The organism is Burkholderia sp. Bp9143 (assembly GCF_003853645.1).
Lineage (GTDB): Bacteria > Pseudomonadota > Gammaproteobacteria > Burkholderiales > Burkholderiaceae > Burkholderia.
In genome coordinates this window covers 1-57,417 of the sequence record NZ_QTPO01000048.1, presented here as the reverse complement: position 1 = coordinate 57,417, position 57,417 = coordinate 1, and the positions used below count along the sequence as shown (strand labels likewise).

Here is a 57,417-nt window from a genome sequence, read left to right as displayed (position 1 = left end):
GCTATTCCGCGTCGATCGCGGTCGTGCTGTTCGCGATCATGCTCGTCTACATCGTGTTCCAGTTGCGCCGCCTGCTGCGCAACGAGCAGTGACCTACCGGGGATTCATCGATCATGTTTCCGACACCCGTTGCCCACTGGAAGCCGGTATCGCGCCGGCTGTACAAGCTGTCGCTGCCCGTCGCGCTCGTGATCTGGCTGCTGCCGATGATCGCGGTGTTCGTCACGTCGGTGCGCTCGACCGAGGAACTGGTCGAAGGTCACTACTGGGGCTGGCCGAGGCACTTCTCGATGATCGAGAACTATCGCGACGCGCTGACCACGTCACCGATGCTGCATTACTTCTGGAACAGCGTGCAGATCACGGTGCCGTCGGTGCTCGGGTCGATCGCGCTGGCGGCGATGGCCGGGTTCGCGCTGGCGACTTACCGGTTTCGCGGGAATGCCGCGTTGTTCGGCACGTTCGTCGCGGGGAACTTCGTGCCGGTGCAGGTGTTGATGATTCCCGTTCGTGATTTGTCGCTCAGGCTCGGGGTGTTCAATACGGTCGAGGCGTTGATTCTCTTTCACGTCGCGTTTCAGACGGGGTTCTGCACGCTGTTTCTGCGGAACTTCATCAAGCAGTTGCCGTTCGAGTTGATCGAGGCGGCGCGGATCGAGGGCGCGGGTGAGTGGACGGTGTTCTGGCGGATCGTCTTGCCGCTGATCCGGCCTGCGCTGGCGGCGCTTGCGATCCTCGTGTTCACGTTCGTGTGGAACGATTACTTCTGGGCGCTGTGTCTCACGCAAGGCGATGAGGCCGCGCCGATCACCGCGGGCGTCGCGGCGCTGAAGGGGCAATGGACCACTTCCTGGAACCTCGTGTCGGCCGGGTCGATTCTCGCCGCGCTGCCGTCGGTCGCGATGTTCTTCGCGATGCAGAAGCATTTCGTCGCGGGGCTGACGTTCGGGGCGACGAAAGGTTGAGCCGGCGCGGTCCTGCGGATTCGGATCTCCCCCTCTTCATCGAGAGGATTGCCCGCTTCGGCGGGCTTTTTTTGGTTCCGCCGGGTTTGACGGTGCGGTGAATAGAGCGGCTATTCTCCGCATAATTTGCGGTGAATATTGAATCGCGCGGTGAATCGGTGGGATAATCTCCGCATCATGAGCGGAGATTACACCTTCATCTGGGAGTCGGCCGACTGGCCTGCATGGCGCTTCGACCTCCCGACACTCGCCGCGCCACTCGCCGACGTCAGCCGTGCGCAAGGCATGCTGGTCGGGCGATTGGCGGATATCGGCCTGTCGCTGCGCGGCGAGGCCAGCCTGGCCGCGCTGACGGAGGACGTCGTCAAGACCAGTGCCATCGAGGGCGAAAGCCTGAACGTCGCATCGGTTCGATCGTCGATTGCGCGCCGGCTTGGTGTCGATATCGGTGCGCTGGCGCCAATCGATCGCCACGTCGAGGGCGTGGTCGACATGGTGCTGGATGCGACGACCCATTCCGCGGCGCCGGTCACCGAAAGCCGCTTGTGCGGGTGGCATGCCGCTCTCTTCCCGACCGGCTATTCGGGGATGTCGCGAATCACGGTCGGCGCATGGCGTACGGACGCGAGCGGGCCGATGCAGGTGGTGTCCGGACCGATCGGCCGGCAGCGCGTGCATTTCGAAGCACCGCCCGCCTCGCGCCTGACCAGCGAGATCCACCGCTTTCTCGCATGGCTCAATGCGTCGCCGGCCGAACCTTTGCTGATCCGGGCCGGCCTGGCCCACCTGTGGTTCGTCACGCTCCACCCGTTCGACGACGGCAACGGCCGTATCGCGCGCGCGCTCGGGGATCTGGTGCTGGCGCGCGCCGATCGGAGTCCACAACGTTTCTATAGCCTGTCGGCGCAAATCCAGCGCGAACGCAACGCGTACTACGACGTGCTGGAGCGTACGCAGCGCGGTTCGCTCGACGTCACCGAATGGCTCGCGTGGTTTCTGAACACCCTGGGGCGGGCCGTCGATCACGCGCACACGACGCTCGATGCGGTCCTGGTCAAGGCGCGCTTCTGGCAACGATATGCGGGCCTCGCGATGAACGAACGCCAGGCCAAGGTCATGAACCGCTTGCTCGACGGCTTCGAAGGAAAGCTGACGACCACCAAATGGGCAGCCCTCGCAAAGTGCTCGCAAGATACGGCGCTGCGCGATATCGGCGAACTCGTCTCGCACGGTGTGCTGCGTCGTTCGTTGTCCGGCGGCCGGAGCACGAGTTACGAGCTGGCGCCGTTCGACGGCTGACGCCATCGCCGGCAAGCGTAGCCGGACTGCCGTCGTGGTTTCCCGCCTTTCGGTTCTCCCGCCGGGTCGGACGCTGGATGTCTCGCAGGCCCGACTATGCGTCGCCCACCCCACCCTCCCTCAACCGCACATCCACCGCCCCGATATTCTTCTCATGCGCGACCAGCATCAGCGACAGCGCGTGGTGAATATCCGGATCCGCGAGCGTCGGCAGCAGTGCCTGCAGCTTGCGCACGACCCACCTCTGGCCGCGGTTCAAGAACGCCATCCGCTGAGCCAGATCGTCGATCGCCATCGCCTTTTCATAGAACGAACCGGTCGCACGCGTCGGCGTCGCGCCGAGCGTGCGAATCGCATCGACGAGCACGCTGCACCAATGCGCCTCGTCCTGGCGGATATGCGCGATCAACCGATGCAGTTCGGGATCGTCGTTGACCTCGGCAGCCGTCTCCGACGCGACGCGTGCGCCCGCGCGCTCCGCCTCCAGCAGTTCATCGAGCGCCGCGAGCAACGCCGTACGATTCTCATCCATCTCGCCCGCCGCTGAAGCGCCAGCCCCTTTCTCGACGATCGCCGCCGCATCGAGCACGATCCGGCGCAGCACATCGCCCGCTGACTCGATCGCGCCGATCCGCCCTGCCCCCGTGCCCGCATACAACGCCATCGCCTCGAAATCACCGGTCATCGTGCGCAGCGGCGAGTCGGTACTGAACAGGTAGATCGGCCGCCCTTCCTCGTCACCGATCACCACGCGCTCGTCACCGAACGGATCACCCCGCTCGCCACGCGTGACACTCGACGGCAGCACACGCACACGCGCGCCGCGCGGCCAGTTGATGTGAAAAATGTCGGTCAGCAGCGTGTCGCCGTCACGCGCATCGACGATCCGCTGCTGGTGATACGCATGCGCGAACGACTCGTGCGTCGCGATGAACGCCGTGCCCATCACCGCGCCCTGCGCGCCGAGCGCCATCGCGGCGGCCACGTCCGTGCCGTCGACGATCCCGCCCGCCGCGAGCACCGGCAACCGCGTCGCGTGAACCACTTCAGGCAGCAACTCGGCCAGCGGCCGATCACCACGCACGTGGCCACCCGCCTCGCGCCCCTGAACGATCAACGCCTGCGCACCAGCAGCCTCCGCCGCATGCGCATCGTCGAGCGACCCGACCTGATGAACCACCCGCACACCCGCATCGCGCAGACGCCGCACGACGCCCGGCATCACGTCCCAGAACAGCGCAACGACCGGCACGCGCAATTCGATACACGCATCGATCTGCGCATCAAGCAGTTCGGCCGGCGTAGACGCGGGAATCAGGTTCACGCCGAACGGCCGCTCGGTGGCCGCGCGAACTAATGCGACTTCGCGCCGGATCAACGTGACCGGCTCACGCACCATCCCGAGAAAGCCGAACCCGCCGGCCGCGCTCACCGCACTCGCGAGCTCCGCCCGCGCGACGCCGCCCATGCCCGCGAGCACGATCGGCCATACACAGCCGAGCAGGTCGCAGACAGGGCGATGCAGGATCTGGACGGCGCGGGCCTCGGGCCCGTCGCCACGCGTCGGAATCGACATGCAGCGTCCTCCTTCAAGGATCGGCGGCGCGTCACGGTTAACAGCCGAAGCGCATGTCGCGCAAAGGTGAAACGGTTCGTGTCGGGCCACGCATCGAATAGATCACATTGTGACATATTCGACTGTCAGGCCGCACGGCCAGCGCAACATGCTTGATACACGTCATGGCAGCAACGGCCACGCCGGTTGATTCGGCTCAGGTCCACCCTTCGAGGCGCAGCGTCGAGCGCACGAGTCGCTGCTCCTCCGCTTCGATCTCGCGCAGATAGTCGACGCACTGCCGGATATGCTCGCTCGCGGCCTTGCGTGCCTGGTCGGGCAGCCGCCCGGTCACCGCGTTGTAGAGCCGCGCGTGCTGACGGTCGATCTGCTTCTTCAGCGGCTCGCGATGATAGAGATTGTTCACCGACGCGAACACGGAACTGAGCAGCAGATCGGTCAGTGACTGCAGCGTATTGACGAGCACCGGGTTATGCGACGCCTCGCAGATCGCGAGATGGAACGCATGGTCGAGCTTCGCGCGCGCGGCCGGATCGAGATCCTGCGCATCGGCCGCCGTCATTTCCTCGTAGCGGCGCTTGATCAGGATGAAGTCGGCGGGCGTCCCGCGCAGCGCGGCAAGCCGCGCGGCTTCGGTCTCGAGCATGCCGCGCACCTCGAACAGGTCGTACAGCGTGCGCGGCTGCGAACCGAGCAGATGCATCATCGGCGAGACTTCGCGCTGCGGGGTCAGGCTCGCAACGAACGAACCCTTGCCGTGCGTCGTGTCGATGATCCCGCGCGCACGCAGCAGCTTCATCCCTTCGCGCACAGCCGTGCGCGACACGCCGAGCTTCTCGGTGAGCCGCCGCTCGGACGGCAGCGCCTGTCCGGCCTTCAGCACGCCGTCGACGATCAGCTGCTCGATCCGCTCGGCGACGACGTCGGCGACATTGCGCGCCGGCGCTTGTCGATCCTGCATTTCCATACTGGTATGACCACTTCTGAACGATATCGCCGATTTTCTCACAAACCCTTGTCGTGATTGGGTTTTCCGTCATATCCATGGCCACCCTCCAGGCCCATCTCGAAAAACTGGTATGACCACATCCGCGACGTCTGGACACGTACCCGCCGCCCGCCAAGAATGCCGTCCATCCGGCGTGCCGCGCATCCCGCGGCAGCCTGCATGGTGGAGACGGAGACACACGATGAGTTTCACCTACGACGAACGGATCGACGGCCCGCTGGCGACCGTCGACCGCGACACGCTCGTCGCCGCGCTCGACGCGGCGGCGCCCGGCCTCGACGTGCTGCACGAGCGCGAGGCGCTGAAGCCGTTCGAATGCGACGGGCTCGCCGCGTACCGCACGGTGCCGCTCGCGGTCGTGCTGCCCGACACGGTCGAGCAGGTGCGCGCGGTGCTGCGCGTCGCGGCCGCGCACGGCGTGCCGGTCGTCGCGCGCGGCGCGGGCACCGGGCTGTCGGGCGGCGCGATGCCGCTCGAAAAGGGCATCCTGCTCGTGATGTCGAAGTTCAACCGGATTCTCGAGATCGACGCCGATGCCGGCATCGCGCGCGTGCAGCCCGGCGTGCGCAATCTCGCGATCTCGCAGGCCGCCGCCCCCTACGGTCTCTACTACGCGCCCGATCCGTCGTCGCAGATCGCGTGCTCGATCGGCGGCAACGTCGCCGAAAACGCGGGCGGCGTGCACTGCCTCAAATACGGGCTGACGGTCCACAACATCCTGAAGGTCGAGATCCTGACGATCGACGGCGACGCGCTGACGCTCGGCGCCGACGCACTCGACGCGCCCGGCTTCGATCTGCTCGCGCTGTTCACCGGCTCCGAGGGGATGCTCGGCATCGTCACCGAAGTGACGGTGAAGCTGCTGCCGAAACCGCCGAGCGTGAAGGTACTGATCGCGAGCTTCGACGACGTCGCCGAAGCCGGTGCGGCCGTCGCGCGAATCATCGGCGCGGGCGTGATCCCGGGCGGCCTCGAGATGATGGACAACCTCGCGATCCGCGCGGCCGAGGACTTCATCCACGCCGGCTATCCGGTCGACGCGCAGGCGATCCTGCTGTGCGAACTCGACGGCGCGGCGACCGATGTCGACGAAGACGCCGAACGCGTCGCCGCGCTGCTGCGCGACGCCGGCGCGTCGGAGATCCGCGTCGCGCGCGACGAGGCCGAGCGGCAGCGCTTCTGGGCCGGCCGCAAGAATGCGTTCCCGGCGGTCGGCCGCATGTCGCCCGACTACTACTGCATGGACGGCACGATCCCGCGCCGCGAGCTGCCGCGCGTGCTCGAAGGGATCGCCGCGCTGTCCGCCGAATACGCGCTGCCGGTCGCGAACGTGTTCCACGCAGGCGACGGCAACATGCATCCGCTGATCCTGTTCGACGCGAACCGTCCCGGCGAGCTCGACCGCGCGGAAGCGCTCGGCGGCAAGATCCTCGAGCTGTGCGTCGCGGTGGGCGGCAGCATCACCGGCGAACACGGCGTCGGGCGCGAGAAGATCAACCAGATGTGCGTGCAGTTCAACGCCGACGAAATCACGTTCTTCCACGCGGTGAAGGCTGCGTTCGATCCGCAGCGCCTGCTCAATCCCGGCAAGAACATCCCGACGCTGCACCGCTGCGCCGAATTCGGTGCGATGCACGTCCACCACGGCAAGCTGCCGTTTCCCGAACTGGAGCGCTTCTGATGCAACGCGAACGCGAACCCGAATCGATCGACGACAGCGCGGCGCTCGTCGCGCAGGTCGACGCCGCGATCCACGCTCGCCAGCCGCTGCACATCCGCGGCGCGGGCACGAAGGCCTTCGTCGGCCGCGCCGTCGAAGGCCGCACGCTCGACGTGCGCACGCACCGCGGCATCGTCGCGTACGACCCGACCGAACTCGTCATCACCGCGCGCGCGGGCACGCCGCTCGCCGAACTGGAAGCGATGCTCGACGCGGCCGGCCAGATGCTGCCGTGCGAGCCGCCGACGTTCGGCGGCGCGGCCACGATCGGCGGCATGTTCTCGGCGGCGCTATCGGGGCCGCGCCGCCCGTGGGCAGGCGCGGTGCGCGACTTCGTGCTCGGTTGCCGCGTGATCACCGGCCACGCGAAACTCCTGCGCTTCGGCGGCGAAGTGATGAAGAACGTCGCGGGCTACGACGTGTCGCGGCTGCTCGCGGGCAGTTTCGGCTGCCTCGGCGTCGTGACGGAGGTGTCGCTGAAGGTGCTGCCCAAGCCGCGCGCGACCGGCGATCTCGCGTTGCCGCTCGCTGCGGGCGAAGCCGTGCAGCGCGTCGCCGGATGGCGTCGCGCGGGACTGCCGCTCGCGGGCGCCTGCCACGCGGACGGCGTGCTGCGCGTGCGGCTCGAAGGCGGCGAGGGCTCGGTGAAGGCCGCGCGCGACACGATCGGCGGCGAGCGCATGAACGATCGCGACGACGGATTCTGGGCGCGGCTGCGCGACCTGTCACTGCCGTTCTTCGACGACCCGCGCCCGCTGTGGCGCGTATCGGTGCCGGCCGCCGCGCCGCTCGATGCGCTGCCCGGCGCGCTGCTCGTCGACTGGGGCGGCGCACAGCGCTGGCTGAAAACAGACTCCGCACCGGCCGACGTGCAGCGGTTCGCCGCGCAGTGGGGCGGCCACGCGACCTGCTTCACGCCCGGCACGACGCCCGAGCCGTTCCAGCCGTTGCCGCCCGCGCTGCTGCGCGTGCATCGGCAGCTGAAGGCGCAACTCGATCCGCATGCGATCTTCAATCCCGGCCGCCTGTACGCGGACGTCTGACGCCAACCCGACTCCGAACCGCCGATGCAAACCAATCTCAGCGAAGCCAGCAAGGCCCTCGACCGGGCCGACGAAGCGGAAGCCATCCTGCGCGCGTGCGTGCACTGCGGCTTCTGCAATGCGACCTGCCCGACCTACCAGGTGCTCGGCAACGAGCTCGACGGGCCGCGCGGACGCATCTACCTCATCAAGCAAATGCTCGAAGGCGAACCGTGCGGCGAGCGCACCCAGCAGCATCTCGACCGCTGCCTGACCTGCCGCAACTGCGAGACGACCTGTCCGTCCGGCGTGCGCTATCACACGCTGCTCGACATCGGCCGCGCGGAAGCCGAGAAGCGCGCGCGGCGGCCGGCGCGCGAGCGCATGCTGCGCGCCGGCCTGCGTCACGTGGTGCCGCGACCGGCGACGTTCGCAGCGCTGCTGAAGGCCGGCCGCACGCTGCGCCCGCTGCTGCCCGGCACGCTGCAGGACAAGATCCCGGCCGCCGTGCCCGCCGCCACGCCGCGCCCGCCCGTACGCCATGCGCGACGCGTGCTGATGCTCGAAGGCTGCGTGCAGCCTTCGCTGTCGCCGAACACGAACGCGGCCGCCGCGCGCGTGCTCGACCGGCTCGGCATCAGCGTGGCGCCCGCGCGCGAAGCCGGCTGCTGCGGCGCGACCGAATATCACCTGAATGCGCAGGATGCCGGGCTCGCGCGCGCACGCCGCAACATCGACGCGTGGTGGCCTGCGATCGAGGCCGGCGCGGAAGCCATCGTGCTGACGGCGAGCGGCTGCGGCGCGTTCGTGAAGGAATACGGTGACCTGCTGCGCTCCGACCCCGTCTATGCGGACAAGGCGCGGCGCGTCAGCGCGCTCGCGCGCGACCTCGCGGAAGTGATCGCGGCCGAGCCGCTCGACGCGCTGGCCGAGTCGACGCGGCGCCGCGTCGCGGTCCACTGCCCGTGCACGCTGCAGCACGCGCAGCGGCTCGGCGGCGCGGTGGAAGGCATCCTGACGCGGCTCGGCTTCGATCTGACGAATGTCGCCGACGGCCACCTGTGCTGCGGCTCTGCCGGCACCTATTCGCTGACGCAACCCGAACTCGCGACGACACTGCGCGACAACAAGCTCGACGCGCTCGAAGCCGCACGGCCGGACCTGATTGTCACGGCCAACGTCGGCTGCCAGACTCACCTGAACGGCGCGGGCCGAACACCCGTGCGCCACTGGATCGAGCTCGTCGACAACCGACTCGTCAACTGACCGCTGATTCCGGAGGAACCCCATGAAAACGAAACCCGAACTCGAACTCGCCGACGTCGAACGCATGCTCGCCGCCGCCCGGGCCGAAGCCGAGCGTCACGGCTGGGCCGTGTCGATCGCCATCGTCGACGACGGCGGCCACCTGCTCGCGTTCGCGCGCCTCGACGGCGCATCGGCGGCCAGCGCCACCATCGCGCAGGACAAGGCGCGCGCGGCGGCACTCGGCCGTCGCGAGACGAAGGCGTATGAGGATATGATCAACGGTGGCCGCACGGCGTTTCTGAGCGTGCCGCTGACGGGGTTGCTCGAAGGCGGCGTGCCGGTCACGGTGGACGGCCGCATTGCGGGCGCGATCGGTGTGTCTGGCGTAAAGTCCGAACAGGATGCGCAGATCGCCCGCGCCGGCACACAAAGCGTCGTGGCATGACCAGCCAAGCCGCGCGCGCGTTTTTCATTCCCGGGAGGAATCACGATGATCGACCAAGCAGGACTGCAAGTCGCGCCAGCGCTGACCCAGTTCATTGAAAACGAAGCACTGCCCGGCACCGGTATCGACAAGGCCGCGTTCTGGAGCGGCTTCTCGGCCCTGGTGCACGACCTCGCGCCGCGCAACCGCGAGCTGCTCGCGGAACGCGACCGCCTGCAGCAGGAACTCGACACGTGGCATCGCGCGCACCCCGGCCCGGTACGCGACCATGCCGCGTATCGCGCATTCCTCGAACAAATCGGCTACCTCGTGCCGGTCCCGTCGAACGTCGCGGCAGCCACCGCGAACGTCGACAGCGAGATCGCGACGCAGGCCGGCCCGCAGCTCGTCGTGCCGCTGTCGAACGCGCGCTATGCGCTGAACGCCGCGAACGCACGCTGGGGCAGCCTGTACGACGCGCTGTACGGCACCGACGCGCTGCCCGAGGACGGCGGCGCCGAACGCACCACGGCCTACAACCCGACGCGCGGCCAGCACGTGATCGACTACGCGCGCAACGTGCTCGACAACGCGGCGCCGCTCGCGAGCGGCTCGCACCGCGACGCGCTGCGCTACCGCGTGGAGGACGGCCAGCTCGCCGTCGAAACCGGCAAGGGCGTCGTGCACCTCGCGCAGCCGGCGCAGTTCGTCGGCTACCAGGGCGCGGCGGGCGCACCGTCCGCGGTCCTGCTGAAGCACAACGGCCTGCACCTCGAGATCCAGATCGACGCGTCGACCCCCATCGGCCGCGCCGATCTCGCGAACGTGAAGGATGTCGTGCTCGAAGCCGCGATCAGCACGATCATCGACTGCGAGGATTCGGTCGCGGCGGTCGACGCCGACGACAAGGTCCAGCTCTACCGCAACTGGCTCGGCCTGATGCAGGGCACGCTGGTCGAGGAAGTCGCGAAGGGCGGCAAGACTTTCACGCGCCGCCTGAACGCCGATCGCGAGTACACCACGCCGGCCGGCGGCACGCTGTCGCTGCACGGCCGCTCGCTGCTGTTCGTGCGCAACGTCGGCCACCTGATGACCAACGGCGCGGTGCTCGACCGCGACGGCAACGAGATTCCGGAAGGCATCCTCGACGGCGTCGTCACGACGCTGTGCGCGCTGCACGACCTGAAGGCGAAGCGCAACTCGCGCACGGGCTCGATCTATATCGTGAAGCCGAAGATGCACGGCCCGGTCGAAGTCGCGTTCGCCGACACGCTGTTCGCGCGCATCGAGGATCTGTACGGCCTGCCGCGCAACACGCTGAAGATGGGCATCATGGACGAGGAGCGCCGCACCAGCGTGAACCTCGCCGCCTGTATCGCGGCCGCCGCCGCGCGTGTCGCGTTCATCAACACCGGCTTCCTCGACCGCACCGGCGACGAGATGCATACCGCGATGGAAGCGGGCCCGATGATCCGCAAGGGCGACATGAAGTCGTCGGCGTGGATCCAGTCGTACGAGCGCAACAACGTGCTCGCGGGCCTGTCGGCCGGCCTGCGCGGCCGCGCCCAGATCGGCAAGGGCATGTGGGCGATGCCGGACCTGATGCACGCGATGCTCGAGCAGAAGATCGCGCATCCGCGCGCCGGCGCGAACACCGCGTGGGTGCCGTCGCCGACCGCCGCGACGCTGCACGCGCTGCACTACCACCTCGTCGACGTGCAGGCCGTCCAGCAGGAACTCGAAAAGACGCCGTACGCGAGCGAACGCGACACGCTGCTCGAAGGGCTGCTGACCGTGCCGGTCGTCGAGCGCGCCGCGTGGAGCGAGAGCGAGATCCTGAGCGAGGTCGAGAACAACGCGCAGGGCATTCTCGGCTACGTCGTGCGCTGGGTCGAACAGGGCGTCGGCTGCTCGAAGGTGCCGGACATCCACGACGTCGGCCTGATGGAAGACCGCGCGACCCTGCGCATCTCGAGCCAGCACATCGCGAACTGGCTGCGCCACGGCGTGATCACCGAGGCGTTCGTGCTCGAGGTGTTCAAGCGGATGGCGCGCGTCGTCGACCAGCAGAACGCGGGCGACCCGAACTATCGCCCGATGGCACCCGGCTACGACCAGTCGACCGCGTTCAAGGCCGCGTGCGCGCTGGCGCTGCAGGGCACGTCGCAGCCGAGCGGTTATACCGAGCCGCTGCTGCATCGGTTCCGGCTCGCGTACAAGGCGCAACAGCACGGCGCGTAAACCCTCGCATGCGGGCTTTCCCGCATGCGGTTTCATGAAACGGGCGGCCATCACGGCCGCCCGTTTTCATATACAGATTTACGCGGACGCTGAAATCGATAATCGATCCGTAGCGCACGACTTCTGGTTCCAGGTGCGCCGACCGTTAAAGCATGAAAATCGGCGACCGTGGAATGCGCGCCGCTCCCGCTCCGGGTGAATAGCCTTGCACTGCAACGTTCTACGGGCGATTGGCAAGTATCGGCCATCGCGACAATTTGATCCGGATCAACGCACCACGACATTTTCCGCGTAGACGAATGCGCGAGTTATACTCGGACCAATCCGCGCCGCCCGATTCGTCGGATCGTCGAATCGCTGCAAATCTTTATCGGTGAATGGGTGATTCAGCGGTTTATCCGGCCGTCATCACCGATAATCGGTGCCCGGTTTCCCGGTCGGGCGGGCGGAATGCGCACAGGGGGCGCATAGCGGATCGCAGCCGGCAAATCATACGAACAATCGCATCGGCCCGCCGCCCGGCGGCGATGCCCATCGATCCACGGACCATGGCAGAAACCGACTACGCAATGCCCAGCGAATCCGGCCTGACGAGCCGCGTCGCCGCTCAATTGCGCCGGTTCCTGCTGCCACACCTGATCTTCTATTCAGGGCTGCTGATCGCGCTGCTCCTGTTGCTGCTGTGCGGCATCTTGCTGTACGAAGGCCGCATCGACGCACGCGATCGCGCGCGTACCACGCAGCAGAACATCGCGCTGATGGCGTCGTGGGACATCGAGCGCAACATCGAGATCTATGCGCTGTCGCTTCAGGCGGTCGTCGATGGTGCGAACGATCCGGCCGTCGTCGCCCTGCCGATGCCGCTGCGCCGCCAGGTGCTGTTCGATCGCGCGACGACGGCCAAGTACCTCGGCGGCATCTACGTGCTCGACGCAAACGGCGACATCGCGGTCGACGGCAAGACCGACGTGCCGCGCAAGGCCAACTTCGGCAACGAATCGTACTTCACCGTGCACCGCGATCATCCGGACGTCGGCCTGTACGTCAGCGATCCGTACCATTCGCGGCTGCGCGACGGCTCGCCGAGCATCGCGCTCAGCCGACGGATCACGCGGCCCGACGGATCGTTCGGCGGGGTCGCCGTGATGTCGATCCGGCTCGAATATTTCCAGAACCTGTTCTCGCGTCTGGCGCTCGGCGATCGCGGCTCGGTCGCGCTGATCAAGACCGACGGCCGGATGGTCGCGCGCCAGCCGTACGATCCGAAGATCGTCGGCCGCGACATCAGCGGCGCCAGCACGTTCCGGCACTTCATGACCGCCAGCGAGGGCAGCTTCGCCGATACCGCGTCGATCGACGGCGTGCGGCGCCTGTACGTGTTCCGGCACCTCGAGAATCTGCCGCTGATCATCATGGTCGCGCGCTCGCAAGCCGACACCTACGCCGCGTGGTACGACCGCGCGATCCCGATCGGCTCGGCGATGGCCATGCTCGCGCTCGGCTTCGTCGCCCTGTCGCTGCTGCTCGACGTGCAGCTGCGCAAGCGTCACCGCGCGGAAACCGAACTGCAGGCGCTCGCGCGCACCGACGGCCTCACCGGCCTCGACAACCGCCGGATGCTCGACGTCACGCTCGCGCGAGAATGGCGCCGCGCGGCGCGCTCGCAGCACGCGCTGTCTCTGCTGTTCGTCGACGTCGATCACTTCAAGCGCTACAACGACACGCAAGGCCACCAGGCCGGCGACGATGCGCTCGCCGCGGTCGGCCGCTGCATCGCCGGCTGCCTGCGGCGTCCGGCCGACTATGCGGCCCGCTACGGCGGCGAGGAGTTCGTCGTCGTGCTGCCGGATGTCGACACGCCCGGCGCCGTGACGATCGCCGAAGCGATCCGCACCGGCATCCTCGATCTCGGCATCCGGCACGACACGGAATCGTCCGGCCGCCTGACCGCGAGCATCGGCGTGACGACCTGCTACCCGGAACGCGACGACAGCATCCAGGCCGCACTGAAGCGCGCCGACGACGCGCTGTACCGCGCGAAGGAACGCGGGCGCAACCGGGTCGTCGTACAGGCGGCCCCGTCCGTCGATCGGATGCCGCGGCGCGCCTGACCGGAGCGTCGACCGGCCGTCCGGCCGCCACACCGTCGCCCGCGGGAAAAATCGCCGACAATGTCGGCTCGCCGCGCGACGCACGCGCCTGCCGGCCCGCGCCCGCTTCGCACCACCATGAGACTCAAGGCAAAGATCTTCCTTCTGGCCATCGTGCCGTTCCTGCTCGCGATCGCCGGCATCGGCTTCGGCGTGCGCCAGCAGGCGACGTCGCTCGCGCGCACGCAGCACGCGACGATCCAGGCCGCCTACCTGTCGAGCAAGGAAGTCGAGCTGAAGCATTACGTCGAACTCGCGACGAGCGCGATCATGCCGCTGTACGACGCGAGCGGCCGCAATGCGCGCGACGACGGACTGCTGCGCACGCAGGCGCTCGCGATGCTGCAGAAGATGGATTTCGGCCCCGACGGCTATTTCTTCGTGTACGACCTGCACGGCAATGCGCTGATGCATCCGCGCGAGCCCGAGCGCGTCGGCCACAACTACTGGTCGATGCGCGACCCGCAGGGCGCGCTGACGATCCAGCAGCTGATCGGCGCCGCGTCGCACGGCGGCGGCTACGTGCGCTACACGTGGCAGCGGCCGTCGACGGGCAAGCCCGCACCGAAGCTCGGCTACGTCGTCGCGCTCGAACGCTGGGGCTGGATGGTCGGCACCGGCATCTACCTCGACGACGTCGATACCGCGCTGCAACGCATCGACGCGCGCGCGTCCGCGAACATCGAGCGCACGATGAGCTGGCTCACCGCGATCGCGCTGACCGGCGCGGCGGCGATCGCCGTCTGTGCGCTGGTGCTGAACGTCAGCGAGTCGCGCAGCGCCGACGCGAAGCTCAAGCAGCTTGCGCAGCGCGTCGTCGAATCGCAGGAGCAGGAACGCGAGCGGCTGTCGCGCGAGCTGCATGACGGGATCAGCCAGATGATGGTGTCCGCGAAGCTGATGCTCGAATCCGCGCTCGCGCGCTTCGAGCGCGGCACGACACGCATGCCCGAAGCCGAGCAGGCACTCGCGTCGGGTGTCGGACGGCTCGGCGATACACTGCGCGAAGTGCGGCGCATCTCGCACGCGCTGCGCCCGGCGATGCTCGACGATCTTGGCCTCGCGGCCGCGCTCGAGCAGCTCGTGCGCGAGTTCGGCGCGGAAAGCGGCATCGACATCGGCTATACGCAGGTTGCGCACAGCGGCGCGCGGCCGCTGCCCCCGCCGGTCAATACGGCACTGTTCCGGATCGCGCAGGAAGCGCTCAGCAACATCGTGCATCATGCGCAGGCGTCGCGCGCGGCCGTCACGCTCGACGTTGGCGCGCATTCCGTCACGCTGACCATCGCCGACAACGGCTGTGGCTTCGATGCCGAGCGCACGCAGACCGATGCGCGCCGCGGCATCGGGCTGCGCAACATGCGCGAGCGCCTCGACGCGCTCGGCGGCACGCTGACGATCACGTCGCAGGTCGGCCATACCATCGTGGCCGCGCGCGTGCCGCTGCGCGCCGCCTGAACACGCGCCCCATAACCGGAGACCTTTGCCCATGAGCGCCCCCGACACCGCCCGGCCCGCCGCCCGACTGCTGCTCGTCGACGATCACCCGCTGGTGCGCGACGGCCTGCGGATGCGGCTCGAGGCGGCCGACCTGTCCGTGGTCGGCGAAGCCGGCAACGCGGACGAGGCGCTCGCGCTCGCCGCGTCGCTCGAGCCCGATCTCGCGCTGATGGACGTCGGCATGAACGGGATGAACGGCATCACGCTCGCCGGCGTGTTCCACGAGCGCTTTCCGGGGATTCGCGTGCTGATGCTGTCGATGCACGACAACATCGAATACGTGACTCAGGCCGTGCGCGCCGGCGCGAGCGGCTACCTGCTGAAGGATTCGCCCGCGAGCGAGATCGTGCGTGCGATCGGCGCCGTGCTCACCGGGCAGACGTTCTTCAGCGAAGGGCTCGCCGCGCGGATGATCCAGGCGAGCGCGACCGCGTCGCCGCTCGACCGGTTGACGCCGCGCGAACGCGACATCCTCGATGCGCTGGCCGAGGGGCTGTCGAGCAAGCAGATCGCGCAGCAGACGGGGCTGTCGGTACGCACGGTGGAAACGCATCGGCTCAATCTGAAGCGCAAGCTCGAGATCGAAGGGCAGGCGGAGCTGATCAAGTTCGCGGTCGAGCATCGGCGGAGGTGAGCGGATTGCCGGTCGATTTTTTACATTCAGGTCCTTTGACATGAATGTTCGACGTGACGAACCGCATCCGGTGTCGGGCCGTCGCGTCTTACGCGATGCAGTCGAGAAGCACGGCTTGACTTGCCTTGCCTCAACCTACAGCGACAGTGATTTCGTGGACAGTCCGTAACATTTCTCGGCTGCCGCGCGTAGTCGCGTGCATGCGGCGGTAGACGTAGTGGTTCAAGACGATTTCACGGAGCAGGGCAACCCGATCGTGGTCCACGGCAGGACTACCGAGTTGAGTGTCCCAGGTTCATCTGATACGGTCCGTCCAAATCAACCGCGGGATCACCCATGCCAGCGTCATGCACCTTCGTCCTGACCGGGCAGCCGATGTCCACCCTTTCATGCGTTGGCGCCGGTCCCGTACCGGCGTTCAGGGCATGCCGAGCGATCGCAACAAACCGGAAGCGATCGCGAAGCCGAAGTCGGGTCCTTTGCCGCGGGGCTTGTATTACGTCGTCGATCGACAGTCGGGAGGCCGTCTGGGATGGCTCCATGACTTCGTGCGTGCGAACCTGTATGGAACCAACCGGGATAGATGGTTCGCGCTGTACCGTGCGGACGGGACAATCGACGATTGGACAACCGTGAACAGGGTGCGCCGCGGCGCATTCCGCCTGCATCCGAACGGCCCGCTCGGACGCAGCGAAGGCTGCATCGCCGTGAAGGATGCGCAAGACTTCGAACGGTTATCGACGTACCTTCGGGCACGGGGCGCAACGTTGCCGATCCCCGGGAGCAACGTCAAGGCATATGGAATCGTCGAGGTGCAGTAATGACGGTCACGCGCTATGCCCTCAACATCCTGGCGACCCTCATTCTCGGCACGCTGCTCGCGCTCTGGTTCGCCCGCCTCCCGATCGAGACGCCCATTCCCGCGGCAATCGAATCGGCGATGGCATTTTTCGGGGTCGACACCATTGCGCATGCCGACGACGTCGAGGGGATCGGGCTCTTGCTCGTACTGGCCGTCTGTCTCGTCGTGGCCGGCTTGGCTGTTTGGGGCGTGAGCCGGCTAGTTCGGCGCCAGGCGAAACACTGACGGTGCATTTGTTCAATGTGCAACGCCCCGGCCGCCTTCGCGACCGGGGCGTCATGGTTTCAGCGCGGCATTGCAGTCGCGGCTCGCGCCGCGACCGTCAGTTCGTCCGCGAATTGTGCTTCTGCAGATACGCGATCAGGCCGTCGATGCCGCCCGACGAGAGCTGGCTCTTGAACTGGCCCTGATAGACCTGGATCAGCCACGCGCCCGACATGTCGATGTCGTAGATCTTCCAGTCATTGCCGACCTTGCCGAGCCGGTAGCCGACCGACTGGCTGTCGCCCGGCGTCGTGACCGTCGACTGCACCAGCGCATCGGCACCCGACGCACCACCGGCCTTGAACGAGAACTTCGCGTCCTGGCCGCCGAGCTGCGCGAGCGACGCGGCATAGGTACGCGTCATCAGCAGCTTGAACTGCTTGTACAGCTCCTGCTGCTGTTGCGGCGTCGCCTGCTTCCAGGCATCGCCGACCGCGATGCGGGTCGTGCGCTCGAAGTTCGTCGCGGGCAGGAAGCGCTGCTCGACGACTTGCGTGACTTTCGTCATGTCGCCGCCGCGCGCACCCGGATCGGCCTTCATCGCACTGACAGTGCCTTCGACCGCAGTACGGACGATGTCGACCGGCGCGCTCTGCGCGATAGCGGAAACCGACACGGCGGCCGCCGCGACGAAAGCAAACAGATGACGTTTCATACGGATATCGCACTCGATGAGAAAAAACGGCCCGGCGGATTGCATCGATCGCATCGGCCGGTGGGTCGAAGTATAGCGGCCCGGAGGCCGGCCTGCCGGGCGGTGACCGACTGTTACCTTTGAGCCCCTTTTGTCACAGAGCCCGCCGCGGCGCGCTTCCGGCCGATTATGTAAATATCCCCATACAAATTGCCGGGCCCTCCGTGCCGATTCGTGCGCCGCGGCGCAAATATCCTTCCCGCCCCTTTACGCTCCAACGTCACGACCGACGCCACGTTGCGCCGGTATACTCGTTGCCTTGTCCTTGCCAGCCCCTCCCCACCGCCACATGGTGACATCTCTCATCGTCCGACTCGTCGCATGGTCGGTACGCCGCCCCGTCTGGGTCGTCGTGCTGTCGTTCGTCATTGCCGTCTTCAGCGGCATCTATGTCGCGCAGCACTTCAAGATCAACACGGACATCAGCAAGCTCGTCGACGCGGAGCCGCAATGGGCCGCGCTCGGCCAAGCCGTCGACAAGGCCTTCCCGCAACGCAACGGCACCATCCTCGCGGTGGTCGAGGCGCCGGCCCCCGAATTCGCGACGGCCGCCGCGCACACGCTCACCGAAGCCCTGCGGAAGCAGACCGACGCCGGCCGCATCGGCCAGGTCGCCGAACCCGGCGGCGGCCCGTTCTTCGAGCACAACGGGCTGCTGTTCCTGTCGCCGCAGGAAGTGTCGGATACGACGTCGCAGCTCGCGAGCGCGCGGCCGCTCGTGAACGAACTCGCGAAGAACCCGAGCCTGACCGGGCTCGCGACCACACTGTCCACCACGCTCGGCCAGCCGCTCCTGACCGGCCAGGTGAAGCTGCCCGCGATGGCCAAGCTGCTTGCGCGCAGCGCCGCGACGGTCGACGACGTGCTGGCCGGCAAGCCGGCCGCGTTCTCGTGGCGCGGGCTGGTCGACAGCGATGCCGCGCGCCAACCGGCACGCGCGTTCGTCACGGTGCAGCCGGTCGTCAACTACGGCGCGCTGAAGGCCGGTGCCGAAACGACCCAGGTGATCCGCGACACGGCGAAAGCGCTGGGCCTCGAGCAGCGCTACGGCGCGGTCGTGCGCCTGACCGGCGAACAACCGCTCGCCGACGACGAATTCGCGTCGGTGGAAGACGGCGCCGCGCTCAACGGCGTGCTCACGCTGCTCGCGGTGCTCGTCATCCTGTGGCTCGCGCTGCGCTCGAAGCGGATGATCGGCTCGGTGCTCGTCACGCTGTTCGTCGGCCTCGTCGTGACCGCCGCGCTCGGCCTCGCGATGGTCGGCTCGCTGAACATGATCTCGGTCGCGTTCATGGTGCTGTTCGTCGGCCTCGGCGTCGACTTCTCGATCCAGTACGGCGTGAAGTACCGCGAGGAACGCTTCCGCGATCAGCGCATCGATCACGCGCTGATCGGCGCCGCGCACTCGATGGGCATGCCGCTCGCGCTCGCCACCACGGCAGTCGCGGCGAGCTTCTTCTCGTTCATCCCCACCGCCTATCGCGGCGTGTCCGAGCTCGGCCTGATCGCGGGCGTCGGGATGTTCGTCGCGCTGCTGACCACGCTCACGCTGCTGCCCGCATTGCTGCGCCTGTTCGCGCCGCCGGGCGAATCGAAGACGCCGGGCTTCCCGTGGCTCGCGCCGGTCGACGACTTCCTCGATCGCCACCGCAAGCCGATCCTGATCGGCACGCTCGCGATCGTGATCGGCGCGCTGCCGCTGCTGGCGTTCCTGCACTTCGACTTCAACCCGCTGCACCTGAAGGATCCGAACAGCGAATCGATGGCGACGCTGCTCGCGCTGAAGGATTCGCCGGAAGCGGCCGTCAACGACGTCACGCTGCTCGCGCCGTCGCTCGCCGACGCCGACGCGGCCGCGAAACGCCTCGACGCGCTGCCGGAAGTCGGCCGCACGACGACGCTCACGACCTTCGTCCCGGCCGACCAGCCGGCCAAGCGCGCGGCGATCGCCGCGGCCGCGAGCGACCTGCTGCCCGCGCTGACGCAGCCGGCCGCGTCGGCCGCGACCGATGCGCAGCGTGTCGCCGCGCTCAAGCGCGTGTCGGACCTGCTGAGCTACGCCGCGGAAGATCATCCGGGCCCGGGCGCGGCCGCCGCGCAGCATCTGTCGGCGTCGCTCGCGAAGCTGGCCGCCGCCGACAGCGCGGCGCGCGACCGCGCCGAACGCGCGTTCTCCGACACGCTGCGCATCGCGCTCAACCAGCTCGCGATGCTGCTGCAGCCGCAGGACATCACGCGCGAATCGCTGCCGCCGCAGCTCGTGCGCGACTGGATCGCGCCGGACGGCCACGCGCTCGTGCAGATTTCGCCGAAGGTGCCGAAGGGCGTCGACCCGAACGACGACACGATGCTGCGCCGCTTCGCTCAGGCGGTGAAGGCCGCGGAGCCGGGCGCGATCGGCGGCCCGATCTCGATCCTGCATTCGGCCGACACGATCATCAACGCATTCCTGCACGCGGCGCTGTGGTCGATCCTCTCGATCACGATCCTGCTGTGGATCACGCTGCGCCGCTTCGGCGACGTGCTGCGCACGCTGGTGCCGCTGCTCGTGTCGGGCCTCGTGACGCTCGAGATGTGCGTCGTGCTCGGCATGTCGCTGAACTTCGCGAACATCATCGCGTTGCCGCTGATGCTCGGCGTCGGCGTCGCGTTCAAGGTGTACTTCGTGATGGCGTGGCGTGCGGGCCAGACGGGCCTGCTGCAATCGAGCCTCACGCACGCGGTGCTGTTCAGCGCCGCGACGACCGCAACCGCCTTCGGCAGCCTGTGGCTGTCGCATCATCCGGGCACGTCGAGCATGGGCAAGCTGCTCGCGCTGGCGTTGACCTGCACCCTGATCGGCGCCGTGGTGTTTCAGCCCGTCCTGATGGGCAAACCGCGCGTCAAACGCGCCAAGAACCAATTGCAAGGAAACAATGAATAAGGTGCGAATCATTGCGGCGACCGTCGCTGCCAGCGCAGTGCTGAGCGGCTGCGCGACGGGCCCGAACCGCAACCCCAACGACCCGCTCGAGCCGATGAACCGGGCGATGTACAAGTTCAACGACACGGTCGACACGAACATCGCCGTGCCGATCGCGAAGGGTTACCAGAAGGTCACGCCGACGCCCGTGCGTACCGCGATCAGCAACTTCTTCTCGAACCTCGGCGATCTCGGCAACATGGCGAACAACCTGTTGCAGCTGCGCATCACCGATGCAACGCAGGATCTGATGCGCGTGGCGATGAACTCGCTGTTCGGCGTCGGCGGCCTGATCGACATCGCGACGCCGGCCGGCCTGCCGAAGCATCACCAGGATTTCGGGCTGACGATGGCGCGCTGGGGCATGCCGTCCGGCCCGTACCTCGTGCTGCCCGTGTTCGGCCCGAGCACGATCCGCGACGGCGTCGGCCGCGCGGTGGACGTCCGCTTCAACCTGCTCAACTACATCGAGCCGGCCGTGCGCAATCCGATGTACATCGCGCAGTTCATCAGCGCGCGTTCGGACCTGCTCGGCGCGACCGATCTGCTGAAGCAGGCGGCACTCGATCCGTACTCGTTCGTTCGCGATGCCTATCTGCAGCAGCGCAAGTCGCTGACGTATCACGGCCAGTCGGCATCGGCCGCGCCGCCGAACTACACCGAACCGGGTGAATCGGGTGCGGTGCCGGCGGCCACGCCGGCCGTGCCGGGCTTGCCGAACTACGAGGATCCGGGCGAGTCGGGCGGCGCATCGGGCACGGCACCGAACAACGCGCCGGCCGCGCCGGGGTTGCCGCAGTATGACGATCCGGGTGCCAACGGCGCGATGCCCGCGAGCGCGCCTGCCGCGGCACCGGCGGCTGCGTCGGCGGCTGCACCGGCTGCCGCTTCGGCCGGGACGACGACCGCGCCGGCCGCCAACGGCGCGTCGATCGCGCCGGCGATGCCGACCGTACCCGCGAGCAGTCCGGCCGCGCAGTAACGCGACACCGGGCCCGCTGGAAACGCCAAGAGCGCTGCATCATGCAGCGCTCTTTTTTTGCACGTACGCGAAACGCAAAAAGAAGGGGAGAGGAGAAGCGGAAAGCGGCGAGCGCCGCTCAGACGATCCGCATCGCGCCCGCACGCTCGAATGCGTGCCGCGCCTGGATCAGCGTGGTGCGCGCCGCGCGCGCGTCACCCGCGACCTGCAGCAGCGGGCCGAGCTGCGACGGCTGCTTCAGCAGTTCGCGGAGGATCGGCAGGATGGCGGTACTGCCGTCATCGCGCAGGCCGGCCGTCGCCGCGCGCGGCAGCGTGCGCCACGCCGGGTCGACGATCGCGCGGCACACCGCGAACGGCACACCGCGCGACGCCGCGAAGGCCGCGGCGATATGCGATTCCATGTCGACGGCGAGCGCGCCCTTCGCGCGATGCAGCGACGTCTTTTCCTGCTCGCTGACCACCGGCGCACCGACCGCCGCCATCGTGCCGCGCGTGACGCGCGCCCACACCGGCGTGTCGTGCAGCGCGGCGACGAGCCGCGCGCTCCAGGCCGGATCGGTCTGCACGCGGCCGAACGGCCCGTCGATCGCGTCCGCGATCACGAGCGCGCCGGGCGCGAGATCGGGCGCGAGCCCGCCCGCCGTGCCGAAACTCACGATACCCGCGCACCCGCGCGCGGTCGCCTCGGCCAGCGCGCGCTCGAGGCGGTCGGCCCGCGCCGCGAACACGGCCTCGACGCCCTGGCCGCGCGCGATGCGTGCCTCGAACGCCATCCCCGTGACGGCGATGACGGGCAACGTGCCGGTGTGCTGCGTCGGCGCCACGCGTTACATCCCGACCGTCACGCGCGTCGCGTTGGCGCGCTTCAGGTTGCGATAGCGCGCGAGCGCCCACAGCGGGAAGAACTTGCGATAGCCGTGATAGCGCAGGTAGAACACGCGCGGGAAGCCGGTCGCCGTGAAGCGCGTCTCGTCCCACAGGCCTTCTTCGTTCTGCTGGGCGATCAGGTAGTCGACGCCGCGTGCAACGGCCGGGTTGTTCACCTCGCCGGCCGCCATCAGGCCGAGCAGCGCCCAGGCCGTCTGCGACGCCGTGCTCGGCGCCTGCTCGAAGCCGCGGTAATTCAGCTTGTAGCTGTCGCCGTCCTCGCCCCAGCCGCCGTCCTTGTTCTGGATCGACAACAGCCACTGCGCGCCGCGCTTCATGCGCGGATCGTCCGGCGTCAGGCCGGCCGCGTTCAGCGAGCACAGGGCCGTCCACGTGCCGTACACGTAGTTCATCCCCCAGCGGCCGTACCAGCTGCCGTCCGGCTCCTGTTCCTTCAGCATGTAGTCGAGCGCGCGACGGGCCGGCTCGCTGTTCAACGCACTCTCGCCAAGCTGCGACAGCATCGACAGGCAGCGGCCCGATACGTCCGAGGTCGGCGGATCGAGCAGCGCGCCGTGATCCGAGAACGGGATGTTGTTCAGGTAGTACTGCGTGTTTTCCGGTTCGAACGCGCCCCAGCCGCCGTCGCTGCTCTGCATGCCGACGACCCATTCGCGCGCGCGCGCCATCGATTCGCGATACTGGTCCGTCTGCTTGAGCTTCTGCGCGCGATCCATCGCCATCACGACCACGGCCGTATCGTCGACGTCTGGATAGTGCGCGTTCGCGTACTGGAACGCCCAGCCGCCAGGACGCACATTCGGGCGGCGCGAGATCCAGTCGCCGCGCACGTCGAGGATCTGCAGCGGGAGCAGCCAGTCGAGGCCGCGCAGCACGGCTTCCTCGGCACGTGCGTCACCGGTTTCGAGCAGCGCGTGCGCGGCGAGCGACGTGTCCCACACCGGCGACAGGCACGGCTGACAATACGCTTCGTCCTCCTGCACGACGAGCAGCTTCTCGACCGACTTGCGCGCGATCGCGCGGTTCGGATGATCTTCCGCATAGCCGAGCGCGTCGTACATCATCACCGCGTTGGCCATCGCCGGATAGATCGCGCCGAGGCCATCCTCGCCGTTCAGGCGCTCGTCGACGAACGATACGGCCTGGCGGATCGCGCGTTCGCGCGTGTAGTTCGGGAACAGGCCGTCGACCGCGCGCAGCGCATGATCGACGACGCGGAAGAACGCGAACCAGCCGGGGCTCTGGTGGCCCTGGCGCGGCAGCAGACCGGCGTTGACGGGCGGGTCGATGAACAGCTCGTCGATGCGCACGCCGCGCGGATTCTTCGCGATCGGACGCTTCGCGTTCAGCACCAGCAGCGGCACGATCACGGTCCGCGCCCAGTACGACACCTTCGACAGGTGGAACGGGAACCACTGCGGCAGCAGCATGATCTCGACCGGCATCATCGGCACCGCGCGCCACGGAATCGCACCGTACAGCGCGAGCTGGATCCGCGTGAACACGTTCGACATCTCGGCGCCGCCCATCGCGTGGATCGCGCGGCGCGCACGCTGCATGTGCTCGGCGTTCTCGTCGTCGCCGATCACTTTCAGCGCGAAATAGGCCTTCACGCTCGCACTGATGTTCGGCGCGCCGTCGGTGAACAGCGGCCAGCCGCCGTCGGCCTGCTGGATGCGGCGCAGATAGCGGCCGATCTTCTGTTCGAGTTCGAGGTTCGGCGTCTCGCCGAGATAGTGGACGAGCAGCACGTATTCGGCGGGAATCGTCGAATCGGCCTCGAGTTCGTAGACCCAGTGTCCGTCCGCGTTCTGCGCGGCCAGCAGCGCGTCGGTCGCGCTGGCGACGGCCGCGTCGAGCCCGGCCGGCGTGGTGCCGGCGGACAGGGTAGCCATATCGGTGAGATCGTTCATCGGTCCCTCTCTTATTGTGTCTGGAGCACGTCCGCGGCCAGCTGGCCGGAACGGATCGCGCCCTCGATCGTGGCGGGCAAGCCGGTGGCAATCCAGTCGCCCGCCAGCACGAGATTGGTCCAGCGCGTACGCACGGCCGGACGTTTCATTTCCTGCGACGGCACCGCCGCAAACCCCGCACGCGGCTCGACGACGAACTGCCACGCGGGGATGGTTTCCGGGTTCGCGCCCGTCACGCGCGCGACGTCTTCCCAGATGCGCCGCGCGAGCGCATCGCGCGGCATGTCGAGCCAGCGGCCCGCGTCGCGGATCGTCGCCGCGAGCGGACCGCCGCCGGTGCGCACCGCGTCGACGACGCCGTTGACGACGGTCGTCTGCAGCGGGCTGCCGGCGGGCGTGTCGACCGCGAAATACGCGGTCACGACCGCGCTGAACGTATCGGGCGCGGTGAGATCCGGGACGAGCGGCTGCGCAACCTCGGGCGGCACGGCCAGCACGACCGCGTCGCCCGGCGCGAGATCGACGCGCTCGCCGCCGATCGCGACCGCATCGACCGCGTTGCCGTGCGCGCCGAATTCGAACGCATCGAGCCGCGAGTTCAGCCGGATCTGCGCGCCGCCGTGCTGCAGCATCCGCAGCGCCGGCTCGACGAATGCGCTGCCGAGCCCGTGGCGCGCGACGAGCGGGCGCCACCCGGCGCCGCCCGCTGCGAACGTGCCGCTCAGCGCCGCGCGCGCGAGCTCGGCGCTCGCGTGGCGCGGCTCGACGTTCAGCACCCCGAGGAAATATGGCCGCAGCCAACGATCCCACAGCACGCCGTCGCATCGCATCGTCTGTGCGAGTGAGCGGCCGGTGCGCGCGAACGCGAGCGAGGCCAGCGCGAGGTAGTCGAGCGGCGTGGTGCCCGGCGCGCGCGACGCGGCGTCGAACAGCCACGACGGCCAGCGCCCGTTGCCGAAACGCAGCGTCCAGCGCTGCTGCGACGCGACGTCGACCACCGGACATTCAGGCAGCGCGGGCCCCGTGAGCTGATCGGCGGCGCCGGTCGCGCGCAGGTAGCGCTGCGTCGCGGACTGCCCCGCGAAAACCTGATGCAGCCCGCTGTCGAGCGTCGTGTTCAGCGTCCCGTCGAACCACGAGCGGCAGCGGCCGCCCGCATGTGCATGCGCGTCGTGCAGCACGATGCGCCGCCCGCGGCGTTGCAGCTCGACGGCGGCCGACAGGCCCGCGAGTCCTGCACCGATCACGTGGACGGTTCTGGGCATCGGCTCAGAACAGCGCGTAGCGCGCGGCGATCATCAGCATGCGCGCCTTCGGCTTGCGCAGCGGCGCGCGCGGGGCGGCGAAGCCGCGCGCGATCGCGGCCTCGAGAATGCAGCGATACGCGCCCGACATGATGCGCGGCGCCTTCACCTGCGCACGCGTGCACGTGTCCATCACCGCGTCCGCCGCGCGGAAGTGCGCGAGCGCGCGCTCGACGAGCGTCGCGCATACGCGCGGCAGCGCCGGGTCGCGCACGATCGTCGCCGGATCGGTGATCGCGATGCCTTCGCGCGCGAGCAGCTCGCGCGGCAGGTAGCAGCGGTTGATCGCCGCGTCGTCGTCGATGTCGCGCAGGATGTTCGTCAGTTGCAGTGCGCGGCCGAGGTGGTGCGACAGCGTGATGCCTTCCGCTTCCGGGATCCCGAAAATCCTCACCGACAGACGGCCGGCCGCGCTCGCCACGCGATCGCAGAACAGGTCGAGCGTCGGCTCGTCCGGCGCGCAGATGTCCTCGGCGGCGTCCATCGCCATCCCGTCGATCATCGCGTGGAAGTCCTCGCGCTTCAGGTTGAACGCGCGGATCTCGCGCTCGAGCGCGACCAGATGGCGCGGCGGCTGGCCGGCGAAGCACGCGTCGATGTCCGCGCGCCAGCGATCGAGGCCCGCGTTGCGCTCGGCGCGCGGCAGGTCGCTGTCGGCGATGTCGTCGACCGCGCGGCAGAACGCGTAGACCTGGAACATCGCGTCGCGCTGCACCGCCGGCAGGATGCGCATCGCCAAATAGAAAGAACTGCCCGATGTGACGGCAGCGGCGTCGGTTTCTTGTTCGTCCACGACGAGATTGGAAACGGCCAAGACGAGCTCCACGGAGACACCCACGCGGGGCGATTGAAGAAGCCATGCCCGGCTGGGTTGGTCAGGGCGTCAAATGCGTGCGAGATATGCGAACGATCGACGTAGACAGGCACAAATTACCGGCCGGAAGCCGGAATTGGGCGAAAGTATAGCAACCTTTGAAGTTCGATGGCGGACACGCGGCAGGCCGCCCGAGGGCGAGCGGCCCGGCGTGGCCGGCCGCGGCGGGGAACGGCGTCGCGCCGCCCGTCAGCCGTAGACGATGTCGCGCTGCAGGTCGAGCGCGATGAGTCCCATTTCGCGGGTCAGCTGCAGCATCGAGCGGCGTTCGAGCCGCGAGCCCATGAAGCTCGTCACGCGCCCGTCGGGCTCCGCCGTGAACTGGAACGACGGGCCCCCGGTGCCGAACCACGCGCCCGGCACGTCGGGTGACTCCTGCCAGTCGATCTGCTCGAACACGCGCGCGATTCCCGCGCGCACCACGTCGCTCGGGCCGATCGGCGGCGCGATCTCGCCCAGGTCGTCGAGGGAATAGGGGCCAGGCTTGTCCGGCCGCCGGTAGAAGAGATAGTCGACGTTCATGGGGCGCAATCGGGAAGAAAGCGTCAAATTAGCGCGCTTCGGCGCAAATTCAAATCAGATCAGGACGAAATGTGGCCTGTACGAGACAAAAGGGCCTCATCGCGACAGCCGGTGCGAGCCGGCGCACGGCCGGGCCGCGCGTTCATGCTTGGACACGCGCGGCTTCGTCTAAGATGAACATCTTTCTCGAAAAAACACGGACACCATGGAGACGAACGTAACCGCCAAATCCGACCATCCCGTTTTTGTGCTGGTGCACGGCGCGTGGCACGGTGCGTGGTGCTACGCGCACGTCGCGGCCGCGCTGGCCGCGCGCGGCTACCTGTCGATCGCGCGCGACCTGCCCGCGCACGGCATCAATGCCCGCTTTCCGGCGTCCTATCTCGAACGGCCGCTCGACGAGGATGCCTTCGGCGCCGAGCCGTCGCCGGTCGCGAATACCACGCTCGACGATTACGCGACGCAGGTGATGCAGGCCGTCGACGACGCGTATGCGCTCGGCCACGGCAAGGTCGTACTGGTCGGGCACAGCATGGGCGGCCTCGCGATCACGGCCGCGGCGGAACGTGCGCCGGAGAAGATCGCGAAGATCGTCTATCTCGCGGCGTTCATGCCCGCGTCCGGCGTGCCGGGACTCGACTACGTGCGCGCGCCCGAGAACAAGGGCGAAATGCTGGGCCCGCTGATGCTCGCGAGCCCGCGCGTCGCGGGCGCGCTGCGGATCGATCCGCGCAGCGGCGATGCCGCGTATCGCGAACTCGCGAAGCGCGCACTGTATGACGACGCGCCGCAGGCCGACTTCGAAGCGGTGGCGAACCTGATGACCTGCGACGTGCCGGCCGCGCCGTTCGCGACCGCGATCCCGACGACCGCCGCGCGCTGGGGCGCGATCGACCGTCACTACATCAAGTGCCTGGCGGATCGCGTGATCCTGCCCGCGCTGCAGCAGCGCTTCATCGACGAAGCCGATGCGTTCGTGCCCGATAACCCGACGCACGTGCACCAGCTCGACAGCAGCCATTCGCCGTTCGTGTCGCAGCCGGCCGTGCTGGCCGGCGTGCTGGCGGATATCGCGAAAAGCTGAACGGCGTGCGTGGCCCGCGCGGAGCGGCGGCGCTACGACGCAGCGGTCATGCGTACGCGATCGACCGATCGCGCCCGAGCCGCTTCGCGCGATAAAGCGCGGTGTCGGCCTCGTTGACGAGCACGTCGCACGCCGCCGCGCCGGCCGTCGCACACGCGGCGCCGACGCTCGCCGTCACCGGCACGCTGACGCCTTCCGCGTCGACCGGCGTGCCGCCGATCGCGTCGCGCACCTTGTCGGCCACCCGCATCGCCTCGTCGAGATTCGTGCACGGCAGCAGCAGCGCGAACTCCTCGCCGCCGAAGCGGCCGAACGTATCCTGCGCGCGCACGATCGACGCGACGCGGCGCGCCGTCTCGCGCAATACCGCATCGCCGGCCGCATGCCCGAACCGGTCGTTGATCGTCTTGAAGTGGTCGAGGTCGAACAGCAGCACCGACAGGTCGCCGCCGTAGCGCTGCCAACGCGCGAACTCGTCGCCGAGCCGCGCCTCGAAGAAGCGCCGGTTCGCGATGCCGGTGAGGCCGTCGCGATTCGCATGCTCGCGCAGCTTCGCGACCGCCTCCTCGCGCTCGCGCTGCATCACGCTCACGTGCGTGACGTCCGAGATCGTCACGCACACGGCCTCGACTTCGCGGCCCCGCGTGAGCGGCATGAACGTGCAGTCCTGCTGCATGTAGTCGACGCCGCCCGTGATCGGCCGGTCGTGCTCGAATCGAAACAGGTAAGGTCGCTGCTCCCACGAGCTGAACGCGAAGCTGCCGAGCTGGAAGACGCTCTCGAGCTTGCGTTCGAGCCACGCGCGCGGCAGCTCCGGAAAGCAATCGAACAGGTTGCGGCCGATCACGTTGGCAGCCGGGATGCCGGTGTGGTCCTGCATGAAGCGATTCCACATCAGCACGGTCATCGTGCGGTCGAGTACGAACAGGCCGAAGCCCACCCGTTCGATCACGAGGTCGCTCAGCGACGCGGCAGGGGCGGTGGCGATAGCGTTCATAGCGCGGACAGCAACGCGTCGAGCGCATCGCCCATCAGCCGGATCGAGTCCTCGGCCATCAGCATCACGAAATGCGCGCGGAACGCGTGATCCTCGAGGCCGAAGTTCACTTCGAGCAGCAGCGCGACGCTCCAGGCGAGCGCGTTCGGCTGGAACACGTCGTCGAACGACACGTTCGCGCCGAGCAGCCCCGGCGGGAAGAACACGGGCTTGCGGCCGAGCTCGTCGAGAATCGACGCGACGCACGCGCTCATCAGCACGTTCGAGACATCGAATATGAGTTCGTCCTGCGTGGCCATGCCGGCGTACACGCCGTCGCCGAACGTGCGGTCCATCAGCGACATGAGCCGCGCGACGCCCGCGCTGCGGCACAGCACGATCGCCTCGCCCTTGATGTCGGAACGGAATCCCTGGCGCACGGCCGTCACGTTCTCGTGGATGCCCGTCATCTCGCGCAGCGCGTCGCCCGCATCGGCGGCCTTCACGACGCGCACGCGCGGTACCGACAGCTCGATGAAGTGGCCGAGCAGCAGCGCGAGCCGTGCGGCGGCGCGGCCCATCGCGAGGTTGGCGATCTCCTGCAACGCGTCGCGTTGCTCCGCCGTGAACACCGATTCAGGCATACAACCCATACTCCTTGAGAATGGGCAGCAACGCCTCCGACGTCACGGGCTTGGCCACGAATGCGATCGCGCCCAGCTCGCGCACGCGTGCTTGCGCCTGCGGCTGAATATCGGCGGATACCACGATCACGAACGTGTTCAGATCTTCGTGGCGCAGTGTCTCGAGCACCTGATAGCCGTTCATGTCGGGCATCGTCAGGTCCAGAAACATCACGGAAGCTTTGCCGTCACGATAGAGCGCCAGGGCCTCACGACCATTCGCCGCATACGCGACATCGACGTCCCAGTCTCCCGGCAGTGCCTTCGTCAGAAGTTTGCGAGCGAGCAAGGAGTCGTCGGCGATCACGATCGGCAAAGGCATGGCGGCGAAGCGGTATACGGAATGGTCTCTCTCGCGTTAACGACCGCGCGGCGCACTTCTTGAGGCGCCATGCAATCATGCGCGGGCAACCACCGTGCGGCCGCGCGCGGGCGCCGCGGCACGAGGCACGCGACACACCGCGCCGCAAACGCCGGCGGGCGCATATATCTGTCATAGGGAAAGCAAGGCGCGATTCTCTGAGTAAACCGAAGGCGGTGCAACTCGTCATTTTCACCATTTCGAACAGAATCGATTCGATTGCCCGGCATTCCGAAAACAGCCGCGACCATTTTCAAGATAGGCACGCAAAATTTTTCTTTGTGTACGTTTGCGCTGCCGGATTCATAGCGTTTTCAAACTTTCATTTTTCCCTGTCGGAATCAACAGGTTGCACATCCGTGCAGCGGTGCGGCGCGCGCGCGCAACTCGTTTATGATTGAACACCTCAGCTTCACCCGCATTCTTCAATGACGTCCGAACGTCCCGCCGACTCCCGCCCGCACGCCTCCACGCCCGCCGACGACTGGCAGGACGACGGCAGCTATGCGTCCGGCGCACCCGAGCACGATTTCGCGGTCCGGCGCGTGACGCTGATCGTGCTGCTGGTCGCGGCGATCGTGCTGCCGTGCATCTACGTGTCTGTCATGGCGTACAACGACCTGAAGACACGCGAAGCCGCGGCGAGCGACGTGACGATGCGCACCGTGCGCGTCGCCGAGGAACATGCGCTCAAGGTGTTCGACCTGAGCGAGACGCTCGATGCGCGCATCGTCGACCTCGTGCAGGACATGGACGACGCCACCGTGCGCCGCCACGAATCCGACATCCACGAAGCGCTGAACACGATCGGAGGCGGCTATCCGCAGGTGGCCGCGGTGTCGATCTTCGGTGCGAGCGGGATGCTGCTCGCCAACAGCCTCTACTATCCGGCGCCCTACGCGTCGATCGCGAACCGCGACGACTTCGCCGGCATCCGCGACGGCAAGGTCATCGAACACATCTCGCGGCTGATGATGGGGCCGCTCAAGCTCGAGAACATCCCCGTGTTCAACACGGGCGTCGCGCGACGCCATAGCGACGGTTCATTCGCGGGCATGGTGTCGATCGCGCTGAAGTCGTCGTATTTCAATGCGTTCTACCGCGACCTGCTCGGCGGCGCGGCCACGCCGATGACGATGGCGCTCGCGCGCTCCGACGGCGCGGTGATCGCGTCGTATCCGCCGCCGCCGTCGCTCGCGCACACCGACCGCACGGCCACGTTCGGCAACGCGAGCAACGATCCGCGCGCGGGCGTCGTGCGAGTGCGCCACGACGGCGCCAGCAGCGAGATCGTCGCATACCGCCAGGTCGGCAGTTATCCCGTGTACGTGACCTGCGCGTATCGCACCTCGGCGATCTGGCGTGAATGGTACGAACACCTGAGCGTGCTGTTCATCTCGATGTTCGTGCCGTCGATCGCGCTGTGGTCGGTGATCTGGCTGTCGCTGAAGCGGCTGAAGGCGGAAGAGGAGGCCTGGGACCGCTGGCAGGCCGAAGCGTCGATGCGGCGCTCGATCGAATCGGCGTACCGGCAGTCGCGCAAGATGCAGGCGCTCGGCAACCTGGTCGGCAGCGTCGCGCACGACTTCAACAACCTGCTGATGATCATCTCGAGCAACGTGCAGATCGCGCGGCGACGCGGGGTCCAGCATCTCGACAAGGAACTCGGCGCGATCGAACGCGCGCTGAAGAACGGTCAGTCGCTCACGCGCCAGCTGCTCGGCGTCGCGCGCAAGCAGCCGCTGCACAACGAGACGATCGACGTCGGCCAATGGGTCGGCACGTGCCGCGAACTGCTGAAGACGTCGCTCGGTTCGAAATCGTTGCTGGTCGTCGCGATCGAGCCCGGCGTATGGCCGATCCGGGTCGATGTCGCCGAACTCGAGCTCGCGGTGATCAATCTCGCCGTCAACGCGCGCGATGCGATGACGGTCGGCGGCCGCTTCACGGTCGGTGCGCGCAACGTGACGCTGCGCCGCGAGGACGGCTTTCCGCTGACCGGCGACTTCGTGCAGATCTCGCTCGACGATACGGGCTCGGGCATGGCGCCCGACGTGCTCGCGCGCGCGTTCGAGCCGCTGTTCACGACGAAGCCGCAGGGGATGGGAACGGGGCTCGGGCTGCCGCAGGTGTTCGCGTTCTGCGAGCGCTCGGGCGGCCTCGCGACGATCGACAGCGCGGTCGGCGCCGGCACGTCGGTGCGCCTCTACCTGCCGCGCGCGCGCGTCGAGGACATCGTCGCACGGCCGCAGGCCGTCGCGCACGACACGGGCGCGCTCACGGGCCTGCACGTGCTGCTGGTCGAAGACAACAGCGAAGTCGCGGCCGGCACCGAAGCGCTGATCACGCTGCTCGGTCACCGCGTCACCTATGCGCCCACCGGCGACGACGCGTTGCGCCTGATCGAGGGCGCGGCCGCGAACGATGCATTCGACCTGGTGATCTCGGATATCCACATGCCGGGCCGCCTGAACGGCATCGACCTCGCCGAAGCGATCGACAGGCGGCCGGGGAAGCTGCCCGTGATCCTGGTCACGGGTTACGCGGAGGAACTCGACCGCACGCGCACCGTCAACGTGCGCGTGCTGTCGAAGCCGTTCGACATCGCGCTGCTCGACGAGATCCTGCTCGGCATCCGCGAAGCGCGCGACGCGCGGCACGCCGGCGCCTGACCCGCGGCACGCGGGCCGGTGCCGGCAGCGGGAAGGGTACGGCGATCAGGCCGCCTTCAGCACGCGCACCCAGTCGACGTAGCGGTCGACGAAGCCCTGCAGGAACTTGCGGGTGTCCTCGCTGACGATCCGGCCCTCGTCGTCGATGCGCGCCGAGTCATGCTTGATGAACATTTCCGGCTGCCCGAGCGTCTTCACGTCGAGATACGCGAGCACGTTGCGCAGGTGCTGCTGCGCGAGCGCGGCACCGGTCGCGCCCGGCGACGTGCCGAGCACGGCGCCCGGCTTGCCGGACCACGAGTTGTGGCCCCACGGGCGCGAGCCCCAGTCGAGCGCGTTCTTCAGCACGCCCGGGATCGAGCGGTTGTACTCCGGCGTGACGAACAGCAGTGCGTCGGCCGCTTCGATCGACTGCTTGAAGCGCTTCGCGACTTCCGGAAAGTCCGCGTCGTAGTCCTGGCTGTACAGCGGCAGTTCGCCGATCTCGACGAATTCGAACGAAAAACCGGCGGGGGCGAGCGAAATCACGGCGTGCGCGAGCGCGCGGTTCCAGGAACCGCGACGCAGGCTGCCGACGACGACTGCAACACGATAGGACATGGCTTTCTCCTTCCGGTGAGTGAGGAATCGGATCGATTGATTCTGAACAGGCGACAAAGGTCTGTTTATAGGCAGGCCAGCCCGCGAGCCGTCCCACGGGGCAGACCGGCCGACTTTCCACAAGGTTTTCCACAGAAATTGTGGATAACTTGACCGTTATGGTCTGATGTTACAAATCGCCCGCGCCAGGATTTCGCGGCGTGCGACGCGGGGCTCCGGCAAGCATAGCGCAGCGCGCCGGCCGCTTCGTGAATACGTGACGGAACACGCGTTGCAGCGCGGCGACGTGACCAGTAAGCTGCTCGCACACCGCGATGTGCCCGCCCGATGGCGCACACACGAGCGCTTCCGCTTTGTAAGGCTCCCGACCCGCCATGCTGTCCGCGTACGACGACCCTGCCTATCTCGCGCAACTGCGGCGCGACCTGCTGCGCTTCGCGCGGCTCCAGCTCCGCGATGCCGATGCGGCCGAGGATGCCGTGCAGGAAGCGCTGACCGCCGCGTGGTCGCATGCGGGCGAGTTCGCGGGACGGTCCGCCCACAAGACCTGGGTGTTCGGCATCCTGCGCAACAAGCTGATCGACATCCTGCGTGCACGGCAGCGGACGGTGAGCCTGTCCGCGCTCGATGCGGAACTCGACGGCGAATCCGTGCTGGATCGCGAATTGTTCAAGGAAAACGGACACTGGGCCGCACACACGAAGCCGCGACCGTGGCCGCGCCCCGAAACGCTATTGCAGCAACAGCAGTTCTGGACGCTGTTCCAGGTCTGCCTCGACCACCTGCCGGAGCACATCGGGCGCGTGTTCATGATGCGCGAGTTCCTCGACGTCGAGATTGCCGACATCTGCAGCGAACTGACGTTGACGACGAATCATTGCAGCGTGCTGCTGTATCGGGCGCGCACGCGCCTGCGCACCTGCCTCAGCGAAAAAGGACTGACGACCGAAGATGCTGCCGGGGAAATGTAGGGACGTGACGCGACTGCTGTCGGATGCGCTCGACCGGTCCTTGACGCTTCATGAGCACATGCAGGTGCATGTGCATCTGCCGGCTTGCAGCGGATGCCGGGCGTATCGCGGGCAGATCGCGCTGCTGCGGACGGCGGCGCATGCGGCGGCGGGGCGGGGTGCGGGGGATGCCGCGGGCGGCGATCGCGATGAGTCGTCGGGCGATGGGCAGGGCTGAGTTGCTGATGTCGTTGAGCGGTTACGCGTTGAAGTTGGTGATGTCGTTGTTGACGTCGACAAGGTGACGCTGGAGGTGGCTCGCGGGCATCGAGTACGGGCTTCTCGCTGCGTGGCGGCGGGGGTCGTTGGCGGTGTGCGAACTCGGTGGGTCGATCCGGCGCGTCTTTGATTGCCGCTTCGAGCGGCTCATTTGGCGGCTGCCGGTAGCGCAGCCACGGTGGAGGGTTGCTGTACTCGAATTCAGCCGGCCGGTCCGACGCGGTGATTGTCGCGGCGAGTGGCCGACGGTGATCGCGGCCGCGGGGGTGGGTTGCGGCTTGCGAATTCAGCCGCGCATTCCCGGCACGCTCGCGCCGGGATGATGCGATAAGAAAAATACGCCGGACAACAATTATTCGAACAGCGCGCGCACCGATTCAGGCGGGCGGCCGATGGCTGCCTTGCCTCGATACACGACGATCGGACGCTGCAGCAGAATCGGATGAGCCGCAATCGCTGCGTAGGCCTCCGCGTCGGTCAGGCTCGCACGGGCCAGATCCAGTGTCTTGTACGGCTCCTCGCCGTCGCGAAGCATGTCGCGCACCGGGCGCCCGAGCTGACGATGCAGCGCTTCCAGTTCCTCGACCGTCGGCGGCGTCTTCAGATACTCGACGACATTCACCGACGTGCCGGTGGTGTTCAGCGTCTCGACCAGTGCGAGCGTCTCGCGGGACTTCGAGCAGCGGGGGTTGTGGTAGATCGTGATCATCATTCGGGCCTGGATAGGAAAGGCACGTATTGTAGCCAGTCTGGTTGCGGTTGTTTCGACGGGGTACCGGCACGCGGGGGAAGGGGAGTTGGAGTCTCGGTGTCGCGTGTGGAGAGAGTCGGTCGCGGCGACGAGCGTGCAGCGCGCTTGATGCGTTTATGCGCATAAAGTGCATTGCACCGGCGATTGCCGAGACCGTCTACGTTGGCGAGTAACGCGGGTGAATAACGACGAATCGCTATGGCGTGTGGCAGGCTCCGCCGCGGGGGCCATCGTATGGTTTATGCGTCGCCGGGTTTATGCGCATAAAGCTGTCGCTTTCTGGGGTGGGGAGGTCCACCGATATCACGGCCGGCCCGAGCACCTTCGATGCCTCGAACGATCAGCGAGGCGATAGGCGATGGCGTCCGGGACATTGTCGTGGAGGCATCTTTATGCGCGCTTGCCGACGTGCGGCCGCTAATAGCAGCCGAGCCCCTCGAAGGTTTATGCGCATAAACGCTTGGGGTGCCCAGCGCTTCGTCGCTGCACGCGGCGCATCGCGCGAGTATCGTACCGGCCTGAGCCGTGCAGAGTTCGTCATCCGGGCTCGTGCTCAAGCGACGACGCTGACTCGTGGATGCTCTCCAGCACCGCCGAAGTTTATGCGCACAAACTCTCGCGTCACCAAGGTCGCGCTCATTCAACCATCGACAGGGCAGACCCCGACACATTGCGCCGATCAGCTTTTCGAACGTGAGACCGAAACGCCTGTCGTCACGACGCCCCCCGCTCATCATCCTCCGCAGCATTCTCGCCACCCTCCACCCCAGCCATCCGGCGTCCCCATTTGTTTATGCGCATAAACCGATAGCCCGAATGGCTAACGCGTAGTTAGCGAACGACAATTTCATTGAAATATAAATATCGTCCTGTAGAATTCCAACGACCAAAAACAGGAGTGAAAATTGGCCGCGGAAATCATTGCAGTCACTCAACAAAAAGGTGGCGTCGGCAAAAGCACCATTGCCATGCACCTCGGCGCGGCATTCCATGAGAAAGGGAAGCGCGTCCTCGTCATCGACGCTGACGGTCAAAACACACTGGTTCACTGGTCGAGCGCATCCGGTGACAGCGACGCCGGCATCCCTTTCCCGGTCGTCAACCTCGCCGAAGCCGGCGGCCAGATCCATCGCGAGATCAAGAAGTTCATCAACGACTACGACATCATCGTCGTCGATTGCCCGCCGTCGATCACCGAGAAGGTCTCCGGCGTCGTGCTGCTGGCCGCATCGATCGCCGTGATCCCGACTTCGTCATCGCCAGCCGATTACTGGTCGAGCGTCGGGCTGGTCAAGCTGATTCAGCAGGCGCAGGTGATGAACGAAGACCTCCGTGCCGTCTTCCTGCTGAACAAGACCGAAGAGAAGCGCATGCTCACCCGCGAACTCAAGCGCGCGCTCGAGGAGCTCGGATTCCCGTTGCTGAAGACGCAAATCCCGACCAGGGAAGCGTACAAGCAGGCGATGGCGCTCGGTCAGACCGTGCTGCAGATGAACGATCGCGGCGCCAAGCTGGCCGCCGCGGAAATCCGCGCATGTGCCGACGAAATCGTCGCCATGCTGCCCTGACTTTATGCGCATAAAGGAGTCACATGAAACCCTCCCAATTTGCAAAAGGATTCCAAGCGCGCCCGGATATCACGACGAGCGAGAAACGCACGGCGCTTGATCGGCTGAATGCCATCGACGGCATCGTCAAATCCGAGACGGCCACGCCGGCCCCGACGAAGTCCGCAAAGAAAGACATCACGCCGCCGCCAACTCCGGACGTCCTGCTCGATCCGTCAACCGACGAGTCGCCGCAATATCGCGCGTGGCGCCTCGAGAACCGCTATGCGCCCGGCCAGGTGATCGAGCTGTCGCTGAAGGCGATCAAGCATAGCCCGTTCAACCCGCGGCACTTCTATCTGAAATCGTCGATTGCCGAACTCGCGGTCAACCTCGCGAAGCAGGGGCAGCAGCAGGCAATCCACGTGATTCCTGACTACGACAATCCGGGTTCGTATTTCGTCAGCGACGGCGGCCGCCGCGTGCGCGCGCTGAAGGAAGCGAACAAGGAGTCGGTGAAGGCGATCGTGATCGACGTGCCGATCGGGATCCAGAGCTACAAGCTCGGCTACGATCTGAACGTGCAACGCGATTCGCAGACGGTGTTCGACAACGCCGTCGTGTGGCGCCGCTTCCTCGACGACAAGCACTTCCAGAGTCAGAAGGAGTTGTCCGAGCATCTCGGCCTCGACGAGTCGACGGTTGCGGTTGCGCTGTCGATCGGCAAGCTGCCGGAAGGCGTGATGCAGGAGATGGTTGCGCGCCCCGATCGTTTCGGTTCGAACATGGCGTATCAGGTCGGCCGTTATCACAATGCGCGCGGCACCGAGGCGACGCTGCGGCTGATCAACAAGATCGTGTCCGACGATCTCAGCACGCGCCAGGTGTCGGACATCGTCAAGGGCCGCGTCGCGGCGCAGGAAACGCCGAAGACGGCGGGCCGCCAGCGCTATGCGCAGCGTCTCGAGATCAAGCTCGGCGGCAAGTCGGTCGGCGACCTGAAGTCGTATGGCGAAGACCGCATCGAACTGCGCCTGCGCGGCCTCCCGAAGGACAAGCGCGACGCGATCCTCGAGCAGCTCGAGCGGATGCTGTTGTCGGACTGATGGAAACGGCCGGCAGGGCCTGGCGATGCGCCGGGCCCGCCGGTTGGGCGGGCCGCCGGCGGCGGCCCGTCAGAGGGGCCTGAACGGGCCTCAGGCGGCCCGCGATTGATTCAGGGTGAACGACAGCAGGTCGCCGTCGGTCGGCTCGCCCCAGGTCTTCTGCGCCAGCCAGTCGAAAAACGCCGTCTCGGCCAGCTTCGAATCGAGACCGCGCTTGCGCCAGTCGTCACGCAGGTGCGAGCCCATCGTCGGCAACACTTCCGACTCGAACGACTCGCGCGCCACTTCGCGCTCCGCGTCGCCCTGCTCCTCGTACAACACCTTCGCTTCCTTGCGGCGGAACGCCGCGAACTCGCTCAACAGACGCGCCTTCAGATCGTCCGGCTGCGCCGCGACGACCTTCGCGGCAGGCGTGCCGGAAGGCAGCGCGTCGACGGATTCGACCGGCGGCGCATACCCCTTCTTCAGCGCATCCTTGAACAACGCGGGCGCACTGCGCACCGGCGGCAGCGTCGTGCTGCGCATCCGCTGCTCGGTCATCTGCAGCGCGGCGCGAATCCGGTTTTCCTCGCTGTCCGCGTAGAGCGTCTGCGCTTCCTTGAGCGGAATCCCGAGCTTCACCATCCGGTCGACCAGCGTGCTGTCGAACACGTTCGGATGCTCGTCGAGCGCGAGCATCGGCTGCTTGCGCTCGGTCACGCGGAACTGGATCTCCGCGACCCGCCGCCCTTCACGATGCTCGATCAGTTCGACGAAGATGTTGGTGACCGCATTGACCTCGGCGATCGCCGGACGCAGATAGTCGCGCTTGAAGTACTTGTACTCGCGCTTCGCCTCGTCGCCGGCTTCCGTATCCGGCGTGCCCGACAGGATCGGCCGCCACCACTCCCACGGCTCGCGCATCGTCAGGTGGCTCGGGTTCGTCAGGTAGCGCACGCAGATTTCGTAGAGCGCGAGACCGGCGCTGCTGCGCAGCTGGCTCTGGAACTGGAGGCTCAGGCGCGCGTACTGGACAGGGTCGAGCAGTTTCTTCTTGATCTTCGGTGCGAACGAGAATTCGACCCACACGCGGCGGGTGGTCGGATCCTCGAGAATTTCGGCATCAGCGATCAGCGTCGAGATCCCCCACTTGCGGCCCGGCTTCTGGCTCGACGTCCCCGTGCTCCACTCGACCTGAACCGACACCATGCGGCGCAGGTGTTCCTTCACCAGTGCGGTGTCGTTCGAATCGAAGGCGGAGTTGGCGACGATATCCGACAGCAGCGCGCGATAGGTATCGCCCGAGTCGTCGGCCTGCTGCGCGACGGCGAGCAGGACGTTGAACAGCTTGCGGGTCAGGAGTGTGATCTTGCCGCTCTTCGGCTGAATTGCGATCGCCTCGACGGCCTTACGCAATTCGGCTGAACTGGCACTCACCACATCCACATCGGTTTTCTTGGCGCGCTTCGTGGCCATGCGTCAGGTCGGAGGAGAAGTTTCACGGAAGGATAGCGCCTGTGGTGATGTGCGTCCAGAACGACATGCTCACCATAGCCGGTGAAGTGCACGTGCAAAACGGCACTCACCCCAACCCTCTCCCGAAAACCCTCACCGGTCCGGATTTACAGCGTTTCGGACTCGTCCAGACGTGTCGCGGGATGCGCGGATTCACAGATTTTTGCCTGTGCTCGACACGTGCGAAACTTGTTCCCGTATCGGCTCACCTTTCAATTTGTCGTAATTTTACGACTGCGCTTTCGGCCCTCGTCACAGGGCCGCCACTGGATGTCGCGACATCGAGCGGACAGGTCCGCGCCAGCCTGTATGCATGTACAGGCGTGGCTCGCCGGATGATCACGACTGCCACTCCGGGATCCGGAAACCTGCGCCGAAAAGGTGCCCAGCGGGTCGATCGAAGCCATTTCACAGGCCCGGGCGCGCATTGTACAGCGCACAGAAATCGTTCGGCCCCGAAAATTCTCACCTCACCGGCTCGGAATTCTGTGACCCGGATCCCGACGAATCCCCGGCACACACGGGATCGGCCGCCAGGACCTCCCGAAAAGCCTCACCTTATTGAAAAAAGCGGCGCTTCAGCGGATGCGGAAGCAGCTCCCGAAAAACCTCACCGTAACCGCCGCGGTATCAAAAATGTCAATGGCATCCGATACTTATGCGCAGCAGGCGTTCTGCCGTGTCCGGCGCTCATCCCCCGAAAAGTCTCACCTTTGTGGCATGCGAGCGTATGCGACAGCCGTGCGTCGCCCCCTGAAAAATCTCACCTTTGCCAAAAAGTGGCACAGCAAAAATCAGATTTCTGCCAGTCCCGGCGGGCTTTTCAGCGAATTCGCCCTGTGCTGGGTCCCGAAAAGCCTCACCTTTGACCAATTTCCGAGCAAATAGCGCTCCTGAAAAGGCTCACCTATCAAGCGAACGGCAGCCTGTGATCAATGCCCCGAAAAAGCTCACCTCAACGCGAACCGGGCAGGAAAACCCCGATTTCCCTCCCGAAAAGCCTCACCTTTCGGGCTTCACAGGCTCCACTGGGCACTTTTTCTGTGCAAAATGACGGTCGTTTCCCGGAAATCCTCACAGCAAATCCCTGTGGTGTCCCGTGAAACCTCACCTTTCGCGAAATCTGCTCAAAAGATAGGCAGAATGGGGGCGCGAAGAAGGTCCCGCAAATTCTCACCTATGTCTGCACAGGCAGAAAACTGTGCGTGTAGGCGCAGCGCGGGTTCTGTGGCTGTACGGCCCCGAAAAACCTCACCTTTGGGAAATCTCGTGTTTCACTGTGATCCCGAATCCGCTCACGACCTTTCCTGCATCGGCTCACGCAGATCCCCGAACCCCATCACTTCAGCTCCCGCAGAAGATCACCTTGGTTCCCGTAAAACTTCACCTTGTCGGCCGGAAAGCCTTGCTACATAAGGCTGTGCCGTGGCGTTAACGTTTTTAACTAAGGGTTCAAGGGTGTTTACTTCTAATACTCTCAAGACATCGGTCGTCGAGTTTTCCACAGAGACCCCAACCCCTGAACACCGACAGGCCAGGATGACGCGCGGCATGTGAAACAAATGCACTTTTTCGGGGCTTGCTCAAAAATGCTTTCAGCACAAGGACTTGGCTCGCTTTCTTCGCTTTGTTTCACGGAATCGAGGCATTGGTTCAGCCGAAACAGCACACAGCCCCGATTTCTGTGCACTGCGACGTAAATTCACCACGGTCGACGAAAACAAGTATTAAAAAATACGTATTTCGTTATGATCGCAACATCTCAATGTCTGTGAGTCCTGCCATGACGCTGGATGAAATGCGTGAAGTCATCCGAGAAGAACTGGAATCGCTGCGCGCGAGCGGCGCACGCCGCCAGGAGTTGTCGCTGCATGCCTGCAAGCGCCTGTTCTTCGATCTCGGCATTCGGCCATCGGCCGCCAACGTCCGCGATCTGACCCAGACCGGCAGCGCCAGCGACATTCCGAAGGACATCGATCATTTCTGGGAACGGATCCGTTCCGCGTCGAAAATCCGGCTCGACGGTGCGGCGATTCCGAAAGCGGTCGAGGAAAAGGCAGGCGCATTGCTCGGCGCGCTATATGAAGAGGCGTTGAAAGCGGCCAGGGAAAGTCTCGACATCGACCGCGAACAGGTTCGCGCCGGCGTGACCGATGCGGAACAGCGGCTGCGCGACGCCACGGTTCGCCAGGAAACCCTCGAAAGCGCGCTGACGCGGAGTGAAACCCGCAACGAGCAGCTGCAGGCGCGTGTGACCGAACTCGAGGTACATCTGGCCTCGCAATCGACGCACGGTTCGGCAAACGAGGCGACGCTGCTCACCACAGTCGCCCGACTTGAAAAGGAACTGGCCGCCATGGCCGGCCGCGTCGACGCCGAACAGACGCAGAACGCGTCGCTGCGCGACCGCATCGACCTGCTGCAAGCCGAATTGCAGCAGCGCACCGAACACTATGCGCAGCAGATCAAGGATGCGGTGGCCGAAGCCGAGCGCCGTGTCAAACCGATGCTGGTCGAGCTGGACTCGCTGCGCAGCATGGCGTCGACCTACCAGAGCGGTCTGCGCGACGTGCAGCGCAAGGAATTCGATTTCCTTCAGCAACTGAGTTCGGCCAAGGCCCGCGCGGACCGGCTCGAGGAACAGCTGCGCAGCCAAGGCGACGAGTTGGAACGCGCGACGCGCGACGTGAATACGCTTCGCGCGAGCCGCGGGATGAACCCGGAGATTTCCGCGCTGATCCGGCGCCTGGCCGATGCGGGTCAGTTGGACGCGGATGCGTTTTCCGCGATCGGGACGTCGCTGGACCACGAAATTCCGGTGCCGACCCAGTGCCCGCATTGCGATGGCGAACCGGAGTTGTCGCATGGCGACGACGGGTTCGAAGTAGCGTGCCCCGAATGCGAACATGCGTCGGGGCCCTGGCCTTCGCGATTCGAAGCGGTCGCACGCTTTTCACGCGATTGACATGCTGGTCGGCACAACGAACGCACAGGTGAGGTGATTCGGGACGCGTGAGGTGAGGTTTTTCGGGAGCAGTGAAACGGTGAGGCTACGCCGTACAAGGCTGCTCACGGATCATGTCGCGTGAGCAGCCGGCTCGGCATCAGTGAGTTTCATCCTGGTCAGACGCGTCACCCTTCGCGAGATCGTCGCGCCAGTTTTTCCACGCGCGGTGCAGGCGGTTCGACGAGATCGGCCGCATGAAGCCGAGCCATTTGCCGACCCGCTCGGGCGGCACGTCGTGTTCGAACAGTTCGGCCGCATAGGTGTTGCGCAGCGTTTGCGGGCTCGCGCGCGCGGTGCGCGACGACGTGAGCCCCGCGGATTCGACGATCGCATCGATCGCGCGCAGCATCGTCGCCTTGTGCATCGGCCGCCCGATGTGCGATGCGGGAAACACGAGCTCGCCGGGAATCTCTTGGCGCTTGCGCTCCACGAGCCATGCTTCGAGCAACGCGATCGCGAACGACGCCAGATGGGTTTCGCGCGCGAAATCGGGATGCGTCGACGAGATCTGGAGTGATGTTCCGCTCGTGTTGATGCAACTAATCGTGAGCACGCGTGCTTCGCCGGTTTTCACACCGGCGCCGAGAAACGCGGCGACGAGCGCGCGGTCGCGTCGCTCTTTCCAGTATGCGGAGCCCGACACGCCGATCGGCGAAAACAGGTAGGCCAGCAACTTCGCGCGTTCGGCTGGCGTCAGGAAACCGGTTGGCTCGTTGTCGCGTGCCTGACGCCAGTTCGCTTCGCCATCCTGAGCAATGAAGCGGGCCGGGTTGGTAGACGCGAACTCGGTGCGCCGAATGTGGTCGAGCACACGTTCGATCAGCCGCAAATAGCGCATTCGCTGCGTTTTCCGGATCGGAAGCTCGCCGACGAAGTTCGCGATCGTTGCGGTATCGACCGTGACCAGGTTTTTCTGGTTTACACGCAGCCACGCGAGAAAGGCGCCCCATTGCGCACGGTAGACATCGGCCGACGAGCGGCGGTAGTCCTGCATGGCAAGCCATGCATCGAACGCGGCTTCGGGTGAGACGATCCAGTCGGACGCGCCGCGGTCGAACAAATCCTTTTCTTCCGGGTGAGCAGGGGAGGCGGAGGGCGTAGGAAGGGACATGTTATTTATTCCGTTAGTTGCGTATATGGTAGCCCTTTCGGCAACGTCGCGGACAGCAGGATGCGGGAGCCGCCCGCCGTGTCGGACGGCCGGGGCCCGGCGTCAATCGCCCCACGCCTTCGACGGGCGGTGAACGCGCTCGCGGGGCGCCGCTTCTTGCGATCTGGCCGCCGCTTCATACGCGAGGACCGCGAACGAGAAGACAGCGGGCAGCGCATTCGATCGGCCGAAGTCGATCGGATCGTCCGTTTCGGGAAAGGTCATGTCCGACGGCCGTTCGAACAGTTGACGCATGCCGGCCTCGTGCCGGCTGGCAAAACCGAGATCGGCGAGCGCCTCGGCTTCGATGGCGTGCAGCAGACGCCACGACAGCGGGACGCGCTGATGGATATAGCGCCCGGCTATATGGCGAACGATCAACTCGAGGTCGTGCGCGGCAGCCTTGAAGCTGAGCGCGGCCAAATCTTGTTCTTCTGTCATCGCAGGCTCCTGTCGACCGGAGCGGGCGCCTCGGTGCGCCAACCCCGGCCCATGCATGGCGGAATGTCTGTATACTGTACAAACATACAGTATTTTCCGCAACTGGCCTTTCGGCCAGCTATCCGCATCGTCAGCGATGAATCACGATCAGTAGTGCGCGTGCTTCGGCCTTGCCGGGGTTGCGGATCGCGTGCGGCGTGTCGGCCGCGTAGCGCGCGGTGTCGCCCACCTTCAGGCGCCGGCTCGCCGCCGCGGCTTCGATTTCCATTGTGCCCTGCAGTACGGTGAGGTGCTCGCGCGTGCCGGGCTCGTGCGCGTTCGACGCGAGCGCGCCGCCGCCCGGCAGCGTCAGTTCGTACCACTCGAACTTGCCGGCCAGGTCGATCGGGCCCCATACGCGCAATTGATAGCGGCCGTCGTGACCGGCGAGCGTCGGGATGTCGTGCGGGCCGTCCACGCGGATCGTCTCCGGCGCTTTCGGCTGCGAGAACAGCTCGTCGAGCGTGATGCCGAGCGCATTCGTGAGCCGCCATGCGACCGCGATCGTCGGATTGGCCTTGTCGCGCTCGATCTCGGAGAGCATCGACTTCGATACACCGGCCGCGCGCGACAGGTCGTCGAGCGTCAGCTTGCGCTCGTTGCGCAGGCGCTGGATTTGCTCGCCGACGCGCGGCGGCGTCACGCTTGGCGGCTGCGGTGCGGCGCCGGCAGGCGTGCGCCGCGACGCGGAGGAACTTGCCATTTGGATTCCGTTCGCTTAGAGTTGTTCGGTATTTCGAATTCTAGTTCGGAATATCGGATAAATGCGGTCAACCGAACGACCGACTATAACAGTAGCAGGCCGTTGCGCTGCCGCCACGAGTGGCGCGCGACGGAATGCGAATCCCTGTCAGGAGCTTTGCGATGCGTGATGCCTTTCTCGCCCAGGTGCGCGGGACGCTCGACCAGATCCGCGCGGACGGTTTTTACAAGACCGAGCGCGAGATCGCGAGTCCCCAGGCGGCGGCCGTGCGGCTCGCCGGCGGTGCCGGCGTGCTGAATTTCTGCGCGAACAACTATCTTGGCCTGGCGAACGATCCGCGCCTCGTCGCCGCGGCGAAGGCCGGTCTCGACGAGGACGGCTTCGGCATGGCGTCGGTGCGCTTCATCTGCGGCACACAAACCGTGCACAAGCAGCTCGAAAGCGCGCTGGCGTCGTTTCTCGGCACCGAGGACAGCATCCTCTATTCGAGCTGCTTCGATGCGAACGGCGGCCTGTTCGAGACGCTGCTCGACGAGAACGACGCGGTGATCAGCGACGAGCTGAACCATGCAAGCATCATCGACGGCATCCGCCTCTGCAAGGCGAAGCGTTTCCGCTACAAGAACAACGACCTGTCCGACCTCGAGGCGAAGCTGAAGGAAGCCGACGCAGCGGGCGCGCGCCACAAGCTTATCGCGACCGACGGCGTGTTCTCGATGGACGGCATCATCGCCGACCTGAAAGGCATCTGTGATCTCGCCGATCATTACGGCGCGCTCGTGATGGTCGACGATTCGCACGCGGTCGGCTTCATCGGCGCGCACGGCCGCGGCACGCCGGAGCACTGCGGCGTCGACGGTCGCGTCGACATCATCACCGGCACGCTCGGCAAGGCGCTGGGCGGCGCATCGGGCGGCTATGTCGCGGCCCGCCGCGAGATCGTCGAACTGCTGCGCCAGCGTTCGCGCCCGTACCTGTTCTCGAACACGCTGACGCCGAGCATTGCCGCGGCGTCGCTGAAGGTGCTCGAACTGCTCGGCAGCGACGAAGGGGCAAAGCTGCGCGAACGCGTGCGCGAGAACGGTGTGCGTTTCCGCGAGCAGATGACGGCCGCGGGCTTCACGCTCGTGCCGGGCGCGCATCCGATCATCCCGGTGATGCTCGGCGACGCGCAGCTCGCGACCAACATGGCCGACAAGCTGCTGGCCGAAGGTGTCTACGTGATCGGCTTCTCGTTCCCGGTCGTGCCGCGCGGTCGCGCGCGCATCCGTACGCAGATGAGCGCCGCGCATACCCCCGAACAGATCGATCAGACGGTCGCCGCGTTCGTGCGCGTCGGCAAGTCGCTCGGCATCGTTTGACGGAGGCGCGACCATGAAAGCACTGGCAAAGCTCGAACGCGGCCCGGGTCTCACGCTCACGCGCGTGAAGCGCCCCGAAGTCGGACACAACGACGTGCTGATCAAGATTCGCCGCACGGCGATTTGCGGCACCGACATCCATATCTGGAAGTGGGACGACTGGGCACAGAAGACGATTCCCGTGCCGATGCACGTCGGTCACGAATACGTCGGCGAGATCGTCGAGATGGGGCAGGAAGTGCGCGGCTTCGCGATCGGCGATCGCGTGTCCGGCGAAGGCCACATCACGTGCGGCTTCTGTCGCAACTGTCGCGCGGGGCGCCGGCATCTGTGCCGCAACACCGTCGGCGTCGGCGTGAACCGCGAGGGCGCATTCGCTGAGTACCTGGCGATTCCGGCGTTCAACGCGTTCAAGATTCCGCCCGAGATCTCCGACGATCTCGCGTCGATCTTCGACCCGTTCGGCAACGCGACACACACGGCGCTGTCGTTCAACCTCGTCGGCGAGGACGTACTGATCACCGGCGCGGGCCCGATCGGCATCATGGCCGTCGCGATCGCGAAGCACGTCGGTGCGCGCAACGTCGTGATCACCGACATCAACGACTACCGGCTCGAGCTCGCGCGCAAGATGGGCGCGACGCGCGCGGTCAACGTCGCGCGCGAGTCGCTGCGCGACGTGATGGCCGACCTGCACATGACGGAAGGCTTTGACGTCGGTCTCGAGATGTCCGGCGTGCCGAGCGCGTTCACGAGCATGCTCGAGGCGATGAATCACGGCGGCAAGGTCGCGCTGCTCGGCATTCCGCCCGCGCAGACGGCGATCGACTGGAATCAGGTGATCTTCAAGGGGCTCGAGATCAAGGGCATCTACGGTCGCGAGATGTTCGAGACCTGGTACAAGATGGTCGCGATGCTGCAAAGCGGCCTCGATCTGTCGCCGATCATCACGCATCGCTTTGCGGCCGACGATTACGAGAAAGGCTTCGCCGCGATGCTGTCCGGTGAAAGCGGCAAGGTGATTCTCGACTGGACGGTCTGAGTGCCGGTGGGGCGGCTCGGCGCGTTTGCCGACTGTCCCGCTCATGTCGGCACGAGCGTTTGTCGAGGCTGGGCGGCTTCGACGAACGCGTAAGGTGAGAATATTCGGGAGCTGTGTTTGCGTGCCGAATGGCGGCTCGATCATGCTTTCGTGTGGCGCGTGGGCGAGGAATTCAACGGGCTGCACGTCGATTCTCGTTGACGATACGAGGGGATACGAAAGCGATCGCGCTTCGATTCCGCGGCACGCATCGGTGATATGCGATCGCGCACGCACCTCACCCATCAGCGCCGCTCCCCTGTCCCCTCCGTCGCGTCGCTCGGCGCGCGTCTTTCTTCTTACCCTTCCGATTGCGCTTGTCGTGCCTGAATAGCGGGCCCTTGCCGCATCACCCGCTGGCCACGGTCCTGCCCTGCTTCCGCGACTGCACATCACCACGCAATGCAGTCATAGCGCGGCCTCGACGCGTGAGCCGATCAACGACGCACGAACTCACCCGTCAGCCTGTCGGTCTGCATCGATCGGTGGGCTGTCCGCTATTTGATCCGCTCACCGTTCAACCATTGCGGCTCGAGTTGCAGACTCAACACGACGAGCCAGCGTTTCGGGCATTGCGGTGCGATTTCGATCAGATCGCCACGCATCCCGGAAACCTTCACGAGTCCGTGTTGGGCCGCATGCCGATACGCACGCGATGCGTCCGCCTGAAGCCAGAAGCTGACCAGCGCGCAGGTAACGAAGCGGAACAGCAGCAACGTCGCGGCTTCCGGCACGAAGCCCAGTAAAACGAGCAGACCGTCGAACACGAGCGTCAGTATTTGCGTGACCGCGATCGTGATGACCGTCAGCTTCACCAGCCCGCGCATGCGCAGTGCCGCCCGCAAGCGGGCATGCCGTAGTGCGAGCCGCGCGCGATCGTCGTCGGCTTCGTGGTTCATGACGCCGCCCCGGCACGCCGCGCGACATGGATCGATGTCGTGTCGGATCCAGGCATCGGCTCGCCCGGTACCCCAACGGCTTTGCACAGGATCGCGCTGTCGTAGCTGTGTCCCGAAAACCGCATCACGTCGATCAACTGAAACCCTTCGCGGCGATAGAAGTCGACGAGCCGGACGGCCGCATGCGGCGCATCGAGCGCGATGTGCGTCGCGCCACGCGCGGCAGCCCGCCGTTGCGCGAACGCGAGCAGCGCACGGCCGATGCCGCGGTCCTGCCAGACCGGATCGACGGCCAGCTGGCCGAGCGTCGCGACATGTCGGCTGCGGTACGGATCGCAACGCGAATCGGGATCGTGCGGCTGCATCGTGAGCGTCGCGACCAGATGCGCGTTGCCGAGCGCGACGAAACACTCGCTGGTGAGCATGCGTTCGCGCGTTGCCGACGCCGGCTGGTCGACGCCCGGACAGTTGAAGCCCGCGGCGCCGAGTTGCGCGTACGCACGATGCAGCAACGCGGTCAGCGATTCATACGAATCGCAGCGAGGATCGAAACGCCGGACGACGACGCGGCCATCGAGCCGCTTGGCATAAGCCGCATAGGCACGCGTGGCGCGTGCGGATTCCGGTCGCTGCATGATGTCCTTTCGGCCAGACAGGGTGACCGAAGTGTAGTGAGCACCCCGCGGCAGCTTCAAGAAAAAATGTCGTAAACGCCACCTGGAATGTGCCGCCCGCCATCGGAACCATGCGACGTTCGGCCCTTCCGGCGACAGGGCTTTTTCACGCGGGTGTTGACGATGGAGAACGATCGTTCTACCGTAAACCCATGAACACACATGATGACCTCTCCGGCGAACCTGCCGTTCGCGACCGGCTGCTCGACGCGGCCGAGGCGCTGATCTACTCGGGCGGCATCCACGCTACGGGTGTCGATGCGATCGTCAAGCGCTCCGGTGCCGCGCGAAAGAGCTTTTATTCGCATTTCGAATCGAAGGAGGCGCTGGTCGTGGCCGCCCTCGAGCGCCGTGACGAACGGTGGATGCGCTGGTTCGTCGACGCAACGCTGGCGCGAGCCAAGTCGCCGCGTGCGCAATTGCTCGGCATGTTCGACGTGTTGCGCGACTGGTTCGCGCAACCCGATTTTCACGGCTGCGCGTTCCTGAACGCGTCCGGTGAAATTGCCGATGCCGAGGATCCGGTGCGCGTCGTCGCGCGTCTGCACAAGGCGCGCTTGCTGGCGTTCGTGCGTGAGCGGTTCGACGCGTATGCCGACGAAGCCGGGATCGAGCGCCGCGGGCTGGCCCGCGTCGCACGTCAATGGCTGGTGCTGATCGACGGTGCGATCGGCGTGGCGCTCGTCAGCGGCGACGCCAACGCCGCGCGCGATGCGCGCGCAACCGCCGAACTCTTGCTCGACGCGGTGTCTCGAGCGTCGAAGCAGTAACGCGTCCCAACCGGCTGCGTTCGTGTGCAGCCCAAACCTTGAACAGGAGCATCCTATGTCCGCTTCCCCCGAAATTCGTCCGCCCGTTCCGCCCTTCACGCTCGACACGGCGCGCCAGAAAGTGCGCGCCGCGGAGGATGCGTGGAACACGCGCGACCCGCAGCGCGTGTCGCTCGCCTATACGCCGCAGAGCCGGTGGCGCAATCGCGCGGAGTTCGTGACGGGCCGCGACGAGATCGTGGGCCTGCTGCAGCGGAAATGGACGCGCGAGCTCGACTACCGGCTGATCAAGGAGCTGTGGGCGTTCGGCGGCAACCGCATCGCGGTGCGATTCGCCTACGAATGGCATGACGACGCCGGCAACTGGTTCCGCTCGTACGGAAATGAAAACTGGGAGTTCGACGAAAACGGTTTGATGGCGCATCGCCACGCGAGCATCAACGATCTGCCGATTCGCGAAGCGGATCGCCTGTACCACTGGCCGCTCGGCCGCCGTCCGGACGATCATCCCGGCCTGTCCGATCTGGGGCTGTGACACGACGCGTGGACGCGCGCGAGCGTGCATCGAGCGCGTCGCCTGTGCCCAATGGTGAGGAAATTCGGGAGCTGCGTGTTGAGGTGAGTGTTTTCGGGAGAAGGGGCATTCTGTGCGTGACGGTGTGGTTCTTCACATCCTGCATCTCACCGATCAATCTTCGCAGGAAACGGTGCGAATGCGCCAGCAGAATCACCGCATGCATGGGCATGCGCCGATCTCTCGTCACTCGCGTGCGAAGCAAACGTGAATCGGATACAGCACGGCGGTGCATTCGCACTGCCTTGCGGCCCGTGCTGGCTGGCCTACCCGCACAGCGGTGAGTTTCAATCGGTGTGCATCGATACGGGATGCAACTCACCGTTCGACTTCAGCACGATGCCGATTACGGCAATGATCGAAACGTAACCGTGCGTGTCGCCGGATAGCGTTGCTCACCGTTCGAACTCGAACTCGAAATCGACATCGACATCGACATCGACACGCCTGCATGCCACTCATGCATGCAGGCGTGTGTGTCGGCATCAGCAAAGGTGCGCGGCAGTCAGTCGTGTTGCTCACCCCTGAACACGACATCCATCGACCACCTGGCAACCGCGCACCCTTCGCATCGTTCCGTCAGCCGGCAATCCGCGCGGCGATCGCCTCACCCACTTCCTGCGTCCCTGCCTGACCGCCGAGATCGCGCGTGCGCGGCCCGGTGCGCAATACGTCCTCGATCGCCGCGACGATCGCATCGTGCGCTTCGTGTTCGCGGCCCGCGCCGTTGCCGAGGAAGTCGAGCATCATCGCCGCCGACCAGATCATCGCGATCGGGTTCGCGATGTATTGGCCCGCGATGTCCGGTGCGGAGCCGTGCACCGGTTCGAACAACGACGGAAACGTGCGATCCGGGTTGAGGTTCGCCGACGGCGCGATGCCGATCGTGCCCGTGCAGGCCGGCCCGAGGTCGGACAGGATGTCGCCGAACAGGTTCGACGCGACGACGACGTCGAAGCGGTCGGGCTGCAGCACGAAGCGCGCGCACAGGATATCGATGTGCTGCTTGTCGACGGCGATCTCGGGATAGCGTTCGCCCATTTCGGCCGCGCGCGCGTCCCACCACGGCATGCTGATCGCGATGCCGTTGCTCTTTGTCGCGACGGTCAGGCGCTTCGCGCGGCGCTGCGCGAGCTCGAACGCGAACTTCAGCACGCGCTCGGTGCCGTGACGCGTGAAGATCGACTGCTGCATGACCACTTCGCGCTCGGTGCCTTCGAACATCGTGCCGCCGACCGACGAATATTCGCCTTCGGTATTCTCGCGCACGATCATGAAGTCGATGTCGCCTGCGTTGCGGCCGGCGAGCGGCGACGGCACGCCGTCGAACAGGCGCGCGGGCCGCAGGTTGATGTACTGGTCGAACTCGCGGCGGAATTTCAGCAGCGAACCCCACAGCGAAATGTGGTCGGGCACCGTTGCGGGCCAGCCGACCGCGCCGAACAGGATCGCGTCCATGCCCGAGAGCTGCGCCTTCCAGTCGTCCGGCATCATCTTGCCGTGCTGCGCGTAGTAGTCGCAGCTCGCCCAGTCGATCTGCTCGAACTGGAAACGGATGCCGAAGCGCGCCGTCACGGCGTCGAGCGCGCGCAGGCCCTCGGGCATCACTTCACGGCCGATGCCGTCACCGGGGATGACGGCAATCTTGTACGTCTTGTCGCTCATGCAAGCCTCCTTGGCTGGTCGGGCCGCCGGCAGCGTGCGCAGCGGAACATGACGCCATTTTATTTATTTCCATTCAGATTAAAATCGTGCGAAAGGTTAATCGACTTTCCACGAATCGTGAACAAATCGCCGAATCTCGACGACCTGCGCGTCTTCAGCCTGGTCGTCCGCCTGACGAGCTTCAGCGCGGCCGCCGAGCAGCTCGCTGTGTCGCCCGCGTATGTGAGCAAGCGCATCGCGCTGCTCGAGGCGCAGCTCGGCACGCGGCTGCTGCATCGCTCGACACGCCGCATGACGGTCACGGAGGCCGGCGAACGCGTGTTCGCGCGTGCGGAGAAGATTCTCGACGACGTCGATCATCTCGTCGAGGACGTGTCGACCACGCGCACGGTGCCGCGCGGCACGCTGCGCATCTCGAGCAGCTTCGGCTTCGGCCGCCATGTCGTCGCGCCGGCATTGCTCGACTTCTCCGCGCGCTATCCGCAGCTCAACGTGCGGCTCGATCTGTTCGACCGGCTCGTCGACGTGGCGGGCGAAGGCTACGACCTCGACGTGCGCATCGGCGACGAGATCGCCGATCACCTGATCGCGCGGCGCCTTGCCGCGAACTATCGCGTGCTGTGCGCGTCGCCCGACTATCTCGCACGACGCGGCACGCCGCGCACGCTCGCGGATCTCGCGTCGCACGACTGTCTCGCGATCAAGGAGCGCGACCATCCGTTCGGCGTGTGGCGGTTGAACCTGCGTGGAGAAACGGCAACGGTGAAGGTCGGCGGCGCGCTGTCGACGAACCACGGCGAGGTGGCCGTGCAATGGGCGCTGGCCGGGCGCGGGATCGTGCTGCGTTCGATCTGGGAAGCGGGGCCGCTGATCGAACGCGGCGCGCTTCATCGCGTGCTGCCGGACGTGATTCAGCCGGCGAACATCTGGGCGGTGTATCCGGAACGCGTCGCGGCGTCGGCGAAGGTGCGCGTGTGTGTCGATTTTCTGGCGGAAGCGCTCGCCGGGTTGAATGCCGCGGCAGGTGACGATGCGGCCTGAAATCGGCCAAAGGTGAGCTTTTACGGGGGCATGTGCGGCGCATCGGCACGCGCCCGTTTACGGCTCGCAACCGCGTCGCGAGCCGGCAGTGTGCAGCGCGCAGCGACGCGTTGGCGGTCGCGATACACCAGGCCGGCCGATGATGCTGCCATCCCGCCGCTCCCGCCGCTCCCGCCGCTCCCGCCGCTCCCGCCGCTCCCGCCGCTCCCGCCGCTCACACAGCTCACACAGCTCACACAGCTCACACAGCTCACACAGCTCACACAGCTCACACAGCTCACACAGCTCACACCGCTTTCGCCGCTTTCGCCGCACCGAGCATCAGGTCGAGATTCTGCACGGCCGCGCCGGATGCCCCTTTGCCGAGATTGTCGAACACGGCGGACAGCAACACCTGACCGTGATCGTCATTGACGAACACGCTGAGCCGCAGGTCGTTCGACCCGTTCAGCGCTTGCGGATCGAGATGCGTGATCGTGCGCGTATCCGCGAGCGGCGTGACCTCGACGTGGCGCGCGCCGGCGTAATGGTGCGCGAGACATGCATGCAACGACTCACCGGTCACGCCGGCCGGGAGAAGGCGCAGCTCGATCGGCACGGTCAGCACGATGCCCTGCCGATAGGCGCCGTAAGCCGGCACGAACAGCGGACGGTGCGCGAGCCCGGCATGCAGCTGAATCTCGGGCACATGCTTGTGCGCGAGCGCGAGGCCGTAGACCTGAAGCGGTTTCGCGCGTGCGACGTCGTTCGATTCGAACGCGTCGACGGCGGCGCGGCCGCCGCCCGAGTAACCGGACACGGCATGGACGCTCACCGGGTAGTCGCGCGGCAGCAGGCCTGCCTGTTGCAGCGGCCGAAGCAGGCCGATCGCGCCCGTCGGATAGCAGCCCGGGTTGGTGACGCGCCGCGCGCGCGCGATGGTCTGCGCGTGTCCGTCGGCCATCTCGGGGAAACCGTAGACCCATTCCGGTTCGGTGCGATGGGCTGAACTCGCGTCGATCACGCGTACCGCCGGATTCCGGATGAAGCCGACCGCTTCGCGTGCGGCGGCGTCGGGCAGGCACAGAATCGCGATATCGGATGCGTTGATCGCTTCGGCGCGCCGCGCAGGGTCCTTGCGCTCGGCATCCGGCAGCGTGACGAGCCGCAGGTCGGTGCGATCGCGCAGGCGCTCGTGGATCTGCAATCCGGTCGTACCTTGGTCGCCGTCGATGTAGACAGTGGGCAGGCTCATGATGGTCGCGTTCCTCGTTTCGGACGTCGGGAAAGCCGTATCGTCCACCGAACGCCTAGAATAGGAAAAGTTGAATTTCCTGATGGCCGGATTCAGTTTTCCTGAACCAGAGGTGGGAATGCGCGAGATCAGTCTGGACCGACTGCGTACGCTGGTCGCGATCGCCGACCAGGGATCCTTCGTCGCCGCCGCGCAACTGCTTCATCTCGCGCCGCCGACGGTCAGCCTTCATGTCGCCGAACTCGAAAGCCGCATCGGCGCGCCGTTGCTGTCGCGCACGCGCGGCAACGTGCAGCCGTCGACCATTGGTGCGGTGCTGGTGGAGCGGGCGCGCCGTCTGCTGGCCGAGGTCGAGTCGACGCTCGACGACGTGGAGCGGCAAGTGCAGGGTCTGACCGGGCGGGTGCGCCTCGGTGCATCGACCGGGGCGATCGCACACCTGTTGCCGCAGGCGGTGGCCCGGTTGCGCGAGCGGCATCCGGACATCGATGTCCAGATCGCGGTGCTCACGTCGCACGACACACTGGCGCGCATTGCGCAGGGCACGCTCGACGTCGGGCTGGTTGCGTTGCCGCAGGCGGCGGTCGCGGGGCTGTCGATCCGCGCGTGGCGGCGCGATCCGGTGCTGGCCTTTCTGCCCGCGGACTGGCGGTTGCCGGCACGTGTGACGCCGGCCTATCTGGCCACGCGTCCGCTGATACTCAACGATGCGACCACCCGGCTGTCGCGGCTCACGACGGAATGGTTCGCGCTCGGCGGCCATCGGCCCGAGCCGCGCATCGAACTCAACTACAACGATGCGATCAAGAGCCTGGTCGCCGCGGGTTACGGCGCGACGCTGCTGCCGCACGAGGCGGGCGCCCCGTTGCCCGACGCACGCATCGTCATGCGGCCGCTGCGTCCGGCGTTGTGGCGCGAACTGGGCATCGCCCATCGGGCCGGCCCGGTCGAGCGATCGACCCAGCACGTGCTCGACGCGTTATGGGCGCTCGGCGCGCGCTAGGGAACCGCGGGCCGGCCGCAGCGCCGAATCGACCGGACGCAGCATGCGCCGCGCGCGACCGCGGCGCAAGCAGAGCAAGGTATCCATCGAGGAGATCGGCAATGAGGCGTGCCTCGCCAACGTGGAAGCGCTCCGCCAATCGTTGAAGACGCGTGTCGGTTTGCCGCCGAGCAAGTACCGGGCGGCGTCCCGGTGCGCCGAGCGTCAGGCACCGTGCGCGGCCCCCGTTACAGCCGGTTGTCCTTCGCGAGCATCAGCACGCGCGCCCAGCGCTGGGCATCGCGCTTGTCCATCATCGGCAGCTTCCATTCGGCGCGCACGGCGTCGCGCACGCGCACAACCAGATGCCAGCGGCCGTCGATCGGCGCGGCCTCGCAGTCGTCGAGCTGCGACAACGTATAGCGACCGTCCGTGCCGTCATGCGACAGCCAGAGCAACCCCTGCGTTGCGGACACGCGCACCTCGCCCCACGCGCGATGCACGATGTGGGTCCAGCCCTGTTCCTTCGTGTTCGGCGCGATGTCGCGGCGGCGTTTGATCCACCACGCGATCAGCGCGATCAGGATCGCGGCGGCGAGCACGGCGGCCGCGATCGCGACCGGCTGGCCGAACCGCGCGGCGATGAGGTGAAACAGGTGAACCGCGCCCCATCCCAGGGCGATGAGCGCGAATAGCGCAATGAAAATCGGCATGTCGAAACGGAAAAGAGGACGGACCGGCGCAGGCGGCGCGCCGGTCCGTCGCACACGGCATTACCGGCGGCGGTGAATGTCGTGCGTGACGAAGCCCGCGTCGTTGGTGGGCAGCGCGAGGCCGTCCTTGACCGCGAGCGTCTTGCGGATGTCGTCGAGACCCGCGCACCAGTGGTCGCGCATCGTCGACAGACCGAACTGATAATCCTTGTAGTGGTGCTCGTACGCCTTCTGCTGATAGATCAGGTGCTGGATGTTGTACTTCTTTCCGCTCGACATCGCTTCAGCCTCGACGCACCACGGGTCGTTCTTGCGCTGCTCTTCCGGCACCTGCTCGAGCACGTGGCGCAGCACGTTGCGGTAGCGCTGTTCGCGCTGCAGCGTATCGGTGACGAAACGCGTGCGGCTCGAATACTGCACGTCCTTCGTGCGTTCAGCGACGTCGGCCATCGTGCGCGGCAGCGGCCCGCGTGCGCTCCACAGGTCGACCTGGAACGCGAGCGTGTCGCGCCGCGGACGCGCACGCAGCACTTCCATCAGCGGCGTGTTCGACACGACGCCGCCGTCCCAGTAGGACTCGCCGTCGATCTCGACCGGCGGGAACGCGGGCGGCAGCGCACCGGACGCCATGAAGTGCTCGGGCTCGAGGCGGATGCGCGAGTTGTCGAAGTACACGAAGTTGCCGGTGCCGACGTTGACCGCGCCGACCGACACGCGCGTCTCGCCCGAGTTGATCCGGTCGAAATCGCACAGCTTGAGCAGCGTCGCGCGCAGTGCCGACGTGTCGTACCAGCTGATCTTTTCCGGATGATCGGACACGCCCGGCAGCGGCGGCGGGAAGCGCGGCGAGAAGAAGCCCTGCTGGCCCTGCATCATCGCGCTCGCGGCCTGCGATGCGGTGAAGAACGTGCGGACCTGGTCGATGCTGTTGAACAGCGCGAATTCGAACGCGGCCGGAATCGCGGGAAAGAACGCCGGCTGGCAGATCGTTTCCCAGAATTCGCGCAGCCGCTCGACGCGATGTTCGGGCGCATTGCCGGCGATCAGCGCGGTGTTGAGCGCGCCGATCGAGATGCCTGCGATCCAGTCGAGCGGAACGCCCGCTTCGTGCAGTCCTTCGAACACGCCGGCCTGATACGCGCCGAGCGCGCCGCCGCCCTGCAGGACGAGCGCGATCGTTTCGTATGGCAGCGACCGCGCAGCGGCCGGCGCGCCGGCTTCGTGATGCAGGTCCGCCGCATCGACGGCCTGCTTTTCTGTACGCGCGTGCGGTTTCATCAGTTGCTCCGAGAAAACCCGCCGTGGATGGCGGAGACGGATGACGTGCCGTCGACCGACGGCACGCCATCGTGAGTCGTGAGAATAGGGGGTGCTGCGGGAATCGCCTCCCGTCAGGGAGGCGAAGGCATTACTGCATGAACCAGCCGTGGCTGACGACGAACGACTGGCCCGTGAGCGCGGCGCTCGGGAACGCCGACAGGAACAGCACCGTCTGCGCGACGTCCTGCACCGTCGTGAACACCCC

50 protein-coding genes and 2 pseudogenes (1 of these 52 only partly in view) are annotated in these 57,417 nt (G+C 66.4%); 28 read left to right on the top strand and 24 right to left on the bottom strand.

Annotated elements, in window-relative coordinates:
- The 3 genes from DIE23_RS29945 to DIE23_RS29935 form a co-directional block, all read left to right on the top strand.
- Positions 1-92 carry the final stretch of a carbohydrate ABC transporter permease gene (locus DIE23_RS29945; RefSeq protein WP_124615410.1) on the top strand. It extends 862 nt beyond the left edge of the window, so 92 of the gene's 954 nt are visible here — the last part of the coding sequence; its start codon lies beyond the left edge, outside the window; the stop codon is at positions 90-92.
- Positions 93-113: 21 nt separating this feature from the next.
- Positions 114-965, top strand: a complete 852-nt coding sequence (locus DIE23_RS29940; protein ID WP_039318652.1) for a carbohydrate ABC transporter permease — start codon at positions 114-116, stop codon at positions 963-965.
- Positions 966-1,142: 177 nt separating this feature from the next.
- Complete coding sequence (locus DIE23_RS29935; RefSeq protein ID WP_221623367.1) at positions 1,143-2,264, top strand: Fic family protein; 1,122 nt, start codon at positions 1,143-1,145, stop codon at positions 2,262-2,264.
- A 94-nt stretch (positions 2,265-2,358) separates the two neighbouring features.
- On the opposite strand, the gene DIE23_RS29930 is transcribed toward DIE23_RS29935, so the two are convergent.
- Together DIE23_RS29930 and glcC are read right to left on the bottom strand one after the other, a co-directional pair.
- A complete protein-coding gene (locus DIE23_RS29930) occupies positions 2,359-3,840 on the bottom strand; it encodes a nitronate monooxygenase (protein ID WP_124615409.1) in 1,482 nt (493 codons plus the stop codon).
- A 196-nt stretch (positions 3,841-4,036) separates the two neighbouring features.
- Complete coding sequence (gene glcC, locus DIE23_RS29925; RefSeq protein WP_124615408.1) at positions 4,037-4,807, bottom strand: transcriptional regulator GlcC; 771 nt, start codon at positions 4,805-4,807, stop codon at positions 4,037-4,039.
- A gap of 223 nt (positions 4,808-5,030) precedes the next feature.
- Between glcC and glcD the strand changes: the two genes are divergently transcribed.
- The 10 genes and pseudogenes from glcD to DIE23_RS29875 all read left to right on the top strand — a co-directional run bounded on the left by glcD (position 5,031) and on the right by DIE23_RS29875 (position 16,875).
- Positions 5,031-6,530, top strand: a complete 1,500-nt coding sequence (gene glcD / locus DIE23_RS29920; protein WP_124615407.1) for a glycolate oxidase subunit GlcD — start codon at positions 5,031-5,033, stop codon at positions 6,528-6,530.
- Positions 6,530-7,612: a glycolate oxidase subunit GlcE gene (gene glcE / locus DIE23_RS29915; protein ID WP_124615406.1), complete on the top strand. Its 1,083-nt coding sequence runs from the start codon at positions 6,530-6,532 to the stop codon at positions 7,610-7,612. Before glcD ends, glcE begins: the two co-directional genes overlap by 1 nt.
- A gap of 24 nt (positions 7,613-7,636) precedes the next feature.
- The gene (glcF, locus tag DIE23_RS29910; RefSeq protein WP_124615405.1) at positions 7,637-8,857 is read left to right on the top strand and encodes a glycolate oxidase subunit GlcF; all 1,221 of its coding nucleotides are present in this window, start codon (positions 7,637-7,639) and stop codon (positions 8,855-8,857) included.
- A gap of 22 nt (positions 8,858-8,879) precedes the next feature.
- A complete protein-coding gene (locus tag DIE23_RS29905; protein ID WP_124615404.1) occupies positions 8,880-9,284 on the top strand; it encodes a heme-binding protein in 405 nt (134 codons plus the stop codon).
- Between the two features lie 45 nt (positions 9,285-9,329).
- Positions 9,330-11,504, top strand: coding sequence for a malate synthase G (locus DIE23_RS29900; RefSeq protein WP_124615403.1), 2,175 nt, complete (start codon positions 9,330-9,332; stop codon positions 11,502-11,504).
- Between the two features lie 548 nt (positions 11,505-12,052).
- Positions 12,053-13,615, top strand: coding sequence for a GGDEF domain-containing protein (locus DIE23_RS29895; RefSeq protein ID WP_124615402.1), 1,563 nt, complete (start codon positions 12,053-12,055; stop codon positions 13,613-13,615).
- Positions 13,616-13,732: 117 nt separating this feature from the next.
- The gene (locus DIE23_RS29890; RefSeq protein WP_124615401.1) at positions 13,733-15,112 is read left to right on the top strand and encodes a cache domain-containing protein; all 1,380 of its coding nucleotides are present in this window, start codon (positions 13,733-13,735) and stop codon (positions 15,110-15,112) included.
- Positions 15,113-15,143: 31 nt separating this feature from the next.
- Positions 15,144-15,788, top strand: a complete 645-nt coding sequence (locus DIE23_RS29885) for a response regulator transcription factor (protein WP_124615400.1) — start codon at positions 15,144-15,146, stop codon at positions 15,786-15,788.
- Between the two features lie 336 nt (positions 15,789-16,124).
- Positions 16,125-16,609 (top strand): annotated as a pseudogene (locus DIE23_RS29880) (DUF2778 domain-containing protein).
- A complete protein-coding gene (locus DIE23_RS29875) occupies positions 16,609-16,875 on the top strand; it encodes a hypothetical protein (RefSeq protein WP_124615399.1) in 267 nt (88 codons plus the stop codon). The pseudogene DIE23_RS29880 and the gene DIE23_RS29875 overlap by 1 nt, the downstream one beginning before the upstream one ends.
- A 97-nt stretch (positions 16,876-16,972) precedes the next feature.
- On the opposite strand, the gene DIE23_RS29870 is transcribed toward DIE23_RS29875, so the two are convergent.
- Positions 16,973-17,569, bottom strand: coding sequence for a phospholipid-binding protein MlaC (locus tag DIE23_RS29870; protein WP_124615398.1), 597 nt, complete (start codon positions 17,567-17,569; stop codon positions 16,973-16,975).
- Positions 17,570-17,897: 328 nt separating this feature from the next.
- Between DIE23_RS29870 and DIE23_RS29865 the strand changes: the two genes are divergently transcribed.
- Together DIE23_RS29865 and DIE23_RS29860 are read left to right on the top strand one after the other, a co-directional pair.
- Positions 17,898-20,531, top strand: coding sequence for an MMPL family transporter (locus DIE23_RS29865; RefSeq protein ID WP_124615397.1), 2,634 nt, complete (start codon positions 17,898-17,900; stop codon positions 20,529-20,531).
- Entirely contained in the window at positions 20,524-21,552 is a 1,029-nt protein-coding gene (locus DIE23_RS29860; RefSeq protein WP_124615396.1) for a VacJ family lipoprotein, read from the top strand. Before DIE23_RS29865 ends, DIE23_RS29860 begins: the two co-directional genes overlap by 8 nt.
- Before the next feature lie 118 nt (positions 21,553-21,670).
- On the opposite strand, the gene DIE23_RS29855 is transcribed toward DIE23_RS29860, so the two are convergent.
- The 5 genes from DIE23_RS29855 to DIE23_RS29835 form a co-directional block, all read right to left on the bottom strand.
- Positions 21,671-22,378 carry a phosphorylase gene (locus DIE23_RS29855; protein ID WP_124615395.1) on the bottom strand — a complete coding sequence of 236 codons (708 nt, stop codon included), beginning with the start codon at positions 22,376-22,378 and terminating at the stop codon, positions 21,671-21,673.
- 3 nt (positions 22,379-22,381) lie between these two features.
- Positions 22,382-24,355, bottom strand: a complete 1,974-nt coding sequence (shc, locus tag DIE23_RS29850; protein WP_124615394.1) for a squalene--hopene cyclase — start codon at positions 24,353-24,355, stop codon at positions 22,382-22,384.
- A gap of 11 nt (positions 24,356-24,366) precedes the next feature.
- Complete coding sequence (gene hpnE / locus DIE23_RS29845) at positions 24,367-25,620, bottom strand: hydroxysqualene dehydroxylase HpnE (protein WP_124615393.1); 1,254 nt, start codon at positions 25,618-25,620, stop codon at positions 24,367-24,369.
- A gap of 4 nt (positions 25,621-25,624) precedes the next feature.
- On the bottom strand, positions 25,625-26,473 hold the full coding sequence (gene hpnD / locus DIE23_RS29840; protein ID WP_124615392.1) for a presqualene diphosphate synthase HpnD: 849 nt from the start codon (positions 26,471-26,473) through the stop codon (positions 25,625-25,627).
- A 249-nt stretch (positions 26,474-26,722) separates the two neighbouring features.
- A complete protein-coding gene (locus tag DIE23_RS29835; protein WP_059538785.1) occupies positions 26,723-27,055 on the bottom strand; it encodes a hypothetical protein in 333 nt (110 codons plus the stop codon).
- A gap of 205 nt (positions 27,056-27,260) precedes the next feature.
- Here DIE23_RS29835 and DIE23_RS29830 point away from each other — a divergent pair, with 205 nt between their 5' ends.
- Positions 27,261-28,139: an alpha/beta fold hydrolase gene (locus DIE23_RS29830; RefSeq protein ID WP_124615391.1), complete on the top strand. Its 879-nt coding sequence runs from the start codon at positions 27,261-27,263 to the stop codon at positions 28,137-28,139.
- A 46-nt stretch (positions 28,140-28,185) separates the two neighbouring features.
- Here the strand turns inward: DIE23_RS29830 and DIE23_RS29825 are convergent, their stop codons facing one another.
- Genes DIE23_RS29825 through DIE23_RS29815 form a run of 3 tightly spaced genes read right to left on the bottom strand, consistent with a single transcriptional unit; the run spans position 28,186 to position 30,120 of the window.
- Positions 28,186-29,136, bottom strand: a complete 951-nt coding sequence (locus tag DIE23_RS29825; RefSeq protein WP_124615390.1) for a GGDEF domain-containing protein — start codon at positions 29,134-29,136, stop codon at positions 28,186-28,188.
- Positions 29,133-29,759 carry a chemotaxis protein CheC gene (locus tag DIE23_RS29820; protein WP_124615389.1) on the bottom strand — a complete coding sequence of 209 codons (627 nt, stop codon included), beginning with the start codon at positions 29,757-29,759 and terminating at the stop codon, positions 29,133-29,135. Before DIE23_RS29820 ends, DIE23_RS29825 begins: the two co-directional genes overlap by 4 nt.
- Positions 29,752-30,120, bottom strand: a complete 369-nt coding sequence (locus DIE23_RS29815) for a response regulator (protein ID WP_040138947.1) — start codon at positions 30,118-30,120, stop codon at positions 29,752-29,754. Before DIE23_RS29815 ends, DIE23_RS29820 begins: the two co-directional genes overlap by 8 nt.
- Before the next feature lie 467 nt (positions 30,121-30,587).
- Between DIE23_RS29815 and DIE23_RS29805 the strand changes: the two genes are divergently transcribed.
- Positions 30,588-32,831 carry a hybrid sensor histidine kinase/response regulator gene (locus DIE23_RS29805; RefSeq protein ID WP_124615387.1) on the top strand — a complete coding sequence of 748 codons (2,244 nt, stop codon included), beginning with the start codon at positions 30,588-30,590 and terminating at the stop codon, positions 32,829-32,831.
- 45 nt (positions 32,832-32,876) lie between these two features.
- Here DIE23_RS29805 and DIE23_RS29800 read toward each other — a convergent pair whose 3' ends face one another.
- A complete protein-coding gene (locus DIE23_RS29800) occupies positions 32,877-33,431 on the bottom strand; it encodes an NADPH-dependent FMN reductase (RefSeq protein ID WP_124615386.1) in 555 nt (184 codons plus the stop codon).
- A gap of 374 nt (positions 33,432-33,805) precedes the next feature.
- Between DIE23_RS29800 and DIE23_RS29795 the strand changes: the two genes are divergently transcribed.
- Together DIE23_RS29795 and DIE23_RS29790 are read left to right on the top strand one after the other, a co-directional pair.
- Positions 33,806-34,402 (top strand): RNA polymerase factor sigma-70, encoded by a 597-nt coding sequence (locus DIE23_RS29795; RefSeq protein WP_124615385.1) that lies wholly within the window; start codon positions 33,806-33,808, stop codon positions 34,400-34,402.
- Positions 34,383-34,619: a zf-HC2 domain-containing protein gene (locus DIE23_RS29790; protein WP_124615384.1), complete on the top strand. Its 237-nt coding sequence runs from the start codon at positions 34,383-34,385 to the stop codon at positions 34,617-34,619. Before DIE23_RS29795 ends, DIE23_RS29790 begins: the two co-directional genes overlap by 20 nt.
- 393 nt (positions 34,620-35,012) lie before the next feature.
- On the opposite strand, the gene arsC is transcribed toward DIE23_RS29790, so the two are convergent.
- Positions 35,013-35,369, bottom strand: coding sequence for an arsenate reductase (glutaredoxin) (arsC, locus tag DIE23_RS29785; protein WP_124615420.1), 357 nt, complete (start codon positions 35,367-35,369; stop codon positions 35,013-35,015).
- Between the two features lie 947 nt (positions 35,370-36,316).
- Here arsC and parA point away from each other — a divergent pair.
- On the top strand, positions 36,317-36,979 hold the full coding sequence (parA, locus tag DIE23_RS29780) for a ParA family partition ATPase (RefSeq protein ID WP_040138954.1): 663 nt from the start codon (positions 36,317-36,319) through the stop codon (positions 36,977-36,979).
- A gap of 23 nt (positions 36,980-37,002) precedes the next feature.
- Positions 37,003-38,064: a ParB/RepB/Spo0J family partition protein gene (locus DIE23_RS29775; RefSeq protein ID WP_124615383.1), complete on the top strand. Its 1,062-nt coding sequence runs from the start codon at positions 37,003-37,005 to the stop codon at positions 38,062-38,064.
- A gap of 90 nt (positions 38,065-38,154) precedes the next feature.
- Here DIE23_RS29775 and DIE23_RS29770 read toward each other — a convergent pair whose 3' ends face one another.
- A complete protein-coding gene (locus tag DIE23_RS29770; protein ID WP_124615382.1) occupies positions 38,155-39,519 on the bottom strand; it encodes a replication initiation protein in 1,365 nt (454 codons plus the stop codon).
- 1,822 nt (positions 39,520-41,341) lie between these two features.
- Here DIE23_RS29770 and DIE23_RS29760 point away from each other — a divergent pair.
- Entirely contained in the window at positions 41,342-42,523 is a 1,182-nt protein-coding gene (locus tag DIE23_RS29760; protein WP_124615419.1) for a DNA-binding protein, read from the top strand.
- Positions 42,524-42,662: 139 nt separating this feature from the next.
- On the opposite strand, the gene DIE23_RS29755 is transcribed toward DIE23_RS29760, so the two are convergent.
- From DIE23_RS29755 to DIE23_RS29745, 3 genes are all read right to left on the bottom strand, one after another.
- Positions 42,663-43,676 carry a tyrosine-type recombinase/integrase gene (locus DIE23_RS29755; RefSeq protein ID WP_124615381.1) on the bottom strand — a complete coding sequence of 338 codons (1,014 nt, stop codon included), beginning with the start codon at positions 43,674-43,676 and terminating at the stop codon, positions 42,663-42,665.
- Positions 43,677-43,778: 102 nt separating this feature from the next.
- On the bottom strand, positions 43,779-44,156 hold the full coding sequence (locus DIE23_RS29750) for a DUF2471 family protein (RefSeq protein ID WP_124615380.1): 378 nt from the start codon (positions 44,154-44,156) through the stop codon (positions 43,779-43,781).
- Between the two features lie 130 nt (positions 44,157-44,286).
- Positions 44,287-44,898: a helix-turn-helix domain-containing protein gene (locus DIE23_RS29745; RefSeq protein ID WP_124615379.1), complete on the bottom strand. Its 612-nt coding sequence runs from the start codon at positions 44,896-44,898 to the stop codon at positions 44,287-44,289.
- 161 nt (positions 44,899-45,059) lie between these two features.
- On the opposite strand from DIE23_RS29745, the gene DIE23_RS29740 reads away from it, so the two are divergent.
- Together DIE23_RS29740 and tdh are read left to right on the top strand one after the other, a co-directional pair.
- The gene (locus DIE23_RS29740; protein ID WP_124615378.1) at positions 45,060-46,259 is read left to right on the top strand and encodes a glycine C-acetyltransferase; all 1,200 of its coding nucleotides are present in this window, start codon (positions 45,060-45,062) and stop codon (positions 46,257-46,259) included.
- 13 nt (positions 46,260-46,272) lie between these two features.
- Positions 46,273-47,301 carry an L-threonine 3-dehydrogenase gene (tdh, locus tag DIE23_RS29735; protein WP_124615377.1) on the top strand — a complete coding sequence of 343 codons (1,029 nt, stop codon included), beginning with the start codon at positions 46,273-46,275 and terminating at the stop codon, positions 47,299-47,301.
- Between the two features lie 536 nt (positions 47,302-47,837).
- On the opposite strand, the gene DIE23_RS29730 is transcribed toward tdh, so the two are convergent.
- Both DIE23_RS29730 and DIE23_RS29725 read right to left on the bottom strand, forming a co-directional pair.
- Entirely contained in the window at positions 47,838-48,239 is a 402-nt protein-coding gene (locus DIE23_RS29730) for a hypothetical protein (RefSeq protein WP_124615376.1), read from the bottom strand.
- Positions 48,236-48,874 (bottom strand): GNAT family N-acetyltransferase, encoded by a 639-nt coding sequence (locus tag DIE23_RS29725; RefSeq protein ID WP_124615375.1) that lies wholly within the window; start codon positions 48,872-48,874, stop codon positions 48,236-48,238. Before DIE23_RS29725 ends, DIE23_RS29730 begins: the two co-directional genes overlap by 4 nt.
- A 191-nt stretch (positions 48,875-49,065) precedes the next feature.
- Between DIE23_RS29725 and DIE23_RS29720 the strand changes: the two genes are divergently transcribed.
- A complete protein-coding gene (locus tag DIE23_RS29720) occupies positions 49,066-49,683 on the top strand; it encodes a TetR/AcrR family transcriptional regulator (RefSeq protein ID WP_124615374.1) in 618 nt (205 codons plus the stop codon).
- Between the two features lie 55 nt (positions 49,684-49,738).
- Positions 49,739-50,218, top strand: a complete 480-nt coding sequence (locus DIE23_RS29715) for a nuclear transport factor 2 family protein (protein ID WP_059604582.1) — start codon at positions 49,739-49,741, stop codon at positions 50,216-50,218.
- Positions 50,219-50,836: 618 nt separating this feature from the next.
- Here DIE23_RS29715 and DIE23_RS29710 read toward each other — a convergent pair.
- Positions 50,837-51,922, bottom strand: a complete 1,086-nt coding sequence (locus tag DIE23_RS29710) for a tartrate dehydrogenase (RefSeq protein WP_124615373.1) — start codon at positions 51,920-51,922, stop codon at positions 50,837-50,839.
- A gap of 117 nt (positions 51,923-52,039) precedes the next feature.
- Here DIE23_RS29710 and DIE23_RS29705 point away from each other — a divergent pair, with 117 nt between their 5' ends.
- On the top strand, positions 52,040-52,963 hold the full coding sequence (locus DIE23_RS29705; RefSeq protein WP_185646560.1) for a LysR substrate-binding domain-containing protein: 924 nt from the start codon (positions 52,040-52,042) through the stop codon (positions 52,961-52,963).
- A gap of 286 nt (positions 52,964-53,249) precedes the next feature.
- Here the strand turns inward: DIE23_RS29705 and argC are convergent, their stop codons facing one another.
- Positions 53,250-54,197, bottom strand: a complete 948-nt coding sequence (argC, locus tag DIE23_RS29695) for an N-acetyl-gamma-glutamyl-phosphate reductase (protein WP_124615370.1) — start codon at positions 54,195-54,197, stop codon at positions 53,250-53,252.
- A gap of 118 nt (positions 54,198-54,315) precedes the next feature.
- Between argC and DIE23_RS29690 the strand changes: the two genes are divergently transcribed.
- Entirely contained in the window at positions 54,316-55,200 is an 885-nt protein-coding gene (locus DIE23_RS29690) for a LysR family transcriptional regulator (RefSeq protein ID WP_124615369.1), read from the top strand.
- A 227-nt stretch (positions 55,201-55,427) separates the two neighbouring features.
- On the opposite strand, the gene DIE23_RS29685 is transcribed toward DIE23_RS29690, so the two are convergent.
- The 3 genes and pseudogenes from DIE23_RS29685 to DIE23_RS29675 form a co-directional block, all read right to left on the bottom strand.
- Positions 55,428-55,892, bottom strand: a complete 465-nt coding sequence (locus tag DIE23_RS29685; RefSeq protein ID WP_124615368.1) for a hypothetical protein — start codon at positions 55,890-55,892, stop codon at positions 55,428-55,430.
- Between the two features lie 60 nt (positions 55,893-55,952).
- Positions 55,953-57,170, bottom strand: coding sequence for a patatin-like phospholipase family protein (locus DIE23_RS29680; RefSeq protein ID WP_185646559.1), 1,218 nt, complete (start codon positions 57,168-57,170; stop codon positions 55,953-55,955).
- A gap of 130 nt (positions 57,171-57,300) precedes the next feature.
- Positions 57,301-57,417: pseudogene (locus DIE23_RS29675) on the bottom strand (3-hydroxybutyrate dehydrogenase); the annotation flags it as partial.

Coding starts and splice junctions, on each gene's coding strand:
- DIE23_RS29940 (WP_039318652.1), top strand. CDS start 114: ATGTTTCCGACACCCGTTGCCCACTGGAAGCCGGTATCGCGCCGGCTG.
- DIE23_RS29935 (WP_221623367.1), top strand. CDS start 1,143: ATGAGCGGAGATTACACCTTCATCTGGGAGTCGGCCGACTGGCCTGCA.
- DIE23_RS29930 (WP_124615409.1), bottom strand. CDS start 3,840: ATGTCGATTCCGACGCGTGGCGACGGGCCCGAGGCCCGCGCCGTCCAG.
- glcC (WP_124615408.1), bottom strand. CDS start 4,807: ATGGAAATGCAGGATCGACAAGCGCCGGCGCGCAATGTCGCCGACGTC.
- glcD (WP_124615407.1), top strand. CDS start 5,031: ATGAGTTTCACCTACGACGAACGGATCGACGGCCCGCTGGCGACCGTC.
- glcE (WP_124615406.1), top strand. CDS start 6,530: ATGCAACGCGAACGCGAACCCGAATCGATCGACGACAGCGCGGCGCTC.
- glcF (WP_124615405.1), top strand. CDS start 7,637: ATGCAAACCAATCTCAGCGAAGCCAGCAAGGCCCTCGACCGGGCCGAC.
- DIE23_RS29905 (WP_124615404.1), top strand. CDS start 8,880: ATGAAAACGAAACCCGAACTCGAACTCGCCGACGTCGAACGCATGCTC.
- DIE23_RS29900 (WP_124615403.1), top strand. CDS start 9,330: ATGATCGACCAAGCAGGACTGCAAGTCGCGCCAGCGCTGACCCAGTTC.
- DIE23_RS29895 (WP_124615402.1), top strand. CDS start 12,053: ATGGCAGAAACCGACTACGCAATGCCCAGCGAATCCGGCCTGACGAGC.
- DIE23_RS29890 (WP_124615401.1), top strand. CDS start 13,733: ATGAGACTCAAGGCAAAGATCTTCCTTCTGGCCATCGTGCCGTTCCTG.
- DIE23_RS29885 (WP_124615400.1), top strand. CDS start 15,144: ATGAGCGCCCCCGACACCGCCCGGCCCGCCGCCCGACTGCTGCTCGTC.
- DIE23_RS29875 (WP_124615399.1), top strand. CDS start 16,609: ATGACGGTCACGCGCTATGCCCTCAACATCCTGGCGACCCTCATTCTC.
- DIE23_RS29870 (WP_124615398.1), bottom strand. CDS start 17,569: ATGAAACGTCATCTGTTTGCTTTCGTCGCGGCGGCCGCCGTGTCGGTT.
- DIE23_RS29865 (WP_124615397.1), top strand. CDS start 17,898: ATGGTGACATCTCTCATCGTCCGACTCGTCGCATGGTCGGTACGCCGC.
- DIE23_RS29860 (WP_124615396.1), top strand. CDS start 20,524: ATGAATAAGGTGCGAATCATTGCGGCGACCGTCGCTGCCAGCGCAGTG.
- shc (WP_124615394.1), bottom strand. CDS start 24,355: ATGAACGATCTCACCGATATGGCTACCCTGTCCGCCGGCACCACGCCG.
- hpnE (WP_124615393.1), bottom strand. CDS start 25,620: ATGCCCAGAACCGTCCACGTGATCGGTGCAGGACTCGCGGGCCTGTCG.
- DIE23_RS29835 (WP_059538785.1), bottom strand. CDS start 27,055: ATGAACGTCGACTATCTCTTCTACCGGCGGCCGGACAAGCCTGGCCCC.
- DIE23_RS29830 (WP_124615391.1), top strand. CDS start 27,261: ATGGAGACGAACGTAACCGCCAAATCCGACCATCCCGTTTTTGTGCTG.
- DIE23_RS29825 (WP_124615390.1), bottom strand. CDS start 29,136: ATGAACGCTATCGCCACCGCCCCTGCCGCGTCGCTGAGCGACCTCGTG.
- DIE23_RS29820 (WP_124615389.1), bottom strand. CDS start 29,759: ATGCCTGAATCGGTGTTCACGGCGGAGCAACGCGACGCGTTGCAGGAG.
- DIE23_RS29815 (WP_040138947.1), bottom strand. CDS start 30,120: ATGCCTTTGCCGATCGTGATCGCCGACGACTCCTTGCTCGCTCGCAAA.
- DIE23_RS29805 (WP_124615387.1), top strand. CDS start 30,588: ATGACGTCCGAACGTCCCGCCGACTCCCGCCCGCACGCCTCCACGCCC.
- DIE23_RS29800 (WP_124615386.1), bottom strand. CDS start 33,431: ATGTCCTATCGTGTTGCAGTCGTCGTCGGCAGCCTGCGTCGCGGTTCC.
- DIE23_RS29795 (WP_124615385.1), top strand. CDS start 33,806: ATGCTGTCCGCGTACGACGACCCTGCCTATCTCGCGCAACTGCGGCGC.
- DIE23_RS29790 (WP_124615384.1), top strand. CDS start 34,383: ATGCTGCCGGGGAAATGTAGGGACGTGACGCGACTGCTGTCGGATGCG.
- arsC (WP_124615420.1), bottom strand. CDS start 35,369: ATGATCACGATCTACCACAACCCCCGCTGCTCGAAGTCCCGCGAGACG.
- DIE23_RS29775 (WP_124615383.1), top strand. CDS start 37,003: ATGAAACCCTCCCAATTTGCAAAAGGATTCCAAGCGCGCCCGGATATC.
- DIE23_RS29770 (WP_124615382.1), bottom strand. CDS start 39,519: ATGGCCACGAAGCGCGCCAAGAAAACCGATGTGGATGTGGTGAGTGCC.
- DIE23_RS29760 (WP_124615419.1), top strand. CDS start 41,342: ATGACGCTGGATGAAATGCGTGAAGTCATCCGAGAAGAACTGGAATCG.
- DIE23_RS29755 (WP_124615381.1), bottom strand. CDS start 43,676: ATGTCCCTTCCTACGCCCTCCGCCTCCCCTGCTCACCCGGAAGAAAAG.
- DIE23_RS29750 (WP_124615380.1), bottom strand. CDS start 44,156: ATGACAGAAGAACAAGATTTGGCCGCGCTCAGCTTCAAGGCTGCCGCG.
- DIE23_RS29745 (WP_124615379.1), bottom strand. CDS start 44,898: ATGGCAAGTTCCTCCGCGTCGCGGCGCACGCCTGCCGGCGCCGCACCG.
- DIE23_RS29740 (WP_124615378.1), top strand. CDS start 45,060: ATGCGTGATGCCTTTCTCGCCCAGGTGCGCGGGACGCTCGACCAGATC.
- tdh (WP_124615377.1), top strand. CDS start 46,273: ATGAAAGCACTGGCAAAGCTCGAACGCGGCCCGGGTCTCACGCTCACG.
- DIE23_RS29730 (WP_124615376.1), bottom strand. CDS start 48,239: ATGAACCACGAAGCCGACGACGATCGCGCGCGGCTCGCACTACGGCAT.
- DIE23_RS29725 (WP_124615375.1), bottom strand. CDS start 48,874: ATGCAGCGACCGGAATCCGCACGCGCCACGCGTGCCTATGCGGCTTAT.
- DIE23_RS29720 (WP_124615374.1), top strand. CDS start 49,066: ATGAACACACATGATGACCTCTCCGGCGAACCTGCCGTTCGCGACCGG.
- DIE23_RS29715 (WP_059604582.1), top strand. CDS start 49,739: ATGTCCGCTTCCCCCGAAATTCGTCCGCCCGTTCCGCCCTTCACGCTC.
- DIE23_RS29710 (WP_124615373.1), bottom strand. CDS start 51,922: ATGAGCGACAAGACGTACAAGATTGCCGTCATCCCCGGTGACGGCATC.
- argC (WP_124615370.1), bottom strand. CDS start 54,197: ATGAGCCTGCCCACTGTCTACATCGACGGCGACCAAGGTACGACCGGA.
- DIE23_RS29690 (WP_124615369.1), top strand. CDS start 54,316: ATGCGCGAGATCAGTCTGGACCGACTGCGTACGCTGGTCGCGATCGCC.
- DIE23_RS29685 (WP_124615368.1), bottom strand. CDS start 55,892: ATGCCGATTTTCATTGCGCTATTCGCGCTCATCGCCCTGGGATGGGGC.
- DIE23_RS29680 (WP_185646559.1), bottom strand. CDS start 57,170: ATGAAACCGCACGCGCGTACAGAAAAGCAGGCCGTCGATGCGGCGGAC.